The following is a 55,077-nucleotide window of genomic DNA, read 5'->3' as shown; positions in this document are numbered from 1 at the left end:
CGGAGCAGCCCGTCCGCGATCGACAGCATCCGCATCAGCTCCTCCACCGCGGCGGGCAGGAGCGCGGGGTCGGCGCGGAGCTCGGCCAGCCGCTCGGGGTTGCGCAGGAGCGTGTAGGTGCCGAGGGAGATCATGTTGGCGGTGGTCTCATGGCCCGCCACGAGCAGGATGATCGCCAGTGCGACGAGTTCCTCGCGGTCCATGTCGCCGTCGCGCAGCTGCTGGTGGACGAGTTCGTCGAGAATGCCGTCGCCGGGCTCCGGGTCCTGCCGCTTGCGCTCGATCAACGCGAGCAGATACCTCTCCAGCCGCCCCCGCGCGTCCAGGGTGTCGGCGGCCTCCGGTCCGCGCAGCAGGCGGCGCGACTGCCCCTCGAAGAACTCGTGGTCGGCGTACGGGACGCCGAGCAGCGAGCAGATCACCATCGACGGGACGGGCAGCGCGAACGCGCTCACCAGCTCGGCGCCCGGTCCGTGCGCGATCATCGCGTCGATCAGCTCGTCGACGATCCGCTGGATGTCGGGCCGCAGTCCCGCGGCGCGTTTCACGGTGAAGGAGGGGATCATCAGCCGCCGCTGGGTACGGTGCTCGGGATCGTCGACGCCCAGCAGGGCGACCCGGACGACACGGGTGGCGGCGAAGCGTGCCGTGAGCATGGGAAAGCCGGGGCGGGTGCGGTCGGTGGACAGCCGGGGGTCGGACAGCAGCGCCCGGGCGGCGCCGTGGCCGGTGACCATCCAGGCCGGACGGCCGTCGTAGAGGGTGACCCGGGCCAGGGGGCGCCCCTCGCGCAGCGGGTCGTAGCCGGTGGGCGGGTGGTAGGGGCAGGTGCGGTCCTGGGGGAAGGCGACGGGTGTGGCCGGACCGGTCGGTTCCGTGCGTTGCCTCAGTTCCGTCATGGAACACCTCGCAGACGTTGAGTGCGTCGTGCCGATCTTTATTAGATGCCCCAGGCATCTATAGAACGACGACAAGTTCGGCCAGATCGGTGACCGGCGCGATCTGACCGAACACCTGGTGTCCGACCGTCGATTCCGCGCCGAAATTCGCTTGCCATGGCCGGTTCACCGACCGCAGCATCTGCCCATGACCACCACGGACGCCTTTCTGCCGCCGACCTCCGCCGTCCCCGCGGTGCCGGTACAGCGGCAGCCCGGCCGTCCGCGGCGGCCCGATTCCGTACGCCCGTGACGGCGGCGCTGGTCGCGGGCCTGCTCGCCGGGTACGGCATCGCCGTACCGGTCGGAGCGGTAGCGACATATCTAGTGTCCCTCACGGCTCGTACGTCACTGCGGACCGGCGCCTGCGCCGCGCTGGGTGTGGCCAGCGCCGACGGCCTGTACGCGCTGACGGCCACGGTCGGGGGCACGGCCCTCGCGGCGGCGCTGCGGTCGGTGCTCGGGCCGCTGCGCTGGGTCTCCGCCGTGGTGCTGGCCGCGCTGGCCGTGCGGGGCGCGGTCATCGCGCTGCGGCACCACCGCGAGCGCCGGCTCACCTCCCGGCCCGAACGGCCGGTACCCGGCCCGGGGCGCGCGTATCTCGGCCTTCTAGGGATCACCCTGCTGAACCCCACCACCGTGATCTACTTCGCCGCGCTGGTCCTCGGTACCCGCACCGCGCACGCCGTGCCGGCCCTGGAGCAGGGGGTGTTCGTGCTGGCTGCCTTCGCGGGCTCGGCGAGCTGGCAGCTCCTGCTCGCCGGCAGCGGCGCACTGCTCGGCCGGGCCCTGACCGGTCTGCGCGGACGGCTGGTGACGGCGTTGCTGTCGAGTGGCGTGATGTTGGTGCTCGCGATACGGATGGCGGTATCACCGGTGTGACGGACGGGACCGCGGTACGGATGATCCGGGCGTCCGCCGGTGTTGAAGCAGGCTGCCAGTAGGACGCGTTACCGCAGAGGGGACGAACCTCATGCCTCTTGAGGGCGAGTACGAGCCCAGCCCGACCCAGTGGGTCCGGGAGCAGGTCGAGTTGTACGAGAGCTCCGGTGGCACCAAGGGGACGACGCTCATGGACACGGGGCTGCCCGTGATCCTGCTGACGACCCTGGGAGCCAGGAGTGGCAAGATCCGCAAGACGCCGCTGATGCGGGTGGAGCACGACGGCCGGTACGCGGTGGTCGCCTCGCAGGGCGGCGCGCCGAAGCATCCGGTCTGGTACTTCAACGTCAAGTCCGAACCCCATGTGGAGCTGCAGGACGGCCCGGTCAAGCGGGACATGACGGCACGTGAGCTGACCGGCGACGAGAAGACCGTGTGGTGGGACCGGGCGGTGGCCGCGTATCCGCCGTACGCGGAGTACCAGAAGAAGACCTCCCGCACGATCCCGGTCTTCCTCCTGGAACCGTCCGACGCCACCTGATCCCCTACCACGGCCAGCGACCACCTCCGGCCCCGGGCCACGGTCATGGGGCCCGGAGCCGCCGCCATTCCGGCCGGGGCCGCCGTCCCCTCCGGGTGGCCGCCCTCTCTCCCAGCTGATCCGCCAACCCGGGCCGGGGCCGCCACCCTTTCCCGTCGGGGCCCGCCGACTTTCCGGCCAGCACGCCCCTCTTCCGACTGGTGTCCGCAGCCTCCTCCAACCGGTGGCCACCCTCTCTCCCGGCCGGTCGCCGCCAACCCCTGGCCCGGGCGCCACCCATTCCGGCCGGGGCCGCCAACCTTCCAGCCCGGGCCACCTCCTCTTCCGACTGGTGGCCGCCGCCTCCTCCAACCGGTGGCCACCCTCTCTCCCGGCCGGTCGCCGCCAACCCCTGGCCAGGGCGCCACCCATTCCGGCCGGGGCCGCCAACCTTCCAGCCCGGGCCACCTCCTCTCCCGACTGGTGGCCGCCGCCTCCTCCAACCGGTGGCCACCCTCTCTCCCGGCCGGTCGCCGCCAACCCCTGGCCAGGGCGCCACCCATTCCGGCCGGGGCCGCCAACCTTCCAGCCCGGGCCACCTCCTCTCCCGACTGGTGTCCGCAGCCTCCTCCGGCCGGTAGACACCCTCTCTCTCCCGGCCCCATGGCCGCTGACCCCCGACCGGGGACGCCCTCTCCCGGCGAGTGCCGCCACCCATTCCGGTCGGGGCCGCCGACCTTCCAGCCAGGGCCGCCCTATCCCGGCCAATGGCCGCCACCTCCTCCAGCCGAGGGCCACCCCACCTCTCCCGGCCAGTAGCCATCCCCCGGCCGCGGCCGCCCTCCCCCGGCCGGTCACCGCAAACGCCCGGCCAGGGACGCCATCCATCCCGGTCGGGGGCCGCCGACCTTCCGGCCAGCGCCGCCCCCTCTTCCGGCCGGGGGCCGCCGCCTCCTTCAGCCGAGGGCCGTCGGGCTCTCCAGCCGTGCGCGTTCCTCTCCTCGACCCGCGGGCCGCCGTCCTTTCCGGACGGGGCCCGTCGGCTTTCGGAAGAATTTGGATTGGGGAGGCATGAATCGGCTTCGTCACGGGCACGCGTGCGTCAGGCCCCGCCGCGTTCCCCCGTCGCGGCGGGGCTTTCGCTTGCCTCGCCCGCCGGGCGGTCCGTCACGTCGAGGAAGATCCGGTCGGCCTCGGGGACCGTACGGGCGAGGAAGCGCTTGATTCGTACGGCCGCCTCCTCGACCCGCTCGCTGTCCACGCCCGGCACCAGGTCGACCCGGGCCGCCACCAGGGCGGAGTCGAGCCCCGTCTTCATGGTGAACAGGGCCTCCACGCTGTCGATCTCCGGCTGTTCCTCCAGCAGTGTCCGGATCCGGCCGCTCAGTTCGGGGGCGACGGCCTCCCCGATGAGCTGGTCGCGCGCGTCCCGTCCCAGGCGGTACGCGACGTACACGAGCAGCAGGCCGATGCCGAGCGAGGCCGAGGCCTCCCAGACGACCTGCCCGGTGACCATGTGCAGCGCCATGCCGGCCGCCGCGAGCAGCACGCCGATCACCGCGGTGGTGTCCTCGGCCACGACGGTGCGCAGGGCCGGGTCGCGCAGCCCGGTGAGGCCGCCGCCGTGCCGGTGGACCTGGTGCAGCGCCCGCAGCAGGGAGGCACCCTCGGCGACCAGCGCGACGCCGAGCACGGCGAGGCCCGCCACATAACCGCTGAGCTTCTCCTCCGCGCCGTTGCGGAGGGCTTCGAAGCCCTGGAAGAAGGAGAAGCAGCCGCCCATGACGAAGATCCCGACGGCCGCGAGGAGCGACCAGAAGAACCGCTCCTTGCCGTAGCCGAAGGGGTGCCGCTCGTCGGCCGGGCGCCGGCTGCGGCGCAGCGCCGCCAGCAGGAAGACCTCGTTCACGCTGTCGGCGACCGAGTGCGCGGCCTCCGACAACAGCGCGGGCGACGCGGCGAGGAAGCCGCCGACGGCCTTGGCGACGGCGATGACGAGATTGGCCGCGAGCGCGATCAGCACGGTGACGCGGGTCCTGGCATCGGGCCGGCCGTGACCGGTCTCATCCGGCGGACCCGCACGACCGGGCGCCCGGTTCCGTTCCGAAGGTGTCCCACTCACCTTCGCCGACTGCCCCGGCCCGCCTCGCTCACACCGTGCCGGGGGCGGAAATCGGGGAACGTGGTCAGCACGGCATCCGCGACGAGGAGGCAGCATGAGCGGTGAGGGCAACCCCGCCTATGGGCACCGGCCCTTCAAGCGGTCCAAGAGCCACTTCGCGGACCGGATCACGGCGGACGGCGCGGACGGCTGGCCGGTGGCCGCCGGGCGTTACCGACTGGTGGTCAGCCGCGCCTGTCCGTGGGCGAGCCGGGCCGTGATCTCGCGACGGCTGCTCGGCCTGGAGGACGCGCTGTCGCTGGCGATCGCCGACCCGATCCAGGACGACCGCAGCTGGCGCTTCACCCTCGACCCGGACGGCCGCGACCCCGTCCTCGGCATCCGCTACCTCAGCGAGGCCTACGACCGACGGGAGTCCGGCTACCCGGGCGGGGTGAGCGTGCCCGCGATCGTGGACGTGCCCAGCGGGAGCCTGGTCACCAACGACTATCAGCGGATCACCCTCGACCTCGCCACCGAGTGGACGGCACTGCACCGGCCGGGGGCGCCCGATCTCTACCCGGCGGCCCTGCGCGACGAGATCGACGAGGTGATGGCGGAGGTCTACCAGGACGTCAACAACGGTGTGTACCGGGCGGGGTTCGCGACCACCCAGGAGGAGTACGCGGTCGCGTACGCCGCGCTGTTCCGGCGGCTGGAGCTGCTCACCGACCGGCTGGCCCGGCAGCGCTATCTCGTCGGCGACACCGTCACGGAGGCGGACATCCGGCTGTTCACCACGCTGGTCCGGTTCGACGCCGTCTACCACGGCCACTTCAAGTGCAACCGCTGGAAGCTGACGGAGAATCCGGTGCTGTGGGGGTACGCCCGCGACCTCTACCAGACGCCCGGATTCGGTGACACCGTCGACTTCGACCACATCAAGCGCCACTACTACCAGGTCCACAGCGGCATCAACCCGACCCGGATCGTGCCCCTCGGACCGGATCTCTCCGGCTGGCTCGCCCCGCACCACCGCGAGCGGCTCGGCGGCCGGCCGTTCGGCGACGGAACACCGCCCGGACCGGTGCCTCCCGCGGAGGAGGTCCCGCTTCCGGGGCGGCCCTGACCCCACCCGGCTGTCCCCGGCCGCCCGGTTCAGTCGCCCACCAGCCACTTCCCGTCGCGCATCAGCTCGCGTCCGTCCAGTTCATTGGCCTCGCGCCAGGCCTGCACGCGGGTCGGGCGGATCCTGAAGTACCAGTAGCGGGTGGTGAGCCGGCGCGGGTCGAAACCGGTCTTCACGGCGAACCGGTCGGCCTCCTCCTCGGCCAGTTCGTCGGGGCTCAGCGGCTCGGCGTCGCCCTCGATCATGATCACGTCCCGGGTCGGTCCGACGCCCAGCCGTGCGGTGCCGGTCGCCGTCAGGTTGCGGCCGGTGGGACTGGCGGCCGGAGTGGCGAGCAGCAGGGTCGTGCCGTCCCACACGAAGGACAGAGGGACGAGATACGGCGCTCCCCCGTCGGCGGACGCGGTGGCGACCCAGAGGTCCTCGTCGTGCTCCAGCCGGTGGAGCGTGTCCTGCATACGCTGTTCGGCGGTGCGGGCGGGCGGCGGGGTCATCGTCGTACGGCCTCCTCGTGACGGGTCCGGGGGGACGGAGCTCATGGGGCTGACGATCGGACTCGGACCAGTGTGACCGTCACCCGTCCGCTGCCGCCCTGATTTCGGACAGCCGGGCCGCCGCCGCGCTCAGCAGCAGGTCCAGGGCGGCCGGGTACGCGCTGCCCCGCATCGAGGCCACGAGGTGGCGCGCGGTGGCGGCGATGTGCGGGTGGGTGTGGGCGGGCAGCCGGGCGTAGGTCGCCCGCCAGATCTCCGCCTCGGCCTCCCGGACGGGCCTCGGCAGGGACACATTGGCGGAATCCAGGGCGCCGAAGCCCAGCGCCTGGTCGATGAAGGCGTGGTAGATCCGTACCGCCTCGGCGTCGGGGAAGCCGGCGTCGCGCAGCACGCCGAGGGCGGTCTCCACGGCCTGGATCTCGTGCACGCGCCCGGTCACCCGGTAGGAGCTGAGCACCGCCGCCCGGGGGTGCGCGAGGGCTCCCGCGTGCATGCGCAGGCCCAGGTCGCGCAGGTCGGCGCGCCAGTCGCCGGTGGGCCGCCAGCTGCGCATCGTACGGCCGATGAGCTCGTCGGCGATGGCGAGCATCAGATCGTCGGTGTGCCGGAAGTAGCGGTACAGGCTGCTGGGGTCGGCGCCCAGCGCCCGTCCCAGGCGGCGGACGGAGAGGGCGTCGGATCCGTGCTCCTCGATGAGGCGCAGCGCCGTCTCGACGATCAGCCTCTCGGACAGGACCACGCCCTGTTTGGTGGGGCGTCTGCGCCGGCGGGCGGCGGGCGGAACGACGCGTTCGCTCATGGCAGCCTCCCCTGGGGTGTGCGGGGACCTTATGACAACAGCGTTGACCTGTGAAGTACACGGACAGTTTCATGTGCGGTCACCGGGGCCGACCAGGCCCCCCGGTGCGAGCGGAGAGCTGGCCATGACCGAAACGCCCTACGGCGCCTACCCGCCCCAGCGGCAGGAGCTGCGCAAGTCCCTCGGAGTCTCGACGGCGTCGCCGTCGCCGCGTCCAGCACGGCCGCGACCACCAGCATCGGCATCGGACTCGGTGTCACGGCCGGGGTGGTCGGGCTGCATCTGCCGGCCATCATGCTGCTGGCGTTCCTGCCGATCCTCGGCATCGCGGGCGCCTTCTCCCGGCTGAACAAGGTGGAGCCCAACGCCGGCAACGGGTACGTGTGGGTGGGGCGTTCGCTCAACCCGTGGCTCGGCTTCATGGTCGGCTGGGTGAACCTCTCGGCGTCGATCGCGTTCCTCGCGTACACCACGGCGGTCACCGGGTCGTCGATCCTGCAGCTGGCCGGCCAGGCCGGGCTGCACCGGCCGGCCGGGCTCGCGCTGGATCCGGGGTCGACCGCGCAGTCGACGGCGGTGGGCATCGGCATCCTGATCGCCGTCACACTGACCGCCGTGACCGGCATCCGCACCGCGGCGCGGCTGCAGACCGGCCTGCTGGTCTTCGAGTACGTCGTGCTGCTCGGGTTCTGCGGCTACGGCATCGTCGCAGGCCCGCACGACTTCAGCCTGTCCTGGTTCGACCCCTTCGCCATCCCCTCGGCGTCGGCGCTCGCGCAGGGGATGCTGCTGTCGGTGTTCTGCTACTGGGGCTTCGAGGTCGCGTTCAGCGTCAACGAGGAGGTCCGCGACCCACGGGACGCCTCGCGGGCCGGAATGATCACTCTGGTGACGATGCTGGGACTGTTCCTGCTCGGCTCGGTCGCCTTCCAGCGGGTGCTCTCCGAGCAGGAGCTGGCCGGGCACGGAGCCGAGGGCCTGGCGTACTTCGGCGACCGGCTGGCCGCACAGCCGCTGGCCGCGCTGCCGCTGGTCGCCCTGATGTTCTCGGCCGTGGCCTCGCTGCAGGCCGGGGTGATTCCCACGGCGCGCGGCATGTTCGCGATGAGCCGGGACCGTACCGTCGGCCCGGTGTGGTCCAGGATCAGCACCCGGTACTGGACACCGGCGGCCGGCACGCTGCTGATCGGGGCGATCGCCGCCGCGGTGGCCGCGCTCGCCCTGGTGATCCCGCGGCTCGCCGACATGATCCTGGCGACCGTGAACGCCGTCGGCATCGTCGTCGCGCTCTCCTACGCGCTCACCGCGCTCGCCGCCGCCGTACGCTTCCGCTCCCTGCTCCGCACCGACCCCTGGCAGGGCGTGCGGGCGGTGGTGCTGCCCGCGCTGAGCGCCGCCGCGCTCCTGGGCCTCGGAGGCTATCTGGGCTGGTCCTTCTACACCTCCACCGACCGTCTCGAACTCCGCGCGGACAACGGCTGGTTCCTGCTGCTCATGCCACTGGCGATGATCACGTCCGGCTTCGTCGTCGCCGCGTATGCCAAGTGGGTGCGCCGCTCCCCGTACTTCCGCACCGGCGAGGGCACGGACGCCGACGCGCCGCAGCTGCTCGCCACCCCCAACTGACCTCCAAGGAACGAGAACATGCACGCTGATCTCCTCTTCACCGGCGGCCCCGTCCTCACCCCCGAGGGCCGCACGGCGACCGCCGTGGCCGTCACGGGTGACCGGATCACCGCCGTCGGACACGACGAGGTGCGCCAACTCGCCGGGCCCCGCACGGAGGTGGTGGACCTCGCCGGACGGCTGCTGCTGCCCGGCTTCCAGGACGCGCACGTCCACCCCGTGCCGGCCGGGCTCGAACTCACCCAGTGCGACCTGACCGGGACGAGGACCGCCGCACAGACGCTGGCCGCCGTCCGCGTGTACGCCGCCGCTCATCCCGAGCGGGAGTGGATCCTCGGCGGCGGCTGGTCGATGGAGGCCTTCGAGGGCGGTACGCCGACGAAGGAGCTGCTGGACGCCGCGGTTCCCGACCGGCCGGTCTATCTGCCCAACCGCGACCACCACGGCGCCTGGGTCAACAGCCGCGCCCTGGAGCTGGCCGGCATCGACCGGGACACGCCCGACCCGGCCGACGGACGCATCGAGCGGGACGCCTTTGGCGAGCCGAGCGGCACGCTCCAGGAGGGGGCGATGCAGCTCGTGGGACGTCTCGTCCCGCCGACCACCGCCGCCGACCGGCTGGCGGCCCTGCTGCACGCCCAGCGGCATCTGCACGCACTCGGCATCACGGCCTGGCAGGACGCCCTGGTCGGGGACTTCCTCGGCATGGACGATCCGTCCGATTCGTATCTGACGGCCGCCCGGGACGGTTCGCTCACCGCGCGGGTGGTCGGCGCCCTGTGGTGGGACCGGGAGCGCGGGGCCGGGCAGATTCCCGAACTCGTCGAGCGGCGGGCCGTGTCGAGCCACGGCCGGTTCCGTGCGGGCAGTGTGAAGCTGATGCTGGACGGGGTCGCGGAGAACGGCACCGCCGCGCTGCTCGACCCGTATCTGGACAAGTGCGGCTGTGCCACCGCCAATCGGGGCAGGAGCTTTGTCGACCCGGCCCAACTCCCCAAATATGTGGCCGAATTGGATGCCCTCGGTTTCCAGTGCCACTTCCATGCGCTGGGCGACCGGGCCGTACGCGACGCACTGGACGCGATCGAGGCGGCGCGGTCGGCGAACGGGCCGAGCGACACCCGGCCGCATCTGGCGCACCTCCAGGTCGTGCACCCCGACGACGTGCCGCGCTTCGCCCGGCTCGGCGCCACCGCCAACATCCAGCCGCTGTGGGCCGCTCACGAGCCTCAGATGGACGAGCTGACCATCCCCTTCCTCGGGCCCGAACGGGCCGCATGGCAGTACCCGTTCGGGGCGCTGCTGCGCTTCGGGGCGAGGCTGGCGGCGGGCAGTGACTGGCCGGTGAGCAGCCCCGATCCGCTGCAGGGCATCCATGTCGCGGTCAACCGGGTGGAGCCGGGTGGAGCGGAGCCGGTGTTCCTGCCGAGTGAACGTCTCTCACTGGCGCAGGCCCTCACGGCGTACACGGCGGGTACGGCGTATGTGAACCATCTGGACGACGCCGGCCGGGTGAGCGTCGGTGCGCTCGCCGACCTGGTGGTCCTGGACCGCGACCCGTTCGCGGGGCCGCCGGAGACGATCGCGGAGACGAAGGTGGCGCTGACCTATGTGGGGGGCGCGCGAGTATACGCGACTCATGATGCATAAGCAGTAACACACGTCACGACCAAGTCACGGTGTAGATCATTTAGGCTCTGGGCAGCCTCGTATCGCTTCTCGGTCAACTTTCGTACCACGAAGCTCAGTTCGAGTGCGCGGGCGGTCGTGACGACCGCCCGTTCGCAGGGCCGGGGGACTCTGCGGTCCGTCTCCCGAAAGGAAGCGCATGCCTCAGGACGTCAGGATCGGCCTCCCCTTGGACACCCCCGGCAGCTTGTTCCCGGCGCAGCCGAGCGCCCAGCTCCAGTCCGCGGAGGCGGGGAACGCCCTGGCCCGCCTCTTTGCGCAGCGCATCAATGGGATCACGGAGCAGTACCGAATATGTCAGGACGCCGCTCGGCAGCGGCTGGACGCACTCGGATCCCCCGGCTCCAGCGCCACGCTGCATGTGGAGGGAGCCCTCCAACTGGCGTCGCGCGCGTTCCTCCCGCCCGACGAGGAGGGCTACGCCAGGTTGAGGCACCTCGACACCAGCCTCGACATGATCGAGGCAGCCTTCCCCCAAGTCAGCACCGATATCGAGGTCTGCCGACTGACCTGCGCGATGCTGGAGGGGGCCTGGAGGAGCCGGGCGTTCACCCCGCCGCGCGAGGAGGAGCAGACAACCGGCTGCGACTGCTCTCTGTGCCGTCGGCTGCCCACGCCCCCCGCACGCACGCTGGACGACTACGGTTGGCGGCAGAGCGCCGGTCGTCCCCTCACCGTCAAGGCCTGGCCATACCGCCGGGAACTCGACAGCGTCCTGACCGGCGGATGGTCCTACGCCCGGCAGCTGAACGACTTTGAACGAGACCTTGGTTACCGCGACCGCTTCGAAGACGACATCCTCCTCTTCCACGAGTACAAACGCGTGATCGAAACCATCGACACCACGCGCCTCACCGAACTCGTCGAAGGCCGCTTGGCCGAGAGTTTCAGTACCAACAGCGCACGGGCCCTGGTCTGCGGACTCTACGCAGCCCATAAGCGATCCGTCGACGAGTACTGGCTCCAACAGCACCACGCGGGCAGCGTCGTGCTCCCCCAGACCAACCCGCTCGGCCAGAGCACCTACGCACTCCTGCAGATGCTGGACTGCCTGTTCTGGCACGTCTCACCCGACACCGAACTCTGGCAGGAAGAACACCTCGCCTCCCTGCTGCTGTGCCGCGTCATCGACGACATGACCGACGTACGAGCCGACGCCCTCACCGGCGAGATCAGCAACTTCTGGCTCGCCGACATGCCCACCCACACCAAGGCCGTCTACGCTGCTTGCGCCATCGCCATCGTCAAGTACGGCTGCATGCCCGAGGCGCATCCCCCGATGTGGAACACCTGGCTGATGACCAGCACCGTCGCCTGGTTGGGGCTCACGGGCCGCCACGCCCTGTGGTTCGACGGCATCACCCAGGGCCTCCCCCCGGCCGAGGATTGCCCGCTCTGCGACCTGCAGCCCAACGCATGCACCGGCATCCTCACCCACGGCACCACCCTCACCATCGCCCCGCGGCCCACCGCACCAGCGCTGAGCACCCGGGCCGCCGAGCTGTCCGCACGCTGCCGGGCCCAATACCCCCGGACATGGCCCCTCTTCGACGCCGAGCTCCATGCCTTCGAAGCGCTGCACGGCCCCTGGTACGGCAACACCGACGGCACATGGGAGATATTGCGCCGCACGTACATCGCCGCCGTGGAGGCATCCAGCGCCGCGCCGTCCCCGGACCGCGCTCGTGAGGTCCAACAGGACGCCGGCGCAGTCGGATGTGAATACTTCTACACCCTGTACGACCCTGAAACCGGGAGGGAAGACACCGCGCTGCTCGCCTACATGTTCGGCTGCGCCCACCCGCATTTCCTCTGGAACGCCACGGGATACCGTCCCACGGGCCTCGCAGGCGACTGGCTCGACGGCTGACGCCTCGATCCTGTTCCAGGTCGCCGCCGCGGAGCCGGCCGGACGGGGCTTTGTGGACGACCTGCCGGCCGTGTGCGGCAGCGGCGCTGCCCGGTCGGGATTCCGACCGGGCAGCAGTGTGCTCACACCGGGAACTCGACCGGCAGCCTGTCCAGCCGGGAATCCCAGGTGGAGGCGGTCGTGGTGAGCTCCTCCGCCGGCACGGCCAGCCGCAGGCCCGGCAGCCGGTGCAGCAGGACGTCCACCGCAACCTCGATCATGGACTGCCCGATCGTCTGCCCGGGGCACTCGTGCGGGCCCGCGCCGAACGCCAGGTGCGCCTGGTTGCCCTGCACCGAGACACCGGGGTCGGGCCGGACCTCGGGGTCGAGGTTGCCCGGGGCGAGACCGAGAACGAGCAGGTCGCCCTCCTCGATGCGGTGCCCGCCCAGTTCGACATCGCTGGCGGCGAAGCGCCCGGGCAGGACGGCCAGCGGCGGAGAGTTCCACATGACTTCCTCCACCACCGCCGAGATGTTCAGCTGACCGCTGATCAGCCCGGAGAGCCGGGAGGCGTCGGTCAGAATCAGCTGCAGCACCCGGGCCAGCAGGTTGGTCGTGACGTGCGCGGCGATCAGCACCACGCGCAGGTGGTGGACGACCTCGTCGTGGTCGAGAGCCGCGTGATGCTCCAGCAGGTCGGTGGCGAGGTCGGAGGCGGGTTCGGACCGCCTGCGCTCGGCGAGTTCACCGAAGATCTCCCTGATCCTGCCGTCGTGCACCACGGCGTCCTCGCCGCCCTTGAGCACCTGGGCGCAGGACTCGACCAGCCGACGCCCCTCCGCCTCGGCAAGCCCCAGAATGCGGGTCATCACGAGCATCGGCAGATAGTCGGCGTAGTCCGCCACCAGATCGGCGCGGCCGTTGACCGCGAACGCGTCGATCTGCTTGTTGGCGAAGTGCGTGGCGTGGCGCCGGATACCGCGGCCGGCAGCAGCCTGCAGCACGTCGCTAACGGCGCCGCGCAGCCTGCGGTGCGGCTCGCCGTCCTGGGACACACAGTCGGGACGCCAGCCGAGCATCGGAATCAGCGCGGAAGTCTCCGCGACCCGTCCTTCCCGCCAGTCCCGCCAGGTCCGCGCGTCCCGGGCGAACTGGCGGGGATTGTCGAGCACCCGCCGGCTGTCTCGGTAGCCCAGCACCAGCCAGGCGGGGATGTCGCCCTCCAGCAGCACCGGCGCGACGGAGCCGTGCTCCTTGCGCAGCCGCTCGTAGATGCCGAGCGGGTCGGTCGCCGCCTCGGGCCCGTACAGCCGGGCCAGTTCGCCCGAACCGTGCGCGACCGGGCAGCCGCGGGGGGCGTCGGGACCGTCGAGATTCTGATCGTTCATCGGGGCTCCAGTGCAATGGCGGAGCGTTCCTTCAAATGACGTATCAGGGCGATCAGTACGTCACGGCTGGAGGCCCGGTCGCGGGCGTCGCACGCCACGACGGGGATGTCCGGGGAGATGTCCAGGGCGTCCCGTATCTCCTCGATCGGGTGCTGCTTGGAGTCCGGGAAGATGTTCAGCGCGATGACGAAGGGCACGTCCTGCCGCTCCATCTCCTCGATCGCCCGGAAACTGGAGGCCAGCCGGCGGGTGTCCACCAGCACCACCGCGCCGAGCGCGCCCTTGAACAGGCCGTTCCACAGGAACCAGAAGCGCTCCTGGCCCGGCGTCCCGAACAGGTACAGCATCAGGCTCTCATTGAGGCTGATCTTGCCGAAGTCCAGGCTGACGGTGGTCTCGGCCTTGTCGGCGACGCCGATCAGATGATCGTCCTCGACGCTGGCCTGGGTGAGGGTCTCCTCGGTGGTGAGCGGCTTGATGTCGCTGACGGAGCGGACCATGGTGGTCTTTCCGGTGCCGAACCCGCCGGCGATCATCACCTTGACCGAGCGGGTGCCCCCGGCGGCGGGTTCGCCGGGATGGTCAAAGCCTTTCCAGTCCACTGAGTACCTCCTGGAGGAGCGCGAGGTCGGGCCCGCGTCCGGCGTGATGCGCCGGAATGGGATCACGGGCTTCAATACGGCCTGCGTCCAGCAGATCCGCCAACAGCACCGCGAGAATGTTGAAGGGCAATCCGAGATGGGCGCCGAGCTCGGCCACCGACAGCGGATCGCGGCAGCGCCGGACTATCTCCTCGTGCTCGTGCTGCATCCCCGGTGAGGGCGCGGTGCGGGAGACGATGAGGGTCGCCACGTCGAGGCTCGACGCCGACCCGCCCGGCTTGCTGCGCCCCCTGGTGAGGACGTAGTAGCGCTCGAGTCCGGACGGGTCCGTGGGCGGGCGGGGAGCACTCATCCAGAGTGCTCCTCCAGGCGCGGAGTGGTGCCGAGAAGCTCACCCATCCTGCGGGCCAGGTCCCTCATCTGGTGTCCCAGCAGGCCCTGGTCGAGTCCTTCACGGGCCAGGACGCCGAGATACGTCTCGACGCCCGCCCGCACGACGAACAGATGACCCCCGTCGACCTCGATCATCGCGAGCCGCAACTGGCCCGCGTACTTGGGGAACTGCTCGGCGACCGGCTGGGCCAGTGCCTGCAGGCCGGCCACCACGGCCGCGAAGCGGTCAACGTCGTCGGGGTCTTCGGCGCCAAAGGAGGTGATGGCCTTGCCGTCGCTGGAGGCCACGAGGGCGAAGCGGATCTCCGGGATGCTCTCCACCAGATCGCGGAGCGCCCAGCTCACGTCGGTTCCCTGTTGCGTCATGTGGACTAGTCGCTCTCTTCAATTCGGTGCTCGGTGGACTCGCCGCCGTCGAACGGCGCGGGTGCCACGGCGGATTCGGGTCCGGGGCCCGACGCGCGGTCGTGGGCCGCCGCCTCCACCGGCTCGACTCCCCGGCCGTGCGCGCGGTCGTCGTCCGTCCCCGGTACGGCGGACTCCCGCCGCAGGCCGAGGGTGTCCTCCTCGGCGGACTCATGCCCGGCAGTGACCGGAATCCCGAATTCCGTGGAGGACCGGTCCGCGGTCGGCGTCTCCGGTCCGGTCGCCGTCTCCGGCCCCGCCGACTCGCGTCCGGCCGTGGCGAAGGCGGCCAGGCCGACGAAGGACTCGTCCGGGGGCACCGCGGCGACCTTGGTGCTGTCGGCGCGGTCGGCCGGCTGGGGTGACTGAGCCTCCTCCGCCTCCACTTCGCGGCGCCTGCTCCTGCGCCGGGGCAGTCCGCCCGGTGTGGTGTCCACCAGGCCCGTGCCGTCGGCCTGCACGGATTCGGCGGGCTCCGGACTCTGCGGTGCGGGCGTCGCCGGTGGCGTGGCGGTCGGGGTGGCCGGGGCGGCGGGCGCGGTCGCCGAGGTGGCCGCCGCGAGGGGGCTGAAGTACTTGTGCGGGACCACGACGACCACCGAGGTACCGAGCCAGGGCGAATCCGCGAAGGTGACCCGGATGCCGTAGCGGCGGGCGAGGATGCCGACGACCCGCAGGCCGATGTTGGCGTCCTCCGAGATCCCGCCGAGTCCGGGACCGGCCGCGGTGCCCGTGAGGGACTGCTCGGCCTCGCGCTTCTTCTCCTCGCTCAGGCCCTTGCCGGAGTCCTGGATCTCGATGCCGACGCCGTTGGGCACCTCCTTGCCGGAGACGAACACCGGCTCGGTGGGCGGCGAGTAACGGGCAGCGTTGTCCAGCAGGTGGGAGAAGATCAGCGTGAGGTGGTCCACCAGGCCGCCGTCGACGCCGAGTTCGGGCAGATGCCGTACCTCGACACGATGGAAGTCCTTGATCCGGCCGATGCCGCCGCGGACCACGCTGAGCAGTCGCTGCGGCTCCTGCCACTGCCGTCCCGGCCGGTCCGAGCCGCCCAGCACGCCGATGCTCGCCGCGAGCGAGTCGGCGGGGCCGAGCTCCTGGTCGAGTTCCATCAGGCCCCTGGCCACCGCGGGCAGCCGGCCGTGCTCGCCCTGCATCTCGTGCAGCCGGCCACGGAGCTTGCTGGTCAGGACGTGGATGCGGTTGCCGATGCTGATCACGGCCTGTTCGGCCGAGGTCGAGCGGTTGAACTCCTCCTCGACACCGATCAGGGAGGTCCGCAGAATCCTGCGGAGGTCTGCCTGGAGCTCCACGTCGAGCTTCGTCGACCGGTCCGTCGCGGGCAGCAGGTCGTCGACTGCGTCACCGGCGCGCAGTCGCTTCAGGGCGTCGGGCAGCTGCTCGCCGGCGAGCCGGGCGACGGCGGTCCGCAGATGCACGGCCTGTTCCTGCCAGGCCTCGGCCCGGTCGGTGAGCTGCGCCTCGTAGGACTTGGCCTGCTCGGCCAGCCGCTCCTCGTATGCCCGTGCGTTGTCGCCGAGTTGAGCCTCGTAGACCGCGGTGTGCTCACTGAGCTGGGCCTCATAGGCGGCCGCCTGCTCGTTCAGCTGGGCCTCGAGGGTGGCGCGCTCGGAGCTGAACTTACGTTCCAGGGTGGCGACATGCTGCTGCCACTGCTGGGAGTGCTCGGCCTGCGAGGAGCGGAAGCTGCCCTCGGCGCGGCGCAGCTGTTTCTGCGAGCGGAGCAGGAGCCGCACGCAGACCGAGCTCGCCGCGGTCGCGGCGGCGCCGACGACGGCGGCGGTTATTCGCTCGGAGCTCATGAACGTGGCGGCAACCGTCCCACCTCCTAAGGCCAGTGGCATCAGCCACCAGCTGTACCAGGCGACAGGGGCCCGCGCCGCCGGTGGCGGAGTGGCGAGTTCCATCTGCATCCTTCGAAAGCAACACGATCGAAACGGGGGGTGTGCAAAGGCCGCACTCATGAGTACGCACTACGGGCCGGCCCATCCAAGGAAGGCGTCAACTCGCAGTGCCGGTCCGGAGCTTATCGGGTTTGAACCCCAAAGGATCAACTTCAGGCAGTCGCGGACGTGAGGGTTCCGTCACCCTCCGACAGGAGCCACAAATCGACAAACACCCTTACAGACCAGGGAACTTACCGACACCCCGCTTGTCACCGAGGGACAACTCGCACCCGGACAACTGTCTTCCATTGATGAGCCCCCACGGGTTACTCGCCGGTATCGTCACTGCCGTGCCGAAGAGAGCCGCAGCGGGGGCAGTCGACATTCGCGGCCCGTTCAAGTCGTTGCCGCCAGGTCTGCCCGACCGACTGAGACCATTTTTCGCCGATATCACCGAGGAGGTCGTCCGGGCGATCAGAACGGAGATCCCGGAGTACGCGCGTCCGATGGACGACACTTACATGCAGGGTGTGCATCTCGGTGTGGACCACGCGCTGCAGGGATTCCTGGAGCGGATGGCCAAACCGGACACCGACTGGGAGCCCGTGAAGGCGACGTACCAGCGCATCGGCCGCGGTGAGGCCGAGGAGGGACGCAGCCTCGACTCGTTCCAGTCGGCGCTGCGCCTGGGCGCACGGGTGACCTGGCGCCGGGTGAACGCATTGGTCGACAAGGGCCTGCTGCCCCGCCATGTGCTGGGCGCCTTCGGCGAAGCGCTGTTTCTGCACCTGGACGAGATGGCGGCCGCGACGACGGCGGGCTACACCGAGGCACGTCTGCACGCGGCCGGTGAGCTCCAGCAGCGCCGGGCACGCCTGGTCGATCTGCTCACCGCCGATCCCCCGGCCTCGGCCGAGGCGATCGCGGATCTCGCGCACGCCGCGCGCTGGACGGTGCCGCGAGCCGTGGCGGTGGTGGCGGTGGACCACGGGCAGTGGTCGGGGGCGGAGCCCATCGTGCCGCCGGAGTTCCTGGCCCGGTTCGATGTGCAGCCCGCGCTGCTGGTCGTGCCCGACCCGGAGGGGCCGGGCCGGGGGCGGGCGGTGGCCGGGGCGCTGAACGGACTGCGGGCGGCGATGGGGCCGACGGTCGCGCTCCAGGAGGGGGCGAGATCGCTGCACTGGGCGGCCGAGGCGCTGGATCTGGTGCGCCGGGGTGTGCTCGTGGCCACCGAGGCGGACTCCGGGATCGTGCGCTGCCAGGACCATCTGTCCACGCTTCTGCTGCTGCGCGACGACGCGCTGCTGGACGCCATGGCCGAGCGCCGGCTGCGCCCGCTGGCACAGGTGCGCCCGCCGCAGCGCGAACGGCTGGCGGAGACCCTGCTGAGCTGGCTCCAGTCCGGCCGGGGCGTCCCCGAGGTCGCCGGGCGGCTGGCCGTGCATCCGCAGACGGTGCGTTACCGGATGCGGCAGCTGGACGAGCTGTTCGGCGGGCTGCTGCACGACCCGGAGGCCCGCTTCGAGATGCAGCTGGCCCTGCGCGCCCGGGAGCTCCGCAGGGGCGGCGGAACCGGGTCGGGCGACCCGGGGTGACCTCATGGACACCTGTCCAGCTATATTGGACAGGTGTCCGACTATATTGGACACCTGTCCAAGCAGCGAGTGGGGTGAGGAGTCCGCCGATCATGGAAATCGTGGCGAACGTGCTGGTCGGCCTGGTGGCCGCGCTGCACGCGTACATCCTGGTGCTGGAGATGTTCCTGTGGCAGAAGAAGCCGGGCCGGGCGCTGCACGGCTTCGACCCGGAGATGGCGCGGGCCACCGCGCCGCTCGCCGCCAACCAGGGGCTCTACAACGGCTTCCTGGCGGCCGGCCTGGCGTGGGGACTGATCGCCGCCGATCCGACCGGCTTCCGGGTCCAGGTGTTCTTCCTGTCGTGTGTGGTCGTCGCGGGCGTGTTCGGTGCGCTCACGGCCAACCGCCGCATCCTGTTCGCCCAGGCGCTGCCCGGCGCGCTCGCCCTGACCGCCGTGCTCCTCGCGCGGTGACCCGGCCCGCACCCGAGGACCCGCGGGCCGCGCGCACCCGGGCACGGCTGCGCGCCGCCCTGCTGGAGGAGTGCGCCGAGCGGCCCCTGCAGGAGGTGGGCGTGGCCGCGCTGGCACGCCGGGCCGGGGTCGGCCGGGCCACCTTCTACGTGCACTACGACGGCCTGGAGGCACTCGCGGTCGACGCCTGCGCGGACGTCGTACGGGACGCGGTCGACGCGCTGCACGCCTGGCGCGGGCGCCCCGATCCGGTGCACGCCCCGCCCGCGCTGCGGGAGTTCTTCGCGGGCCTCGCCCCGCACGCGGCCCTGTACCGGACTCTGCTCACGCCGGGCGGCGGCGGGCCGCTGGGCCGGGTCCTGCACCGGGATCTGCGGGCCCGCAGCCTGGCCGAGCGGGAGCTGGCGGGCGCCGCGGACGCCCCGCTGGTCGCCTCGGCCGTGGCCGCCACTTTCGCCGGTGTGCTCGCCGACTGGCTGCACGGGCTCCTGACGGCCTCCTCGGACGAAGTCGCCGACCAGGTCTGGCAGTTGCTGGTGGCGCTGCACATGAGCCGGTGACGCGTCACCGGCAGGCCGGGCCGCCGTGCCGCATCAGAGGCCAGACCTCCACCCCGTCGGGGGTTCGGCTCCCGTTCCGGTCCTACGACACGGCACCAGGCCGTAACGTTCGAAGATCAGCGGGTCGCCCGGAACGTATCCCGGTACGCCTGCGGCAGGCGAAGGTGCGCAGGCGCATCCGCGCGTGACCGGCGAGCTCGGTCAGGCTCAGCGGTTCGCCGAGCCGCTCCAGGCACTCCCGGGCCCGTCACCAGCGCCGGGTGCGTGTTGTCGGAGGTACGTCACCCGCGACACGGGAAGACATGCGCCAAACTGGAAGACATATGTCAATCGAACATGCTCAAATTCCCTCTATCGAGGGTAACTTGCTGGGCGGGGAACAGTTTCCGGGTGCGGGTGGGAGGTGGTTCGGCCGTGCGACAGGACCCGGCATCGCTGTCCCGGCATCTGCGTGTCCACCAGGACCGCGGTCACACGGTGCTGGAGTTCCGCGGCGAGATCGACATCGCCGCGGCCACGGAGATCGCTCCGTATCTGGACCGGGTGACGGACCGGACCGGTGCCCGGATCGTGCTCGACCTGCGGCACATCGAGTTCTTCGACTGCTCGGGGCTGCGCCTGCTGTACCGGGCCCGGCGCCGGGTGCTCGACCGCGACGGGCAGCTGCAGCTGGTCTGCACCCACCCGCTGACCCTGCGCGTCTTCCGGCTCACCGGACTCTCGCGGCTGCTGCCCCCGCAGCCGACCCTGGACGCGGCCCTGGGCCAGCCCGAGGCCACGTCCGGCTCGTTGTGACCCCGTCCGCCTACGTGATGATCCTGGTGACCTGACCGGCGCCCACCGTCCGCCCGCCCTCCCGGATGGCGAACTTCAGGCCCTCCTCCATGGCGATCGGCTGGATCAGCTCGACGCGCATGGTCGTGTTGTCGCCCGGCATGACCATCTCGGTGCCCTTGGGCAGGGTCACCACACCGGTCACATCGGTGGTGCGGAAGTAGAACTGGGGGCGGTAGTTGTCGAAGAACGGCGTGTGCCGGCCTCCCTCGTCCTTCGACAGGATGTACGCCCGTGCCTCGAACACCGTGTGCGGTGTGACCGAGCCGGGCTTGATGACGACCTGGCCGCGCTCGACCTCCTCCCGCTTGACGCCCCGCAGCAGCAGGCCGACGTTCTCCCCGGCCCGCCCCTCGTCGAGGAGTTTGCGGAACATCTCGACACCGGTGACCGTGGTCCTCGTCTTCTGCGGATGAATGCCGATGATCTCCACCTCGCTGTTGACCCTCAGCGTGCCGCGCTCGATCCGGCCGGTGACGACCGTGCCGCGGCCGGTGATGGTGAAGACGTCCTCGACCGGCATCAGGAACGGCCTGTCCACGTCGCGCTCCGGCTCCGGCACGAACTCGTCGACGGCGTCGAGGAGTTCGAGTACCGAGGCGGTCCAGTGCGGGTCGCCCTCCAGCGCCCTGAGCGCGGAGACCCTCACCACCGGCACGTCGTCGCCGGGGAACTCGTACTCGGTGAGCAGCTCGCGCACCTCCAGTTCGACGAGTTCCAGGATCTCCTCGTCGTCCACCATGTCCGTCTTGTTGAGCGCGACCACGATGTAGGGCACGCCCACCTGCCGGGCCAGCAGCACATGCTCCTTGGTCTGCGGCATCGGCCCGTCGGTGGCCGCGACGACGAGGATCGCGCCGTCCATCTGGGCGGCACCGGTGATCATGTTCTTGATGTAGTCCGCGTGCCCCGGACAGTCGACGTGCGCGTAGTGCCGGCGCTCGGTCTGGTACTCCACGTGCGCGATGGAGATGGTGATGCCGCGCTGACGCTCCTCCGGCGCCTTGTCGATCTGGTCGAACGGCGTGAAGGGGTTGAGCTCGGGGAACTTGTCGTGCAGCACCTTCGTGATGGCGGCCGTGAGGGTCGTCTTGCCATGGTCGATATGACCGATGGTGCCGATGTTGACGTGCGGTTTGGTCCGCTCGAACTTCGCCTTCGCCACTGCCGACCCTCCTGGTCACGTGGGTGATGTCAAGTGCGGCTCCGCTGCCTCTCGTCCTTCATGTCTATTCGCTCCGGGGCGCGTCGAACAGGGCGCTGACGGACTCACCGTTGTGAATCCGGCGTACGGCCTCGGCGAGCGCCGGGGCGATGGACAGAACGCGCAGTCTGTCCTTGTGCTCCTCGATGTCCTCCACCGGTACCGGCACGGTGTTGGTGCACACGATCTCCAGCACGTCCGGCTGCTCGGTCAGCCGCTTCAGGGCGCCCGCCGCGAACAGCCCGTGCGTGCAGGCCACCCGGATCGAGCGCGGCCCCGACTCCCGTAGCCTTCCCAGGAGTTCGATCACCGTGCTGCCCTTGGCGATCTCGTCGTCCAGCACGATGACATCCCGCCCGGTCACCTCGCCGATCACGGAGCTGATGCTCACCCGGTCGTCCGAGAACCGCTGTTTGGCACCGGCCGCGACTTGGGCGCCGATCAGCCGGGCGAACGCGGCGGCCTCCTTGGCGTTGCCCAGGTCCGGCGAGACCACGGTGGTGCGCGTGAGGTCGTACTGCCGGAAGTGCGCGGCGAGTTCACGCAGCGCGTGCAGATGGTCCACGGGCACCGAGAAGAATCCGTGCACCTGCGGCGAGTGCAGGGTCATGGCCAAAACGCGGCTCGCGCCCGCCGCCACCATGAGGTCGGCGACCAGACGGCCGCCGAGGGAGATACGGGGCGCCTCCTTCTTGTCGGAGCGGGCGTAGGAGTAGTGCGGCATGACGACCGTGATGCGGCCCGCGGAGGCGCCCCGGGCCGCGTCGCACATCATCAGCAGCTCGACCAGGTGCTCCTGCACCGGCTTGACCAGCGGCTGCACGATGAAGACGTCCCGCTCCCGGCAGTTGCCCTGAAGCTGCACCTCCAGACAGTCGTTGGCGAACCGGCTGACCCGGGTGGGGCTGAGCGGCACGCCGAGGTGCGCACAGACCTCCTGTGCCAGCTCGGGATGGGCACTGCCACTGAAGACGGCGATGTCACGCACGATCCGCTCCTCGCATGATCATTACGGGCTGCGGGCTCATGCTACTGACACCGCCCGTGCGCCCGGCGCACCTACGTCAGGTGGGCCATTCGGTCAACGCACCGGCCTGGCAACGGTTTTGGCGGGAATGCGCACGGTAGGAAGGAGGGCCGTCGACATGACGACGTCCATCAAGGCCCTGCCGACACGCATGCCCCTGTGGGCAAAGCTGGTGACCGCGCTCGTCCTGGTGCTCGCGGTGCTGTTCGCGGGAATCAGGCTGGCCGTGCTCCCCGGCCTGGGGGACCTCTTCGGCACCGAGACGCACGACCGGTCCGGCCCCGCGCTCCTCAAGTCCATCCAGGACATCAGCCGTTACGACGCCGCCTCCGGCACCTTCCAGGTCGTCGTGGACCTGGAGAAGGACGCCAGGTACCTGCCGTCCGCGATCCGCGGCACCCGCACCCTGTATGTCGGGGCGGGCACCGTGGACGCGTACGTCGACCTCGGCAAGCTCGGTGAGAAGGACGTGTCGGTCGACGGCGACCGCACCTCCGCCACCCTCCGGCTGCCGCACGCGCGGCTCGGCAGGCCGGCTCTCGACGCCGACCACTCCTACACCGTGTCCAAGCAGCGCGGCCTGATCGACCGGCTCGGCGACCTCTTCTCGGACAACCCCGACAGCGAGCACGCCGTGCAGCGGCTCGCCGTACGCCACATCGGCGAGGCGGCCACGGGCAGCGGGCTGACCGCACGGGCCGAGACGAACACCACCGGCATGCTCCAGGGCCTGCTGGGTTCCCTGGGCTTCAAGGAGGTGCATGTGTCGTACGGGTCCTGATCAGGCGCCCAGCACACCGGGCAGGGCCAGGGCGCCGATCAGTGTGGCGCCCACCAGCACCCAGGCCACATAGTCGCCGATGTGCCCCGACGCCAGGCGCCGCAGCCATCGTGCCCCGTCGGGGGCGAGCAGCGCGGGGCGGGTGACGGCCACGGCCGCGAGCGCCACCGCGAGCGCGGACGAGACCAGCCCGAACAGGACCCCCGTCACGGTCCAGTGCACGGGGGCGACGGCTCCCCCGGACCCGGCCTCGTTCACGGCGTGCGCCACGGCCTCCCCGAAGCCGGGGGCCACTCCGACGGCCAGCGACGCGGCGAGCAGCAGCGCCGGTACCACGGTCATGGTGTCGGGGACGCGGGACAGCCGGCGCCGGGTCTCGGGCCGTTCACCGGAACCGGTGGTCTCGTACGCCGAGTCCGTGCTGGGTTTCGGCCCCAGGCCCAGGAACACCCGGGCACCGACCCGGAGCACCGCTCCCCCGGTCACCGCGGACGCGACGACGAACAGCACGGTGAGCGGACCGCCCACGGCCTCCTCGGTGACGGCCTTGCCCAGGGCGGTGCCGAACGGCGGCAGCCCTGCGAGTCCGAGAGCGCCGACGGCGAACAGCACGCCGACCGTGCGCAGTCGGCGGGCCCTGCCGTGCAGTTCGTGCTCGTCGACGCTGCCGTAGCGGTCGAGGAGGATGCCCGTACAGGCGAACAGCGCGGCCTTCACTCCGGCGTGCCCGAGGAGGTACAGCGCGGCCCCGTCGTCGGCCTCGGGGGTGAGGACGCCGATGGCGATGAGGAACAGGCCCGTGTGCGCGACCGTCGAGTAGGCCAGCAGCCGTTTGATGTGGCGCTGGTACCAGCACATCACGGCGCCCACGGCGGCGGTCAGCACACCGAGTACGACCAGGGTCCGCTCCAGGTCGGCGGGCGGGATGCCGCCGGGTCCGGCGAAGACGGTGCCGTACACCCGCCAGACGCCGTACACGCCGAGCTCGACCATGACGCCGGACATCAGCATGCACACCGGCGTGGGCGCGACGGCGTGCGCGTCCGGCAGCCAGAAGTGGAAGGGAACGGCGGCGCCCTTGACCAGCAGTCCGGTCAGGACGAGGACGAAGCTCGCGAGAACCAGGGCGTCGGGCCCGCCGGGCGCGGCCGCGGCATCGAGACCGCGCCCGATCTTCGTCATGGCGAGCTCGCCGGTACGGGCGTACAGCAGGGCGATGCCCAGCAGAATCGCGTACGCGCCGAGCGAGTTGACCACACCGAAGGTCAGCGCGCCCTGCACAGCCCTCGCCTCGTCGACCCGGTAGCCGGTCAGTGCGTAGGCGACGACGCTCATCAGCTCGAAGAACACGAACGCGTTGAAGAGGTCCCCCGCGATCGCGAACCCGCACATGCCGGCCTGGAAGACCAGCATCAGGGCGGGGAACGAGCCCGCGTGGCGGCGCGGCGGCTCGTCGAAGTAGTGCCAGGAGTACACCAGGGCCGCCAGCGTCAGCACGGAGGCGAGCGCGGCCATGCCGAGCCCCGCCCCGTCCCCGACGAGCACGATCCCGACGCTCTCGCCGTCCACGGGCACCCAGCCGCCGGCCCATTCGACCAGCGGAGGCGAGGAGTTGACCAGAAGCACCAGCGCGAGGCCGGCCGTGCCGCCGGAGACCGCACAGCCGACGGTCTCCGCGGCGACGCGGGGCAGGCGGCGGCCGGCGGCGATGAGCAGGGCGGCGGCGAGCAGCGGAAGGGCGACGAGCAGTGGGAGCAGATGATGCATCAGCCGTGCAGCTCCGAGAGCTCATCGGGGTCGACGGTGCCGTGCCGCTTGGAGATCTGCAGGACGAGGGCGAGCAGCAGCGCGGTGACCGTGGCACCGACGACGACATCGGTGAGGGCGAGAGCCTGTACGACCGGGTCGACCACCGGTCGTGATCCGGGCGCGATGTCGGAGAAGACCGGTGCGGTGCCGCCGTCGCGGTACCCCACGGACAGCAGCAGCACATACGTGGCGGACTGGCACACGGCCAGACAGCCGACGGCGTGGATCAGATTGCGGCTGGTCGCAAGGCCATAGCAGCCGGTCAGGAAGATCCAGACGGCGACCAGGTACGGAAGGACGCGCAGCACGGCGGTCACAACGGTCTCATCTCCCGTTCTCCTCCTCGATCTCGACCGCCTGGTCCAGGAACCGGGCGAGCAGGACGACGACGGCGCAGGCGACCTCCATGCCGATGGCCGCGTTCAGCAGGGGGACGGTGCCGCCGGAGGACAGCGTGTTGAACGTGCCGTACGGCAGGAACGTGTTGGCGAGGAACGCGGTCCCGGCGAGCAGGCCCGCGAGGCCCAGCACGAGGTAGGCGGAGGCGGCGAGCGAGTCGCCCACCTCGAAGACGCCGACGGGGCGGACGCGTTCCAGGGCGCGGTAGTCGGCACCCAGGTACAGCAGGTGCAGGGCGGTCGCGGCGACGACCCCGCCCTGGAAGCCGCCGCCCGGGCTGAGCTGGCCGTGGGCGACGACGTAGAGGCCGGTGACCAGGGCGACGGGCAGCACGATCAGGGCGTATCGGCGCACCGGTGGGGGGACCTGAGCGGGTTCGGGCCGGGCCCGGTGTTCGTCGCGGGTCTGCCGCAGCAGGACCACGCAGCCGAGCACGGCGGCGAACAGGATGCTCATCTCGCCGAGCGTGTCGTAGGCGCGCTGGTCGAAGTTGACCGAGGCGATGGTGTTGGCGATGTGCCGGGCCAGGGAGGCGCGGACGGCGCGATCGCCGTACGGATGCGAACGGCCGCCGAAGGGCGGGAGGTCCAGGCAGGCGGCCACGAGCAGGACGGCCGGGCCCACGCCGCCGAAGCCGAGAACCCACAGCCGGGCGCGCCGGCTCATCGTTCGCCGTCCTTCGACCGTGCGTGCCGTTTCACCTTGCGCACCGAAAGCATGATCAGCAGCGGGGTGAGAGCGGCTCCGACGGCCAGTTGCGACAGACCGACGTCGGGGGCCTGAAGGACGGTGAACAGGACGGCGAGCACGACCCCGAGGACGGACAGGACCAGGGCCTGGCGGACCGGATCGCGGGTGACCACGGCCGCGGTGGCCGCGACGGCCACCAGCAGCAGAGCGACGACGATGACCGCGTCAGCCACGGCGGACCCCCCGGAACCCGCCGGACAACGCCCGTGAGGCGACGAGGTTGCCGCCGACCAGCAGCGCACCGACGACCAGGAGCTTCACCATCGCCCGGCCGGGTCCGACGGCCACGCACAGCACGAGGACGGTCAGCGTGCCGAGCCCCGCGGCGGCGAAGGTCGGCCCCCAGGCACTGGCAGGATCGCGCTCCAGCTCAGCGGCGAGCAGCCGCGCGAAGACGAGCGTGCCGACCGGGCCGAGGAGCGCGAGCAGGAGAGCCAGGTCGACGTACGCCGGGCGGCCGTAGCCCTGGGACAGGAGCAGCAGGCTCGGGCAGACCACCGACGTGGACAGGTTCTGGGCCACGACCCGGCGCCGCAGCGGACCGGTCGACACACCCCATACGGCCGCGCCTGCTCCGCCGGCCAGCACCACCGTCCCCGCGAGGATCCAGCCGTTCACCGCCAGGTCACCGCCCGTCGCCCGGCTCGTGCCGCGAGTGCGCCCACGGCGGCGGCGCCCGCTGCGACCACGCGCTCCAGGGTGTCGACCGTGCTGATGAGCACCAGCCACAGCAGGGCGAGGCCGGCCCACCAGGCCAGGAGCTCGCTCCCCGCGAGGAGTGCCGTACGCCGGTTCACGCGCCACCTCCTCGGGCCCTGTTCGACTCGCGCGCGGCATGATGTCCGATTCGCCGCTTCTGGCATCCAAGCACCGCCGGGGCCGGTGCGATCGGCGGCGCGCGGGCCTGGGGTCGAGTGCCCTGGGGGCGCGAGCGCAAACGGGGGCGTGCGCCCACCGCCCGCCCCGTCGGCGGCATCCTCTCCACCTCCTCGGGGTAACCGCCTTACCACGCGGGGAGGTTCAAGACTGGAGGAACCAATGGCCCGCACCGCCCCGAGCCCGCGCAAGGCGAAGCGGACGGCCAAAGGCGTTCGTCGCGCGTTGCCCACCCCGTTACGGCTGCTCGCGATGGTGTGCGCGTTCGTCTTCATGGTGGCGTTCGCCGTCGTCCTGGCCCGGCTCACCCTGCAGCCGTCCCCGGCATCGGTCCCGCTCACGCACAGCAATCTGCATCCGGGCCGCTCACTCAGGGCGTATCTGGACCAGCCGGGGCTGCGCGACGCCGTCAGGCAGATCGGCGGGAACCTGCTGCTGGGCGTCCCGTTCGGGGTGCTGGTGCCGGTGCTGGCGCCGCGGGCGCGCGGCATCCTGCAGGTTCTGCTGCTCACCGTGATCGTGATGCTGCTGGTGGAGCTGGCGCAGGGGGCGCTGGTGACCGGTCGCGCCTTCGACATCGATGACGTCATCCTCAACACCGCGGGTGCGCTGGGCGGTTACCTGCTTCTGGGACGGCGACTGGGGCGATGGGTGCATACGCGGGAGCGGAAACAGTGATCACGGAATTTGGTCCGGACCAGACTCTTGACGCGCTCTTATCTCACTCCTTAAATCAAGTGGCGACCCGTCCGCCCCCCACCGGAATGGAGAGCCATGGCCTCCCCACGCCCGCTCCGCAGACATCTGTTCGCCGCCCTGTCCGCCGCCCTGGTCGCGTCCGCCACGATCGGCTCGGCGCAGGCGGACACCTCCGGCACCTCCCACGCCTCCTCCGCCGCCGCCGTGACCTTCTCGGACTCCTTCGACGGGCCGGCCGGCGCGGCGCCCGACTCCTCGAAGTGGCAGACCGAGACCGGCGACAACGTCAACAACCACGAGCGGCAGTACTACACGGCGGGCAACAGGAACGCGGCCCTGGACGGCCAGGGCCATCTGGTGATCACCGCCCGGCGCGAGAACCCGGCCGGCTACCGGTGCTGGTACGGCAGCTGCCAGTACACCTCGGCCCGGCTGAACACCGCAGGGAAGTTCACCGCCCAGTACGGGCATGTCGAGGCCCGGATGAAGATCCCGCGGGGACAGGGCATGTGGCCCGCGTTCTGGATGCTCGGCACACCGGTCAACTGGCCCGACTCGGGCGAGATCGACGTCATGGAGAACGTCGGCCACGAGCCCTCGACCGTCCACGGCACCATCCACGGCCCCGGCTACTCCGGCTCGGGCGGCATCGGTGCCGCCTACTCGCTGCCCGGCGGCCAGTCCTTCGCGGACGCCTTCCACACCTTCGCCGTCGACTGGGCGCCCGACTCGATCACCTGGTCGGTGGACGGGAACGTCTACCAGCGGCGCACACCGGCCGACCTGGGCGGGCGGATCTGGGTGTTCAACAAGCCGTTCTTCCTGATCCTGAACCTGGCCGTGGGCGGCTACTGGCCCGGCGACCCGGACGGCTCCACCGTCTTCCCGCAGCAGTTGGTGGTTGACTCGGTCTCGGTGACGACGGGCGACTCCGCCTCCGCGGTCGCGATCAGGGGGCTGGCCGGCAAGTGCGTGGACGTGGCCGGGGCGAACCCCGCCAACGGCACCCCCGTACAGCTCTACGACTGCAACGGAACCGGCGCGCAGAAGTGGACGGTCGGCTCGGACGGCACCCTCCGTGCGCTCGGCAAGTGCCTGGACGTCACCGGCAACGGGACCGCGGACGGCTCGACGGTCCAGCTGTGGGACTGCACCGGTGGACCGAACCAGAAGTGGGCCGTCTCCGCGGGGCACGACATCGTGAACCCCCAGGCGAACAAGTGCCTGGACGTCACCGGCAACAATCCGGCCAACAGCACCCGGCTGCAGATCTGGACCTGCACGGGCGGCGCCAACCAGAAGTGGACGGTCGGCTGAGGGTGCCGGGGCTGCGTCTAGTGGCGCGGCACCCAGGTGAACTTGTCGCCGCCCACCCAGCGGATCACCTCGGGGTCGTCCAGGTCATGGACGGTGATACCGAAGGCCGCGGCGGTTTCCAGGACGTCGGTGATGGCGTGCGCCTCAGCGACGACCTGACCGTCGATCTCCACGATGCGGAAGGGCGGGGTGCCGGGTCTTCCGGTCATCACCCCGAGCACCATCACGCGCGGGTGGGAGATGTGCGGGGCTCCTATTTCGGTCATGCATAGAGCGTAGAACGCAACCGGCGAGAGCGAGTGACGCACGTCACTGACCAGGGGCGGACCGGCCCCCGCCCTCCGTCCTGCGGCTCCGTCGACGCTGGGGAACCCTGGAGGTGGAGGTGGCGATGGATCCCGTCGAGGCTCTGGACCGGATCGCCTTCCTGCTGGAGCGGTCCCAGGCACCGACGTACCGGGTACGTGCCTTCCGCACCGCCGCCGGGGTGCTCGCGGCACTGCCCGAGGGCGAGGTGGCCGAGCGCGCCGCCACCGGGACGCTGGAGTCGCTCAAGGGCATCGGCCCGAAGACCGCGCAGGTGGTGCGCGAGGCCCTGGCCGGGCAGGTGCCCGAGTATCTGCGCGCACTGGAGGAGGAGGCCGGGGGCCCGCTCGTCCGGGGCGGGGAGCGGCTGCGGGAGCAGGTGCGCGGGGACTGTCATCTGCACTCCGACTGGTCCGACGGGGGCAGCCCGATCGGGGAGATGGGGCGCACCGCGGAGCGCCTGGGTCACGAGTGGGCGGCGCTGACCGACCACTCCCCGCGACTGACCGTCGCCCGCGGGCTGTCGCCCGAGCGGCTGCGCGAGCAGCTGGAGGTGGTGGCGGGGCTGAACGCCACCTGGGCGCCGTTCCGGCTGCTCACCGGCATCGAGTGCGACATCCTGGAGGACGGCTCGCTGGACCAGGAGCCGGAGCTGCTTCAGCGGCTCGACGTGGTCGTGGTGTCCGTGCACTCCAAGCTGCGGATGGACGCCCGCTCGATGACCCGCCGCATGCTGGCCGCCGTACGCAACCCGCTCTCGGACATCCTGGGGCACTGCACGGGGCGGCTGGTCACGAGGCGGGGGCGGCCGGAGTCGGAGTTCGACGCGGACGCGGTGTTCGCCGCGTGCGCCGAGTCGGGCACGGCCGTGGAGATCAACAGCCGTCCGGAGCGGCTCGACCCTCCGCTGCGGCTGCTGCGGCGGGCCGTCGACGCGGGTGTCCTGTTCTCGATCGACACCGACGCGCACGCGCCGGGCCAGTTGGACTGGCAGATCCACGGCTGTGCCCGGGCCGAGGAGTGCGGGGTGCCCGCCGAGCGGGTGGTGACCACGTGGTCCGCCCCGGAGCTGCTGGCCTGGACCCGGGAGGGCCGGGTGCCTGCGCGGGTGCAGTGACACAGATCACCGCCGAACGAGCCGGCCGGAACACCCATGGATGGTTGCCCGTTGAACCAGCCGTGGGTGGATGGGACAGCGTCCCCGGGCCCTTCGCCGAGAGGCGACCGCCGTCCGTGCCCACCGTTCAGCCGCCCCGACCGTGATACCCCCGTCGCGGTCGGGGCTTTCCACGTTGGCTTCGAGTTGACTTCGAGCGCACTCCAATTCGTAGCGTTCCGGACATGAGCACTACTGCACAGCACAAGATCGGTTCGGGGTTCGGCGCCGAGAGCACCGCCGAGGACGTCCTGCGGGGCATCGACCTGTCCGGACGCATCGCGATCGTCACCGGCGGCTACTCGGGCCTCGGTCTGGAGACCACCCGCGCGCTCACCGGTGCGGGCGCCCATGTCGTCGTACCGGCGCGCCGCCCGGACACGGCACGCGAGGCACTCACCGGGATCGACGGTGTCGAGCTGGACGAGCTCGACCTCGGTGACCTGGACAGCGTGCGCGACTTCGCAGAGCGCTTTCTGGCCTCCGGCCGCCAGATCGACTTCATGATCGACAACGCCGGGATCATGGCCTGTCCGGAGACCCGGGTCGGGCCCGGCTGGGAGGCGCAGTTCGCCACCAACCACCTCGGGCACTTCGCCCTGGTCAACCGGCTGTGGCCGGCGATCGCACCCGGCGGCGCCCGGGTCGTGTCCGTCTCCTCCCGCGGCCACCACTTCTCCGGCATCCGCTGGGACGACATCCACTGGCGGCGGGGCTACGACAAGTGGGAGGCGTACGGGCAGGCGAAGACCGCGAACGCCCTGTTCGCCGTGCACCTCGACACACTCGGCCGGGACTTCGGCGTACGGGCCTTCTCGCTGCACCCGGGCGGCATCATCACCCCGCTGCAGCGGCATCTGCCCCGTGCGGAGATGGTCGAGCGCGGCTGGATCGACGAGCAGGGCAACCCACTGAACCCCGAGGGCTTCAAGACCCCGCAGCAGGGTGCGGCCACCCAGGTGTGGGCGGCCACCTCGCCCCAGCTGGACGGCATGGGCGGGGTGTACCTGGAGGACTGCGACATCGCCGAGCCCGCCCCCGCGGACGGGGAGCGGACCGGTGTGATGGACTGGGCGACGGATCCGGAGCAGGCGGCCCGCCTGTGGGCGCTGTCGGCGGAGTTGACGGGGGTGAACGCCTTCGCCGGCTAGGCCGTCTTCACCGTTCGGGCCGTCTCCTCCGCGGCCATGAACTCCAGCAGATCCGCGGTGAGTCGGCCGGCGTGCGTGGCGAACAGTCCGTGGCCCGCGTTCTCGTAGACCTTGAGCGTGGCGTCCGGCGCGAGTGCCGCGCTGCGCCGGCCGGTCAGTTCGAGGGGCGCGGAGACATCGAGCGAACCGTGCAGGACCAGCACCGGCAGGTCGAGCTCGGCCAGTTCGGGGGCGACGTCCACGGTGGCGATGGTCTCCTGGACGGCGCTCGCCGCCCGGGCCGTGGCGACCATGCAGCGGTCCTTGAGATGGCGGACGTAGGCGGGTGACAGTTCGACGCCGGGCCGGCCGAGCGCGAAGAAGTCCCGTACCGCGTCGGGGTCGTCGAAGAAGGCCGCCCGGTCCCGCAGGAAGGTCTCGGTCCCCGTGCGCATGGCCTCCGGGTCCCAGCCGTCCGGGTTGCCGGCCGAGCGCACGACGCCGGGTGCGATGCCGGAGACGAGGGCGACGCGGGCCACCCGTCCGGCGCCGTGCCGGGTCAGACAGCGCACGATCTCCGCACTGCCCAGCGAGTGGCCGATCAGGGTCACAGCGCGCAGATCCAGATGGTCCAGGAGGGCGTGCAGGTCGTCGGCGAGGGTGTCGAGGTCGTAGCCGTCCCACACGTCGTCGGACCGCCCGTGCCCGCGCCGGTCCAGACCGACGCAGCGGTGGCCCTCCCGCGCCAGCGGCAGCATCTGCCGCTCCCACATCTCGGTCCCGAGGTAGGCGCTGTTGACGAAGACGGCGACCGGGCCGTCGGCCGGGCCGTAGTCGACGTAGTGCAGGCGCGTGCCGTCGGCGGGGCTGTCGAAGTACGGCATGGGACGTCCTCCTGGAATCCGCTGGTCGAGCGGCTGACTGGGTACGTCGTCCATGCTTGCGGGAGTCGTGGCGGGCGTCGATTACCTCGGAGGTCAAGGGGCGGACCCCGACGCGGAGTTCAGTCGGCGGGCTCGTCCGGTACGGGGTGTTCGGGGTGCACCGAGCCCGAGCGCGGTGCACCCCGCCGCCCCGTGCCGGCCTCGTCGGTGTCGGGGACGTCCTCCCCGGCACGGTCGCCTGTCGGCTGCTTCGGGCGGGCCTCCCAAGGGTCCTCCCCGGTGCGGGCCTGCTGATCCTGCATGTCACGCGGAACGGGCCCGCGGCGGCGACGGTCGACCACGACGTACTCCCCTCGCGTCGGTTCGAGCGGTACGCGAGTACCGCGTGGGCGGGCTGCCAAACGCGCGGGGCGCTGCGCGCGGCCTCGGTGCGGACGGGAACCTCGTCGGCACCATCGGACGAGGTCCCCGTCCGCACCACCACGACCCGTACGTCGGCGGCCCGGCACGCGTGGGCAAGCCCGACGGCCCAAGGCGCGAGCAGGCCGACAAACGTGCGGGAAGCCATGGTCGGCAACATGCCATCATGTCCGGCGGGCCGCTCGGCGGCGGGCCCCAGGTCCCACGGGGCCCGGTCCCCGACGCGAAGCGCGGGCTCGCTGCGGCCGGGGACCTCGTCGGCACCGACGGACCAGGTCTCCGGCCGCACCAGTACGACCGATGCGCTGACGGCCCGGCACGCGTCGGTGAGCCTGAAGGGCCGCGCCACCACGTCGGCGGCCGGTGTGCATGCCTGTGGGGCGATCAGTGCGCGCGGTCCAGTCGGACGGTACGGTCACGGCCTCGGTGCGGGATCCGTCCTGGTCCGCGGGCCCCGGTGGCGCCGGGTGGGGTTGCTTGCCGGAATTGGCTCGCATCCCGGAGGGTCAGTGCGGTGTCCGTTCCTGGAGTGCCGTTCTCCAGGCCGGGTGGCGGTCCTCGGTCGTCGGCTGGGCGCGGTGGCCGCCGCGGGCGAAGAAGTCGGCCAGGGGCAGGATCGCCGCGCCGACAGTGACCGCGTCGGGGCCGAGGCGGCCCAGGTCGATGGTCACCTTCTCGGCCGGGTGACGCAGCGCATACGTGGTCGCGTGGCGGCGTACCGCGGGCAGGAAGCGGGCGCCGAGCTGGAGTCCGGCCCAGCCGCCGATCAGGATCCGCTCGGGCTGGAAGAGGTTGATCAGGTCGGAGAGGCCGGCCCCGAGATACTCGGCGGTCTCCTCGAGAACGGCCAGCGCCACCGGGTCCTCGGCCGTGCCCTCGGGCGGATACGCGGCGGCCAGCATCGCGGTGAGCGCGGTCTCCTCGTCGGTGCCCTGCGGCGGGCGCCCGCCCTCCTCCTCCCACCGTTCGAGCAGGGACTCGGCACCCGCGTAGGCCTCCAGGCAGCCGAGCGCGCCGCAGCGGCAGCGCCGCCCCCGGACCCGTACCGTCAGATGCCCCCATTCGACGGCCCGCCCGTTCTCCACCTCTGGGGTGACGAGGCAGGCGCCGACGCCGGAGCCGAAGAGCACCACGACCGCGTTACGGGCGCCGCGGCCCGCGCCGAACCACATCTCCGCCTGGCCGAGGGTCTTGGCCCCGTTGTCGATGAAGTACGGAACCGTGTCGGGGAGTTGGGAGCCGGAGCGGAGCAGTTCCTCCAGCGGTACGGCGTCCCAGCCGATCGTCTGCCCGTGCACGACGGCACCCCGGTCCGCGGTGTGCTCGACGATGCCGGGGACGCCGACGCCGACGCCGAGCAGCCGTCCGGGATCGGTCCCGGCCTCGGCGAGGACCTCGGTGACGCCGTCGCGGACATGGCCGACGATGACGTCGACGTCGTACCGCTGCGGCTCCAACGGCCGTTCGACGCGGGCGAGTTCGGTGAGGGTGAGGTCGAACAGCTCCACCCGGACCCGGGTCTCGCCGACGTCCACGCCGATCATGTGCCCGCTGTGCGGAGCGACCCTCAGCAGGGTGCGGGGGCGGCCGCCGTCGGAGTCGACGCTGCCGGCCTCCTCGACCAGCCCGTCGGCGATCAGATCCGCGACGACGTTGCTCACCGAGCCGGAGCTCAGACCGGTCGCCGGGCCGAGTTCGAAACGGCTGAGCGGCCCGTCGAAGTACAGCCGTTGCAGCACGGCCGTGCGGTTGCCCCGCCTGAGGTCGCGTACCGTGCGCCCGTTCCGCCCCGCCATGTGGCCCCCTTCGAACCCTGCCCGACCTGCAACATACCTCTGCTCGCGGGCTCGGCGCGATATTCACCCAACCCTTAGTTCACGATATGAGCTAAGCGGACCAGGGGTTCTTTCTTCCACGTCCGGTACGTTCGGCGCCTCCACAGAACGGGAACAGGCCAAGGGATGCAAGAGGAACGGAAGTGGACGGCGGGGGCGGCGCGGCTCCTGAGGCGCCACCGGGACCCCGTGGTCGTACAGACGCTGCGCTCGGCCGCCGCGGCGACGATCGCGTATGTCCTCGCGCTGCGCCTGAGCCCCGAGCCCGCACCGCTCACCGCGCCCCTGACCGCCCTGCTGGTCGTCCAGGTCACCCTGTACGCCACGCTCAAGAACGGTATCCGCCGGGTCAACTCGGTGGTGGCGGGCGTCCTCGTCGCCATCGCCTTCAGCCTGCTGGTGGGGCTGACCTGGTGGAGTCTCGCGCTGCTGATCGTGGCCTCGCTGGCCGTGGGTCATCTGGTGCGCGTCGACGAGTACGTGCCCGAGGTGGCCATCAGCGCCATGCTGGTGCTCGGGGTCACGACCGTCGGGAACACGGCCTGGGCCCGGGTGGTGGAGACACTGATCGGGGCGGCCGTGGGCATGGCCTGCAATCTGCTGCTGCCTCCCCCGGTGTGGGTGGACGAGGCCGGGGAGTCGGTCGAGGGCCTGGCGCGGCGGGTGCGGCAGCTGATGCGGCGGATGGGCGAGGAGGCCGCAGGCCGTACTCCGGTGGAGGTGGCGGCGGCGCGGCTGCACGAGGCGCGCCGGCTCGACCACGACATCGTCGAGGTGGACGCGGCCCTGCGGCAGGCCGAGGACAGTCTGCGGCTCAATCCGCGCGTCAAGGAGGGGCTGCTGCGCCGGGTGGTGCTGCGGACCGGCCTGGACACGCTGGAGATCTGCACGGTCGTGATGCGGGTGCTGGCCCGCACCTTCACCGATCTGGCCAAGGCCCGCGACCCCGAGCCGCTGTTCGCGTCGGAGGCGGGCGCGACCGTCGAGGAGCTGCTGTCCGAGATCGGCGACGCCGTGGTCAGCTTCGCGGTGCTGGTGACCACCGACCTCAGCAGCAACGCGGACGCGGCCGAGGCGCGGCTGAGCGCGGAGCTGCACGCGGCGGCGGCCACCCGCGACAAGCTCGCCCTGCTGCTGCGGGACGAGGTCGAGCGCGACAGCCGGCACTGGCAGCTGCACGGCGCCGTCCTGACCGAGGTGAACCGGATGATCGACGAACTCGACACCGAGCACCGCTCACGCCGTCTGCTGGAGGAACTGGACCGTGTCTCCGGTGAGCAGAGCGCGAAGCTGCCCCGTCTGACCTGGCTGCGGGAGCGGGTGGGCGTGCCCGAGAAGCTGCGCCGGAACCGCCCGGGTGCCGAAGGGCGTTCTCTTTGACGGGACACCCGGGCCGTCGAACCCTGACGGGACACCCGGGGCATCGAAGGGGGACACGCGGATGAGTGACACGGGCGTACGGATCGACGGGAACACGCTGCGGCTGCCGGGCGGTGTGGCGGTGCGGTTCGTGCGGACGCTGCGGCTGCCCGAGACGGGTACGCATCCGCTGCCGCCGGGCCTGGGCGAGTTCCCCGTCCGGCGGGTGGCCGACTTCCCGGACACGGTGCCGGCGCAGTGGCGGGCCCGCGGCGGCGTGATGCTGCCGGTGTATCTGCGCGAGGCGATGTGGCTGAGTTTCGCGGGCACGACGGAACCGGCCGCGCTGCAGGTCGGGGTCGGCAAGGTGTGCGCCGTGTCCGGCAAGCGGTGGAGCGACCGGCTGTCCCGCAGGCCGCAGAACTATGTCGTACTGCCCCGGCAGCCCTGGCTGGACGGCATCAACTCCGGGAAGGGGACGGTCCGCCAGTTCGTGGCCGTGCCGCTGGGGCTGGGTGCGACGGTGGAGGGGCAGGTCACCGGCGAGGAGGTGTGGGGCGGCGGACAGCTGCAGTCGTTCCCGCTGCGGGACGAGCCGCTCGCCGAGTGGCGCGAGCAGGAGCGGATCCGCCGGGAGCGGATGAGCAGGGCCACGGCGGCCGGCGGGTACGGCGCCGCCATGCCCATGGCCGCGCCCGCCCCCGGCGCACCGCCCGCCCCCGGCGCGATGCCGGCGCCCGCCGCCGCGCCCCGTTCTCCCATGGCCGCCGCCATGGGGCTCGGCGTCGGGGGTTCGATGCGCCAGGAGGTCTACCAGGACGACCGGAAGCTCAAGGAGTGGGCCGAGAAGCCGGCCGGGCGAGTGTTCGTGCATCTGGTGACGCCCCCGGAGTGGCGCCGCATCACGGGCGAGGCTCCGCCGCCGTCGCCGGTGGACCGGGCGGCGTACACCCGCGCGGGACTCCCCTGGTACGACTACTACGACCAGGACGGCGAGGACCTCGCACCCACGGACGCCCTCGGCGCGGTCAAGCCGGTCGGCGACTGGCTCGGGGACGATCTGGAGTCCTGGCAGGAGCCCACGCCCGGCCAGGTGAAGCCGCTGAAGGACGCGCCGGGCGAGCCGGTGGAGGACGGCGAGTGGTAGACACCACGTCTCACTGCACCCGGCCTCTCATTGCACCCTGCGCAACGCTCATTGTTCTTGCCTCTGACCTCGGATCCACGCCAAGGTGACTGTCACGACCGAGGCAGCCGACGACCTGAGGGTGCGGGCATGGACAGTGGTGCGCAAGCGGCGGGCGGCGGCTGGAGTCGGCGTCGGTTCGTCGGGGCCCTGGCGGGAACCGCGGTGGTGGTGGCCGTCCCGGCACCGGCGGCTCCACGGACGGGCGCGCCCGAAGCTCCACGGACCGGCACGTCCGAAGCTCCACGGACCGGCACGTCCGAAGCTCCACGGACGGACGCACCAGCCGCACAGCAACCGGCGCCCGCCGAATCCTCCCCGAAGGCGTCCGGCCCGCACCCCCTCTACCTGGGCACCTACACCTCGGCGGAGGACGGCGGCACGGGCATCGGGCTGGCCACGTACGACCCGGCGACGGGCGCGATCACCGGCGACGGCACGCTCACCGGCGTCGCCGACCCGTCGTATCTCGCCGTGCATCCGAACGGCCGCACCCTGTACGCGGTGAACGAGCGCGAGGACGGGGGCGTGACCGCGGTCCGCCTGGCCGACCGGCGGATCCTCGGCAGCCGGAGCACCGGCGGCGCGGCGCCCTGCCATGTGTCCGTCCACCCTTCCGGGCGGTGGCTGCTGAGCGCCAACTACGGGTCGGGCAGTGTGGCCGTGCACCCGATCGACGCCTTTGGCGCCCTCGGGGAGCACACCGACGTGGTCACGCACTCCAGCCCGGCGCCCGGCCCGGGGCAACAGGAGCCCCACGCGCACCAGTTCGTCACCAGCCCCGACGGGGGTCATGTCCTCGCCGTCGACCTGGGCACGGACACCGTCTACAGCTACCGCCTCGAACCCGCGAAGGGCACGCTCACCGAGGTCGCCCGCTCAGGGACCCGGCCGGGCGCGGGCCCGCGCCACCTCACCTTCCATCCGGGCGGCCGGTACGCCTATCTGGCCAACGAGGTGGACAACACGGTCGCGGTGTGTGCCTACGACCCCCGCACCGGCCGCCTCACGATCGGCGAGGCGCAGTCCACGGGCACCGGCGAGGGCACCAGCTACCCCGCGCAGATCCTGGTGACCGCGAACGGCTCGTACGCCTACCTGGCCAACCGCGGTCACAACAGCCTCACGCGCTACGCCGTGGAGGCGGACGGGGCCCGGCTCCGGCTGCTCGACACCGTGCCGGTGTCCGGCGACTTCCCGCGGCAGATCACCTTCTCGCCGAACGGGCGGCTGCTGTTCGCGGCGAACCAGCGCTCGGGCACGGTCAGCGTCTTCCATGTGGACACAGGCAGCGGTGAACTGCGGCTCGCGGGCGAGCCGTTCTCCTCACCGGTCGCCGTCTGCGCGCTGCCGCTGTAGCGAGCGGGGGCAGGTGGCCGCGCCGGCCTGCGCCAGCAGGGCGTGCATGCGTTCGCTCAGCTGCCCGACGTGATCGGCGGGCGTGTGAAACGGCAGGCGTACGTCACCGTGGGTGCGGGCGCGCTCGATGCGCAGGGTCAGCCCGTGTCGGTCCACGGCAAGGGGCTGGACGCGGACTGCCGCGTGCAGGCTGTCGGGCTCGACCAGGCGGGTGAGGCGCGCGACGGCGTCCGGATGGGCGTCGGCGAGGTGGGTCAGGAGCTGGGCCTCGGCGGCGGCCAGCGGGTCGGGCGCGGCGGCGGTGAACTCGTCGAGGTCGACGACCACGGAGCCGCGGGGCCTGCGCAGCACGACCCGGGTGGGCCTGAAGGCGAGCCGGCCGTCCTCGACGGCGAACCAGCCGGCGAGCCAGAGCCGTGCGCGGATCCGGCTGCGCACCGGGACGGGCGCGACGTCGGCGAACTCCAGCACGGCCGACGGTTCCCCACGCGGTGCGCAGACGGCGGCCGCGAGCAGGGCACTGTCCTCGGGGACGTGCAGGATCACCCGGCCGTCCACGGTCACGGTGTGCGCGCCGACGAACTCCTCCCGGCCGCCCTCCGCGGTCACCGCACAGGACCACGCGGCGGCGAGCACCGATCGCGCCTGCTGTGCCGCCCCGGGCGCGGCCGTCCAGGTCTGGCTGTCACCCATCCAGAAACCTCCTTAGGTAAGCCTTGCCTAACTTATCGAAGATCGGGGCGCATGCCAACCAGGCCGCTCGGGCCCGCACCGCCAGGCGTCAGGCGATGACCCCCAGCAGAGCCCGCGCGCACAGATCCCGCACCTGGTCCCGGGTCAGGTCCGAGCCGCGCAGCCACTCCAGGCACACGGCGGTGGTGAAGGCCAGCCAGCCGCGGACCGCGAGCCGCACCTCGGGGCGCTTCTCGAACAGCGGGCCGAACTCCGGGTCCGCGGAGAGGGCCGCCAGGATCTGCTGCTCCTGGGCGGCCAGAGCCCGCCGATAGACCCGCCGTACCGCCTGGTCACCGGCCGCGTCGGCGCGATGGAAGGCCCGGTAGCCGTGGGCGTGCGCCTCGACGTACTGCAGATAGGTGTCGAGTCCGGCGGTGAGCTGCTCGCGCACCGGCACCCCGGGCACGGCCGCCGTCATGCGCAGCATCCGCTCGCTCTCGCGCTCGACGACCGCCGCGAAGAAGTCCCGCTTCGTCGGGAAGTAGTGGTACAGCAGCCCCCGGGAGACCCCGGCGATCTCGGCGACCTGCTCGATCCACACGTCGTCGTAGGGGCTCTCCGAGAACAGTCTGGCCCCGACCGACAGGAGCTGCTCCCGGCGCTCCCCGGTGCTGAGTCTGCGGCGGGTGCGCTCGCCCTGGTTCGCAGCCATGTCCGCACTTTACTTGACGCCGGTTCAACAAGGGGGCCAGACTTCAACCCACTATTGAACCCACGTACAACACGGTACCGCAGCTCAACCTGCCGCTGGATCAAGGGAGATCGCGTCATGGCGGAGACGGACATGTCGACGACGGCCGGGGAAGCACTGCCGAGGGGCTTCCGCGGCGCCGAGCAGGGCTGGCCCGAGCTGCACCGCATTCCGCATCCGCCACGCCGCATCCCGCTGCTGGGCGATGTGCTCGGTGTCGACCGGCGCACTCCCGTGCAGGATTCGCTGCGCTACGCCCGTGAGCTGGGCCCGATCTTCCGGCGCAAGGCGTTCGGCAACGAGTTCGTGTTCGTGTGGGGCGCCCGTCTCGCGGCCGACATCTCGGACGAGGCCCGGTTCGCCAAGCACGTGGGGCTGGGGATCGCCAATCTGCGTCCGGTCGCCGGGGACGGGCTGTTCACGGCGTACAACCACGAGCCCAACTGGCAGCTGGCGCACGACGTCCTGGCCCCCGCCTTCAGCCGCGAGGCCATGGAGGGCTACCACTCCATGATGCTCGCCGTGGCCGGGCGGCTGACCGACCACTGGGACCGGGAGCTGGCCTCGGGCCGTGCCGTGGACGTGCCCGGCGACATGACCAAGCTGACCCTGGAGACGATCGCCCGCACCGGGTTCGGGCACGACTTCGGGTCGTTCGAGCGCGACCGGCCGCATCCCTTCGTCACCGCGATGGTGGGCACGCTCACCTACGCCCAGCGGCTGAACACCGTGCCCGCGCCGCTGGTCCGGTCGCTGCTGCGGCGGGCCGGCCGGCGCAACGCCGCCGACATCGCCCACCTCAACCGCACCGTCGACGACCTCGTGAGGGAGCGGCGCCGGTCCGGCAGCGGGGACGGGGACCTGCTCGACCGGATGCTCGACACCGCGCATCCGGAGACCGGGGAGCGGCTGTCGCCGGAGAACGTCCGGCGACAGGTGATCACCTTCCTGGTGGCCGGGCACGAGACCACCTCCGGCGCGCTGTCCTTCGCCCTGCACTACCTCTCCCGGCACCCGGACGTCGCCGCCCGGGCCCGCGCCGAGGTGGACCGGGTCTGGGGCGACACCCCGGCGCCCGGATACGAGCAGGTCGCCAAGTTGCGGTATGTGCGCCGGGTGCTCGACGAGTCGCTACGGCTGTGGCCGACCGCGCCCGCCTACGCCCGCGAGGCACGGCAGGACACGGTGCTGGCCGGGGAGCATCCGATGCGGCGGGGCGGGTGGGCGCTGGTGCTGACACCGATGCTGCACCGCGATCCCGAGGTGTGGGGCGCGGATGCCGAGCAGTTCGATCCGGACCGGTTCGACGCGAAAGCCGTACGGAAGCGTGCGCCGCACACCTTCAAACCGTTCGGCACCGGGGCACGGGCCTGCATCGGCCGCCAGTTCGCGCTGCACGAGGCGACCCTGGTCCTCGGCCTGCTGCTGCGCCGCTACGACCTCGTGTCCGACCCGGACTACCGGCTGCGGGTGACCGAGCGGCTGACGCTGATGCCGGAGGGGCTGCGACTGCGTCTGGAGCGCCGCCCCGCGCCCGCGCCCGCCGCGCCGGTGACCGTCCCCGAGGCCCCGGCGTCAGAGCCGCGCTGCCCAGTGCACGGGATGGGCGACTGACGTCGGCAGCCGGGTCCCGGCACTTCCCCGGGCCGCGTCGAGCTGCGGCTGGGTCAGGAAGAACACGCCGGTCAGATCGGCGTCCGTGAGATCGGCGTCGCGCAGATCTGCGCCTATCATGTCCGCGCCGCGCAGATCGGCGCCGGTGAGGTCGGCGGCGATGAGGTAGGCACCGCGCAGGCTGGCGCCGCGCAGGTCGGCGCCCTTGAGGCGGGCGCCCATGAGGTCGGCGCCCCGACGGTCCTTCTTCTTGCCCTTCTTGCCGGGGGCGCCCGCCCGCGCCAGTTCGCTGGTGCGCAGCAGCAGGACGTTGACCTCCTGCCGGTGGGCAACCACGTCGAACACGGCCAGTTCCCCGGGGCTCTGCCCGGTGAGCCGCTCGGTCTTCTCCAGGGCGGCGCGCAGCTCGGCGTGGACGGGACGGGCGGCAGGCAGGCTCAGCGCCTCGGTGAGATACCAGAGCAGTTCATGGAGCTGTCGTACGACGGGGAACACGTCGAACATCTGCCGGGCCTGCTCCTGGGAACCGCCACGCCAGTCCTGTCCGCCGAAGACGACCTGCGAGACCTTCTGACCGGCGCCGAAGCAGTCGTAGACCGTGCAGCCGGCAAAGCCCTTCTGCCTGAGGCCGGCGTGGATGCCGCACCGGTGGTCGTCCTGGAGGTTCCGGCAGGGCTTTCCGGCGGGCTTGTCGACCGCGAAGTCCGCCGAGGCGGCGAAGGGCAGGGCGACACAGCACAGCCCGAAGCAACGCGCGCAGTCACCGCGCAGTTCGGGCCGGTCGGCTATCTGGTCTGGCATGCACCCAGCCTACTGACCTGCGGAACCTCCCCTGACTGCGCAGGCCCGACTGCCCCACCGGGAACGGAAACTCACCGACGAGTTTTCCGCCCTGTGGGGGTCTTCTCATACAACGGAAAACAGGCTCGGCTACCACAGAGGGAGCACCCCGCACAGGCAGGAGCCGACCGAACCGAGGAGACGGACCATGTGCAGCCACCAGCCCCCGTGCCCCACCGCCGACCTGCCCGACCACCACACGGCCGCCATCGTGTCGGCCCACCCCGAGCAGGGGTGGAGCCTGCTGTGCAACGGCACCATCGTCTTCGACGACACCGGCGAACTCCTCCCCGACGGACGGGCCGTGGACCCGCACCGCGCCCTGGGCCCGCCGGCCGTGGCCGCCTGAGCCTCACTCCTCCAGTTCAGGCAGTTCGAGCCGGGCGAGCCGGTCGGGGTCGGCCAGGATGTACATCCCGGTGACCTTCCCGTCGGCGACGGTGAGGGACGCGACCGCCATGGGCTTGCCCTCCGGCGCGGTGACGAGTCCCAGGGAGCCGTTGACCAGCGCGAGCCGGACGAATCCGGCGAACTGCGAGAACATGACCGCCTGTTCGGCCACCGCCCTGGCCCCGTGCACCAGCTTGGACGCGGCCGCTCCGCGCACCAGGGCGCCCGCGTCGGCGCGCAGGACCACATCCGGGTGGAGCACGGCGACGAGCGCCTCGAAGTCGCCGCCGCGGGAGGCGGCCAGGAAGGCGTCGACCACCTCGCGCTGCCGCCCGAGGTCCGGGTCGGCCGGCGGGGTGGCGCCCTGGACCCGGCGACGGGCCCGGCTGGCCAGTTGCCGGGTCGCGGCCGAGGTGCGTTCCACGACGGGCGCGATGTCGTCGAACGGCACCGCGAACATGTCGTGCAGGACGAACGCCAGGCGCTCGGCGGGTTCCAGCGTCTCCAGGACGACCAGGAGGGCCACGCCGACCGAGTCGGCCTGGAGCACCTCCTGTTCGGGGTCGATCTGCGACAGCGGCCGGATCACCGGGTCCGGGACGAACGTGTCGTCCATCGGCTCCTCACGGCGGGCACCGCGCGAGCGCAGCATGTCCAGGCAGACCCGCCCGACCACGGTGGTCAGCCAGCCGCCGAGATTCCTGATCTCGTCCGGATCGGTGCGGCCGAGCCTGAACCAGGCCTCCTGCACCGCGTCCTCGGCCTCCGCGAGCGAACCCAGCATCCGGTAGGCCACCGCGCGCAGATGACCGCGGTGTTCCTCGAAGCGGTCGGCCAGGAGTTCCCTGTCGTTCATTGCGTCCCCGTTCGGTTGGTTGACGGCCTAGCGGCCGAACAGCTCGAAGGCGACCGCCGGCTTGCCGCCGAAGCGTTCGCCGGTGGCGGTGGCGTGCCCGGTCAGGAAGCTGCGTGCGTACGTCTCCGGGTCGTCGTCGGTCAACGCCCTTATGTAGGTGCGGTGTTCGAGCAGGGAGCGCACCGCGCGCTCCAGGCCGGGTGTGGCGTCCACCGCGTGGGTCGGGCTGCTGGAGCCGGCGACGGCCACCCAGCGGACACCGTTCCAGGGTTCCAGGCCCTGTTCGGCGAGTTCGGGGAAGATCCAGCGGTTGCCGGCGTCCGCGGCGGCGTCGAGGGTGGCGAGGCCGACGGCGACATGGTCGGGGGTGTTCCAGGCGACGCCGCCCCAGGTGTCCCGGTGGTTGAGGGTGAGGACGAGTTCGGGGCGGTGGCGGCGGATCGCGGCGGCGATGTCGCGGCGCAGGGCGGTGCCGTACTCGACGACCCCGTCCCGGTGGTCCAGGAACTCGACGGTGGTGACTCCCACCACGGCCGCGCTCGCCCGCTGCTCCTGTTCCCGCAGCGGAGCGCACTTGGCGGGTTCGAGTGTGTCGATGCCCGCCTCGCCGCGCGTCGCCAGGACGTAGGCGACCTCGCGGCCGCCGTCGGTCCACGCGGCGACCGCCGCGGCGCACCCGTACTCGAGGTCGTCCGGGTGCGCCACCATGGCCAGGGCGCGCCGCCAGTCGTCAGGCATGGGCTGAAGCTGACTGATCCTCGGCTCGGTCATGGGCGCAGACTATGCCGATCTCCCGTGCTCGCAAGCGCTTTTGAGTTCGGGCTCAGGCCTGGTCACGGGTCAGCGCGAGCAGCCGGTCCAGGACGCGCGGCGCGCCGGCCCGCAGGCCGTCGTGCTCGAACTCGTCGGTCACCCAGGTGCGCAGCCCGCGGATCGCGCGGGCGGTCCGCAGGGAGTGGGCGGTGTCGACGTACATGTCGTCGTGGTAGACGGCCGCGGCGACCGGGACCTCGTTGGCGGCGAGGCGGGCCGGGTCGTACAGGGGCTGCCAGTCGGTGCGGGCGGCCAGCGCGTGGGCCGTGTCGCGCAGGGGGCGCAGGGCCGGGTCGCTGTCGAACATCCAGGGGTAGATGTTCTCGCCGGTGAACAGCACCGGTGCGTCGCCGGCGAGGGCCTTGGGGGCGTCGAACTGCGGGAACTCGGCGCGGATCCGTTCGGCGGCCCAGGCGGTGGGGCGGGTGTCCTGGCCGTAGATCGGCTCGTGGAGGAGGGCGAAGAGCGGATGGTCCGCGTAGGAGAGGAGGCCCTGGACCTCTTCCTGGAAGGCGTCGGACAGCTCGGTGCCGTGCGGGGTGCGGACGAAGGCGTTCTCCAGGAGGTAGTGGAGGCGGTGGCTGCCGTCGCTCGCGCCGAGCATGAGGCCGAGGGACTGGAAGGCCTCGACGGTGAGGGGGTAGCCGTTCGGCAGGACGACGTCGTGGGTCAGCAGGTGGTCGGCGATCCGGCGGGCGCGCTCGACGTCCTGCGGGTAACGGGCGTAGTGCGCGGTGACCTTGCGCTCGATGCGGGGGTACGCGGCCCGGTAGACGTCGTCGGCGTGGGCGTCGAGGGAGGGCAGGCCGCCGGTGATCACGGCGGTGGCCAGGCCCTCCGGGGCCAGGGACAGATAGCTGACCGTGCAGAAGCCGCCGAAGCTCTGGCCGAGGACGGTCCAGGGGGCGCCGTCGGTGAGCCGGGCGCGGATCAGCTCGCAGTCGCGGACGATCGAGTCGGCACGGAAGTGGGCGAGGTAGTCGGCCTGCTCGGCCGGGCCGCCGCGCAGCGGGAGGGTCTGCCGGTTGGCGGGCGTGGAGTGGCCGGTGCCGCGCTGGTCGAGGAGCAGGACGCGGTACTCGTCCAGGGCGCGGTCGAGCCAGGCCTGCCGCCCGACGAAACGATTCGCCCCATAGCCGGGACCGCCCTGGAGATAGACCAGCCACGGCAGGTCCTGTCGCGCCTTGTCACTGGCGACGACCTCACGGGCGTAGAGCTCGATCGTCTCGCCCTGCGGGTCGGCGTGGTCCAGGGGCACGGTGAAGTGGCGGTCGGTGAGGACGACGCCGGGCTGGCGATAGCTGAGGCTCAACAGGTCTCCCGGGACGGACGGATGGTCGCGTCCCAGTTCAGCACATGTCCGTCCGCCGTCCGACCCCCGGGATCGTGACTCGGCCCCCTCGTGAATCAAGGATTCTTACTGACTCCGCGATCAGCGGGCCGCGAGACTCGAGCGGCGCACCACGAGCTCCGGCTGGAGCACCACCCGCCGATGCTCGTGCGCCCCCGGCGCGTTCTGCGTCTCGGTCTCCTCCAGCAGGAGTTCGGCGGCGAGGGCGCCCATGGTGACCGCGGGCTGCCGTACCGAGGTGAGCGGGACGGCGGCCGCGGCCGCGAACTCGATGTCGTCGTAGCCGACGATCGCGAGGTCGTCGGGCACGGTGACCCCGGCCGCGTACATGGCCTGCAGAACACCAAGCGCCAGCAGGTCGTTGGCGCAGAAGACGGCGGTCGGGCGCTCGGCGATCCCGAGGAGCCGGGCGCCGGCGTCCCGGCCCGCGGCGACGTCGAGGTGTTCGGTGGGCAGCTCGCGCAGGGCTTGTGGACCGAGCCCGGCCTCCGCGAGCGCGTTCAGGGCGCCGGTGCGGCGGTCGCGGACCTGGTTCAGTCCGGGCGGGCCACTGACGTACGCGACGCAGCGGTGCCCGGCGTCCACCAGGTGGCGCACGGCCAGGGCGCCGCCCGCCACGTCGTCGACGGAGACCGAGCACTCGGTGGTGCCCTCGGAGACCCGGTCGACCAGTACGAAGGGGATGCCGTGCCGGCGGAACGACTCGATGTTGCGCCCGGTCGCGTCGGCCGGGGTGAGCAGCACCCCGCGCACCCGCTGCTCGGCGAAGAGCGACAGATACTCGGCCTCCTCGCCCGCGTCCTGCGCGCTGTTGCAGACCATCACGCCGAGCCCGGCCTGCCGCGCCGCCCGCTCGGCGCCGCGCGCCACGTCGACGAAGAACGGGTTGCCCATGTCGAGGACGAGCAGGCCCATGATCCGGCTGCGCCCCGCGCGCAGCTGACGCGCGGACTCGCTGCGGACGTAGCCGAGCCGGTCGATCGCCGACTGCACGCGCGCCCGGGTCTCGCCGGCGACGGAATCCGGGCGGTTGATGACGTTCGAGACGGTGCCCACCGACACTCCGGCGGCGCGGGCGACGTCCTTGATACCCACCGACTGGGCCATCGGGCAGAGACCTCCTGGTGAACGAGGGGCGGCGGGGAGGCCTTCACATTACCGCCATCACTGCCCGGAACAGACCGGTCAGGCAGGGAGTGCGAAGTCCACGACATGAAGTGCCGAGGGGGTCGTGCCGACCGACTTCTCCTGGTACATGAACGACAGCACGTTGTCCGCCGCGACCCGTGTCTCGTCGATCACGACCTCCCCGAACGCGTTCAGGTCGCTGCCGTAGTACAGCGGCGCCCAGTCCGTGTACCCGGAGGACTTCGAGGCACCCGCGATCCGGCCGTAGGGGAAGATCGCATAGGCGTTGTCGTACCGGTCCAGGACCAGTCTGGTGCGCTGGCTGGAGCTCGGCACGACGGGGATCTCGGTCTTCCGCCAGGTTCCGGAGGAGTCCTTGCGGAGATGGAAGGCCCGGCCGTTCGCCGTGCGGTCGGCGACGTAGTCCGCGCCGCACGGGCCGAAGCGGGCGGGGACATGGCTGATGATCGCGTGCGGCAGGCCGGTGGAGTCGACGGCCTGGCTCTCCTGGTTCATCAGGGCGTGGTCGGGGCCGATGGAGTCGACCACCAGGCCGGGGTCGGTGACCGTGACGGTGTCCGGGGTCCCCGTGGTGCCCACGAGGGCACCCGCGTCAGTGCGCCAGGTACGACCACGGTCGGTGGAGTGGACATAGCCGGTGTCGTGGTTGGTGATCCCCCCGTCGGCACCCGTCACGGCGGCGTTCTGCTCACGCCAGGTGAAGAAGGCGTGCAGCCGGCCGGCCGCGTCGTAGTCGAGGCCGTGCAGATACATGTTGCGGGCGTCGCTGGAGCCGTGCGCGCCGGTGTAGGTGCCGGTGGAACCGCTCCACTCCCCCAGCGCGGTCCAGGCCGAACCGTCGTACTCGGTGAGCGCGTTGCGGCCGTCGCCGGAGATGCCGACGCGATAGCTGAGCTGCAGCCTGCCCTCGGGTGTCGGGACGAACTGGGGGTAGGTGAACCGCGACGTGAGGGCGAGCCCGTCGAGGGTCGTCCGTACGGCGCCGAAGACGGACGGGGTCCAGGAGGTGGAGGCGGGATGGTCCAGGAGTCCGGCGACCGACTTGACGTAGAAGAAGCCGTCGCTGTGCGCGTCCATGACGAGGTGCAGCCGGCCGTCGGTCCGCGAGACCCCCATGGAGATCACATTGTGGGAGTCGTCGCTCTTGAGGGTGTGGGCAAGCGTGACGGTCGACCAGGCGGAGCCGCCGAGGACCCGGCGGGCGACGACGGCATGGCGGGTCGCGGTGTACCAGACGGCGTATTGATGTCCCCCGTGGGTCAACAGGCCGTTCTTCTGGAAGGAGTTGTTGTTGACCAGGCCGTCGTAGGACACGAAGTAGACGGCTCGGGCGTCGAGTTGGCTGGTGCCCTGTATGACGACCGAGGGGCGTCCTGTCATCAGCGGGACCCTCCGGGTTCAGGCGAGGTGGAAGACTTCGGTGAGGGGCTTCATGGCTTCGTCGGGTCCGGTGCCGTCCAGCGACTCGAAGAACGGCGCCATCTCGGCCTGCCAGCGGGCGTTGACATCTCTCGCCGCCATGCCGGCCCGCGCGGCCACGAAGTCCTCGGTCTCCAGATAGCCGACGAGCAGGCCGTCCTCGCGCAGGAAGAGCGAGTAGTTGTGCCAGCCGGTGGCGGAGAGCGCGTCGAGCATCTCCGGCCAGACGGCGGCGTGCCGCCCACGGTACTCGTCGAGCCGGTCCGCCCGGACCTTCAGCAGGAAGCACACGCGCTGCATCAGCGCCCCTTCGTGAAAGGTTTCAACCAGAATGCCGGGACGTTAGGCACGGCAGCCATGTCGCGTCAATGGGGCTTGTCGAAAGTACGTCGATAGTAGAAGGTCGTGGTCGCGCCACGGGAGACACGGATGACCGGATGGCTTGACACCCCCTCGGGAGGGCTCATAGCTTGCGATCCTGAATCGTTTCACACACTCAGCCGTTCCGACCGACACCTCAGGAGCCCTGAAGTGACCGACCTCGCCGCCGTGAAGGCCGCGCTGAAGACCCAGGCCATCGAGACGCCGTCGTGGGCGTACGGGAACTCGGGGACCCGGTTCAAGGTGTTCGCCCAGCAGGGCGTGCCGCGCGACCCACGGGAGAAGCTGGAGGACGCCGCGCAGGTGCATGCGTTCACCGGCGTCGCGCCGACCGTCGCCCTGCACATTCCGTGGGACACGGTGGAGGACTACGCGGCCCTGGCGAAGTTCGCCGAGGAACGCGGCCTGAAGCTCGGCGCGATCAACTCCAACACCTTCCAGGACGACGACTACCGGCTCGGCAGCATCTGCCATCCGGATGCCGTGGTGCGGCGCAAGGCCGTCGCCCATCTGCTGGAGTGCGTCGACATCATGGACGCCACCGGGTCGAAGGACCTGAAGCTGTGGTTCGCGGACGGTACGAACTATCCGGGGCAGGACGACGTACGGGCACGGCAGGACCGGCTGGCCGAGGGGCTGGCCGAGGTGTACGAGCGGCTCGGCGAGGGGCAGCGGATGCTGCTGGAGTACAAGCTCTTCGAGCCCACGTTCTATACGACCGACGTCCCGGACTGGGGCACGGCGTACGCCCACTGTCTGAAGCTCGGGCCCAAGGCGCAGGTCGTGGTGGACACGGGGCACCATGCGCCAGGGACCAACATCGAGTTCATCGTCGCCACGCTGTTGCGGGAGGGGAAGCTCGGGGGGTTCGACTTCAATTCGCGGTTCTACGCGGACGACGACCTGATGGTGGGGGCGGCGGATCCGTTCCAGCTGTTCCGGATCATGTACGAGGTGGTGCGTGGGGGTGGGTTCGGGCCGGAGGTCGCGTTCATGCTCGACCAGTGTCACAACGTCGAGGCGAAGATTCCGGCGATCATCCGTTCCGTGATGAATGTGCAAGAGGCTACCGCCAAGGCTTTGCTGGTCGACCGGTTGGCCTTGGCCGGGGCGCAGGCCTCCGGTGATGTGCTGGGGGCCAACGCGGTGTTGATGGACGCGTACAACACCGATGTGCGGCCGTTGTTGGCTGACGTACGGGAAGAGATGGGGCTGGATCGCGATCCCGTCCGTGCGTATGCCCTGTCCGGGTGGGGCGAGCGGACTGTTGCTGAGCGGGTCGGTGGTCGGCAGGCCGATTGGGGGGCGTGAGCGTCTGCCGGGATCTGTTCGTTGCGGGCTGCGCGTTCGTCGTGGCTGGTCGCGCCCACGCGGCGGAGCCGCATATCGATACAGCCCCGCGCCCTGAAGACTTGCACTCACCGTCTTCTGAGTAAGGACCCGAAGATCATGGCACCCCACCCCGAAGCCGCCGCTCTCCTCTCCCGTTCCCATCGGCTCGGCGCCGACCCCCGCAATACCAACTACGCCGGTGGCAACGCGTCCGCCAAAGGCACCGACACCGATCCCGTGACCGGCGGGGACGTCGAGCTCATGTGGGTGAAGGGGTCCGGGGGTGACCTCGGGACACTCACCGAAGGAGGGCTCGCCGTGTTGCGGCTCGATCGGCTTCGGGCGCTCGCGGACGTCTACCCGGGCGTCGAGCGCGAGGACGAGATGGTCGCCGCGTTGGACTACTGCCTGCACGGGAAGGGCGGAGCGGCGCCGTCCATCGACACCGCCATGCACGGGCTGGTGGACGCCCCGCACGTGGACCATCTGCACCCCGACTCCGGCATCGCGCTCGCGTGTGCCGTCGGCGGGGAGAAGCTGACCGCCGAGTGCTTCGGCGACACCGTGGTGTGGGTGCCGTGGCGGCGGCCCGGGTTCCGGCTCGGGCTGGACATCGCCGCGATCAAGGAGGCCAACCCGCAGGCCATCGGGTGCGTCCTCGGTGGGCACGGGATCACCGCGTGGGGTGACAGCTCCGAGGAGTGCGAGCGGAACTCGCTGCACATCATCCGTACCGCCGAGGCCTTCCTCGCCGAGCGCGGGAAGGCGGAGCCGTTCGGGCCCGTGATCGAGGGGTACGAGGCGCTGCCCGAGGGTGCGCGGCGGGAGCGGGCGGCCGCGCTCGCGCCGTACGTCCGTGCCGTCGCCTCCCAGGACCGGGCGCAGGTCGGGCACTTCGACGGCTCCGACGCCGTCCTCGACTTCCTGGCCCGCGGCGAGCACCCGCGGCTCGCCGCGCTGGGTACGTCGTGCCCCGACCACTTCCTGCGGACGAAGGTACGGCCCCTCGTCCTGGACCTGCCGCCGGCCGTGCCGTTGGAGGAAGCCGTCGCACGGCTGAAGGAGCTGCACGCCGAGTACCGCGAGGAATACGCGGCCTACTACCGGCGGCACGCGCTTCCCGACTCCCCCGCCATGCGCGGCGCCGACCCGGCGATCGTGCTGGTACCCGGCGTGGGCATGTTCAGCTTCGGCAAGGACAAGCAGACGGCGCGCGTGGCCGGTGAGTTCTACGTCAACGCGATCAATGTGATGCGCGGGGCCGAGGCGGTGTCGACGTACGCGCCGATCGAGGAGTCGGAGAAGTTCCGCATCGAGTACTGGGCGCTGGAGGAGGCCAAGCTCCGGCGGATGCCGAGGCCGAAGGCCCTGGCGACCCGGGTGGCGCTGGTGACGGGCGCGGGCAGCGGGATCGGGAGGGCGATCGCGCGTCGGCTGGTCGCCGAGGGGGCCTGTGTCGTCGTCGCCGACCTCGATGCCGAGAACGCCGGGAAGGTCGTCGAGGAGCTGGGCGGGCCGGACATGGCCGTGGCGGTGACCGTGGACGTGACGGACGAGGCCCGGATCACCGCGGCGTTCAAGGCGGCGGTGCTCGCCTTCGGCGGGGTCGACCTCGTGGTCAACAACGCGGGGATCTCCATCTCCAAGCCGCTGCTGGAGACCTCGGCCGAGGACTGGGACCGCCAGCACGACATCATGGCCCGCGGTTCCTTCCTGGTGTCGCGGGAGGCGGCCCGGGTGATGATCGCGCAGGGGCTGGGCGGCGACATCGTCTACATCGCCTCGAAGAACGCCGTCTTCGCCGGGCCGAACAACATCGCCTACTCCGCCACCAAGGCCGACCAGGCCCATCAAGTGCGTTTGCTGGCCGTCGAGTTGGGTGGTCATGGGATCCGGGTCAACGGGGTCAACCCGGACGGTGTGGTGCGCGGTTCCGGGATCTTCGCCGGGGGCTGGGGCGCGCAGCGGGCGGCGGTGTACGGGGTCGAGGAGGAGAAGCTGGGCGAGTTCTACGCTCAGCGGACCATCCTCAAGCGGGAGGTGTTGCCGGAGCATGTCGCGAACGCCGTGTTCGCGCTCACGGGCGGGGACCTGACGCACACCACAGGGCTGCACGTCCCGGTCGACGCGGGTGTGGCGGCCGCGTTCCTGCGGTGAGCGCCGCCGTGAAGTCGTACGCGGCGGTCGACCTCGGTGCCTCCAGCGGGCGCGTCATGGTCGGGCGTGTCGGCCCCGGCAGCCTGGAGCTGGCCGAAGCGCATCGTTTTCCCAACCGGCCCGTCCGGGTGCCGGAGGGGCTGCGCTGGGACGTCCTCGCGCTGTACGCCGGGGTGCTGGAGGGGCTGGGGGCGGCCGGGCAGGTGGACTCCGTCGGCATCGACGGGTGGGGCGTGGACTACGGGCTGCTCGACGCCGACGGAGCCCTGCTCGGCAACCCCGTGCACTACCGGGATGCCCGCACCGAGGGCGCCGCGGAGAAGGTGTGGGCGACCGTGCCCGCCCCCGAGCTGTACGCGGCGACCGGACTGCAGTACGCGCCCATCAACACCCTGTTCCAGCTGACGGCGGCCCGCGACACCCGGCAACTCGCCCATGCCGCACGCCTGTTGCTCGTTCCCGACCTGATCGCCTACTGGCTGACGGGCGAGCAGGGCACGGAGCTCACCAACGCCTCCACCACCCAGCTCATCGATCCCCGCACCCGCGAGTGGTCGTACGACGTCGCCGCCCGCCTGGGCATCGACCTCGGCCTCTTCGCACCGCTGCGGCAGCCGGGCGATCCGGCGGGTCTACTGCGGGCGGAGGTGCTGGAGGCGACGGGGCTCTCCGGTCCCGTGCCGGTGACGGCGGTCGGCTCGCACGACACGGCTTCGGCGGTGGCCGCGGTCCCGGCCGTCGGCGAGCGCTTCGCCTACATCTGCACCGGCACCTGGTCCCTGGCGGGCCTTGAGCTGGACGCGCCGGTGCTCACCGAGGAGAGCCGCGTCGCCAACTTCACCAACGAACTGGGGCTGGACGGCACGGTCCGGTATCTCCGCAACATCATGGGGCTGTGGCTGTTGCAGGAGTGCGTACGGGCCTGGGGCGATCCGGATCTCGGCGGGCTGCTGCGCGCGGCGGCCGAGGTTCCGGCGCTGCGGTCGGTCGTGGACGCGGGGGACCCGGCGTTCCTGGCGCCGGGCCGGATGCCGGAGCGGATCGCCGAGGTCTGCCGGGCGACCGGGCAGCCGGTGCCGCTCGCCCCCGGCGAGGTCACGCGGTGCATCCTGGACTCCCTCGCTCTGGCCCATCGCCGGGCCGTGACCGACGCGCAGCGGCTGGCCGGTCATCCGGTGGACGTCGTTCACGTGGTCGGCGGCGGCACCCGCAACGCGCTGCTGTGCCAACTGACCGCCGACGCCTGCGGGCTGCCGGTGGTGGCGGGTCCGGCGGAGGCCGCGGCCCTCGGCAACGTGCTGGTCCAGGCGCGCGCGCACGGTCTGGCCGGCGATCACACCGACCTGCGCCGACTGGTCGCCCGCACCCAGCCGCTCAGCCGGTACGAGCCGCTCGGCACGACGGCGCGCTGGCGGGAGGCCGAGGCCCGACTCGGCGCGCGGTGAGCCGGGGTCTCCCCGCACCCGTCCCCGCCCACTACCCTGCACTCATCCGATGATCGACCCCAAGGAGCCGCGATGCGTGTCGCCCTGTTCCTGACCTGCGTCAACGACACGCTCTATCCGGACACCGGTCGGGCGGTGGTGAAACTGCTGACCAGACTGGGCGTCGACGTCGACTTCCCGATGGCGCAGACCTGTTGCGGGCAGGCGCACTACAACACCGGTTACCGCCATGAGGCGGAGCCGCTTGCCCGGCATTTCTCCGATGTCTTCGGGGAGTACGAGGCGATCGTCACACCGTCCGGCTCGTGCGGGGCGATGGTGCGGGAGCTGTATCCGCGGATGGGTGAACGGGCGCGGGCGGAGGGCCGCGGGGACACGCTCGCGGCCACCCTGGCGCCGGTGGTCCCGAAGACGTACGAGCTGACGGAGTTCCTGGTGGATGTGCTGGGGGTGACGGACGTCGGGGCGTACTACCCGCACCGGGTCACGTACCACCCGACCTGCCACGGGCTGCGGAGTCTGGGGCTCGGCGACCGGCCACGACGACTGCTCCAGGCCGTGAAAGGGCTGGAGTTGGTCGAGTTGCCCGGGGCCGACGAGTGCTGCGGCTTCGGCGGGACCTTCGCGGTGAAGAACTCCGACGTCTCGGCGGCGATGGGCGCCGACAAGGTGCGCAACGCCGAGTCGACGGGCGCGGAGGTGCTGTGCGCCGGCGACAACTCCTGCCTGATGCACATCAGCGGCACCATGACCCGGCTCGGGGCCGACCTGCGGCCGGTGCACATCGCGGAGATCCTGGCGAGCACGGAGGAGGAGCCGGCCCTATGAGCGGAACGTTCGTGGGGATGCCCGGGTCTCCCCCACCCACCCATCCGGCCTTTCCCGAAGCCGCGCGAGAGGCCGTGCACGATCAGACCCTGCGCGGCAATCTGCGGCACGCCACCCACACCATCCGCGCCAAGCGGGCGCAGGCGGTGGCGGAGGTGTCCGACTGGGCGGCGCTGCGGGAGGCCGGCAAGCGGATCAAGGACCATACGCTCCGTCACCTCGACCGCTACCTGGTGCAGTTGGAGGAGTCGGTGACGGCGGCCGGGGGCACCGTCCACTGGGCCGTGGACGCCGACGAGGCCAACCGGATCGTGGCTCGACTGGTCAAGGAGACCGGCGAGTCGGAGGTCGTCAAGGTCAAGTCGATGGCCACGCAGGAGATCGGGCTCAACGAGGCGCTGGAGGCGGAG

The 55,077-nt window shown here is 71.5% G+C and carries 55 protein-coding genes and 1 pseudogene (2 of these 56 cut by a window edge); 25 read left to right on the top strand and 31 right to left on the bottom strand.

All coding sequences use genetic code 11. The annotated features are described in order from the left end of the window. On the bottom strand, positions 1-899 hold the 5' portion of the coding sequence (locus tag N8I87_RS36165; protein ID WP_263215071.1) for a cytochrome P450. Its footprint begins 331 nt before the window's first position; the window shows 899 of its 1,230 coding nt (coding positions 1-899); it begins with the start codon at positions 897-899; its stop codon lies beyond the left edge, outside the window. A 288-nt stretch (positions 900-1,187) separates the two neighbouring features. Between N8I87_RS36165 and N8I87_RS36160 the strand changes: the two genes are divergently transcribed. Continuing rightward, a complete protein-coding gene (locus tag N8I87_RS36160) occupies positions 1,188-1,820 on the top strand; it encodes a LysE family transporter (RefSeq protein WP_263215070.1) in 633 nt (210 codons plus the stop codon). A gap of 91 nt (positions 1,821-1,911) precedes the next feature. Beyond that, positions 1,912-2,361, top strand: a complete 450-nt coding sequence (locus tag N8I87_RS36155) for a nitroreductase family deazaflavin-dependent oxidoreductase (RefSeq protein ID WP_263215069.1) — start codon at positions 1,912-1,914, stop codon at positions 2,359-2,361. Positions 2,362-3,442: 1,081 nt separating this feature from the next. Here N8I87_RS36155 and N8I87_RS36150 read toward each other — a convergent pair. After that, positions 3,443-4,558, bottom strand: a complete 1,116-nt coding sequence (locus N8I87_RS36150) for a cation diffusion facilitator family transporter (RefSeq protein ID WP_263215068.1) — start codon at positions 4,556-4,558, stop codon at positions 3,443-3,445. Between N8I87_RS36150 and N8I87_RS36145 the strand changes: the two genes are divergently transcribed. Beyond that, complete coding sequence (locus N8I87_RS36145; protein ID WP_263215067.1) at positions 4,557-5,570, top strand: glutathione S-transferase family protein; 1,014 nt, start codon at positions 4,557-4,559, stop codon at positions 5,568-5,570. The genes N8I87_RS36150 and N8I87_RS36145 overlap by 2 nt on opposite strands. 29 nt (positions 5,571-5,599) lie before the next feature. Here N8I87_RS36145 and N8I87_RS36140 read toward each other — a convergent pair whose 3' ends face one another. Both N8I87_RS36140 and N8I87_RS36135 read right to left on the bottom strand, forming a co-directional pair. After that, on the bottom strand, positions 5,600-6,064 hold the full coding sequence (locus N8I87_RS36140) for a pyridoxamine 5'-phosphate oxidase family protein (RefSeq protein WP_263216832.1): 465 nt from the start codon (positions 6,062-6,064) through the stop codon (positions 5,600-5,602). Between the two features lie 79 nt (positions 6,065-6,143). After that, the gene (locus N8I87_RS36135; protein WP_263215066.1) at positions 6,144-6,863 is read right to left on the bottom strand and encodes a TetR/AcrR family transcriptional regulator; all 720 of its coding nucleotides are present in this window, start codon (positions 6,861-6,863) and stop codon (positions 6,144-6,146) included. Positions 6,864-7,130: 267 nt separating this feature from the next. Here N8I87_RS36135 and N8I87_RS36130 point away from each other — a divergent pair, with 267 nt between their 5' ends. From N8I87_RS36130 to N8I87_RS36120, 3 genes are all read left to right on the top strand, one after another. Further along, entirely contained in the window at positions 7,131-8,489 is a 1,359-nt protein-coding gene (locus tag N8I87_RS36130; RefSeq protein WP_411577323.1) for an APC family permease, read from the top strand. Between the two features lie 18 nt (positions 8,490-8,507). After that, positions 8,508-10,139, top strand: coding sequence for an amidohydrolase (locus tag N8I87_RS36125; protein ID WP_263215065.1), 1,632 nt, complete (start codon positions 8,508-8,510; stop codon positions 10,137-10,139). A 178-nt stretch (positions 10,140-10,317) separates the two neighbouring features. Continuing rightward, on the top strand, positions 10,318-12,048 hold the full coding sequence (locus N8I87_RS36120) for a hypothetical protein (RefSeq protein ID WP_263215064.1): 1,731 nt from the start codon (positions 10,318-10,320) through the stop codon (positions 12,046-12,048). A 122-nt stretch (positions 12,049-12,170) separates the two neighbouring features. On the opposite strand, the gene N8I87_RS36115 is transcribed toward N8I87_RS36120, so the two are convergent. From N8I87_RS36115 to N8I87_RS36095, 5 genes are read right to left on the bottom strand one after another with little or no spacing between them, the layout of a single operon-like run. Then, positions 12,171-13,418 carry a cytochrome P450 gene (locus tag N8I87_RS36115; protein WP_263215063.1) on the bottom strand — a complete coding sequence of 416 codons (1,248 nt, stop codon included), beginning with the start codon at positions 13,416-13,418 and terminating at the stop codon, positions 12,171-12,173. Then, entirely contained in the window at positions 13,415-14,020 is a 606-nt protein-coding gene (locus N8I87_RS36110; RefSeq protein WP_263215062.1) for a GTP-binding protein, read from the bottom strand. The genes N8I87_RS36115 and N8I87_RS36110 overlap by 4 nt, the downstream gene beginning before the upstream one ends. Continuing rightward, complete coding sequence (locus tag N8I87_RS36105) at positions 14,001-14,372, bottom strand: DUF742 domain-containing protein (RefSeq protein ID WP_263215061.1); 372 nt, start codon at positions 14,370-14,372, stop codon at positions 14,001-14,003. Before N8I87_RS36105 ends, N8I87_RS36110 begins: the two co-directional genes overlap by 20 nt. Beyond that, on the bottom strand, positions 14,369-14,779 hold the full coding sequence (locus tag N8I87_RS36100) for a roadblock/LC7 domain-containing protein (protein ID WP_030043913.1): 411 nt from the start codon (positions 14,777-14,779) through the stop codon (positions 14,369-14,371). Before N8I87_RS36100 ends, N8I87_RS36105 begins: the two co-directional genes overlap by 4 nt. A gap of 5 nt (positions 14,780-14,784) precedes the next feature. Next, a complete protein-coding gene (locus tag N8I87_RS36095) occupies positions 14,785-16,746 on the bottom strand; it encodes an ATP-binding protein (RefSeq protein WP_263215060.1) in 1,962 nt (653 codons plus the stop codon). A 329-nt stretch (positions 16,747-17,075) separates the two neighbouring features. Here N8I87_RS36095 and N8I87_RS36090 point away from each other — a divergent pair, with 329 nt between their 5' ends. From N8I87_RS36090 to N8I87_RS36080, 3 genes are all read left to right on the top strand, one after another. Further along, positions 17,076-18,320 (top strand): PucR-like N-terminal domain-containing protein, encoded by a 1,245-nt coding sequence (locus N8I87_RS36090; RefSeq protein WP_491743943.1) that lies wholly within the window; start codon positions 17,076-17,078, stop codon positions 18,318-18,320. A 92-nt stretch (positions 18,321-18,412) separates the two neighbouring features. Beyond that, complete coding sequence (locus tag N8I87_RS36085) at positions 18,413-18,775, top strand: DUF1304 domain-containing protein (protein WP_263215058.1); 363 nt, start codon at positions 18,413-18,415, stop codon at positions 18,773-18,775. Further along, the gene (locus N8I87_RS36080) at positions 18,772-19,335 is read left to right on the top strand and encodes a TetR/AcrR family transcriptional regulator (RefSeq protein ID WP_263215057.1); all 564 of its coding nucleotides are present in this window, start codon (positions 18,772-18,774) and stop codon (positions 19,333-19,335) included. The genes N8I87_RS36085 and N8I87_RS36080 overlap by 4 nt, the downstream gene beginning before the upstream one ends. A 124-nt stretch (positions 19,336-19,459) precedes the next feature. Here the strand turns inward: N8I87_RS36080 and N8I87_RS44525 are convergent. Then, positions 19,460-19,567 (bottom strand): annotated as a pseudogene (locus tag N8I87_RS44525) (AraC family transcriptional regulator); the annotation flags it as partial. Positions 19,568-19,749: 182 nt separating this feature from the next. Between N8I87_RS44525 and N8I87_RS36075 the strand changes: the two are divergent. After that, positions 19,750-20,130, top strand: a complete 381-nt coding sequence (locus N8I87_RS36075) for an anti-sigma factor antagonist (protein ID WP_263215056.1) — start codon at positions 19,750-19,752, stop codon at positions 20,128-20,130. A 10-nt stretch (positions 20,131-20,140) separates the two neighbouring features. Here N8I87_RS36075 and tuf read toward each other — a convergent pair whose 3' ends face one another. Together tuf and N8I87_RS36065 are read right to left on the bottom strand one after the other, a co-directional pair. Then, positions 20,141-21,334: an elongation factor Tu gene (tuf, locus tag N8I87_RS36070; protein WP_263215055.1), complete on the bottom strand. Its 1,194-nt coding sequence runs from the start codon at positions 21,332-21,334 to the stop codon at positions 20,141-20,143. Positions 21,335-21,398: 64 nt separating this feature from the next. Next, positions 21,399-22,361, bottom strand: coding sequence for a ribose-phosphate diphosphokinase (locus N8I87_RS36065; protein WP_263215054.1), 963 nt, complete (start codon positions 22,359-22,361; stop codon positions 21,399-21,401). A 157-nt stretch (positions 22,362-22,518) separates the two neighbouring features. On the opposite strand from N8I87_RS36065, the gene N8I87_RS36060 reads away from it, so the two are divergent. Continuing rightward, positions 22,519-23,181 carry a DUF4230 domain-containing protein gene (locus tag N8I87_RS36060; protein ID WP_263215053.1) on the top strand — a complete coding sequence of 221 codons (663 nt, stop codon included), beginning with the start codon at positions 22,519-22,521 and terminating at the stop codon, positions 23,179-23,181. Here the strand turns inward: N8I87_RS36060 and N8I87_RS36055 are convergent, their stop codons facing one another. The 6 genes from N8I87_RS36055 to N8I87_RS36030 are packed head-to-tail and all read right to left on the bottom strand — an operon-like array spanning position 23,182 to position 26,936. After that, positions 23,182-24,948 (bottom strand): complex I subunit 5 family protein, encoded by a 1,767-nt coding sequence (locus tag N8I87_RS36055; protein ID WP_263215052.1) that lies wholly within the window; start codon positions 24,946-24,948, stop codon positions 23,182-23,184. It abuts the gene before it with no gap. Continuing rightward, a complete protein-coding gene (locus tag N8I87_RS36050) occupies positions 24,948-25,295 on the bottom strand; it encodes a sodium:proton antiporter (RefSeq protein ID WP_411577405.1) in 348 nt (115 codons plus the stop codon). Before N8I87_RS36050 ends, N8I87_RS36055 begins: the two co-directional genes overlap by 1 nt. Before the next feature lie 19 nt (positions 25,296-25,314). Then, entirely contained in the window at positions 25,315-26,055 is a 741-nt protein-coding gene (locus tag N8I87_RS36045; RefSeq protein WP_263215051.1) for an MnhB domain-containing protein, read from the bottom strand. Continuing rightward, complete coding sequence (locus N8I87_RS36040; protein ID WP_263215050.1) at positions 26,052-26,312, bottom strand: Na(+)/H(+) antiporter subunit B; 261 nt, start codon at positions 26,310-26,312, stop codon at positions 26,052-26,054. Before N8I87_RS36040 ends, N8I87_RS36045 begins: the two co-directional genes overlap by 4 nt. Beyond that, entirely contained in the window at positions 26,305-26,757 is a 453-nt protein-coding gene (locus N8I87_RS36035; RefSeq protein ID WP_263215049.1) for an MrpF/PhaF family protein, read from the bottom strand. The genes N8I87_RS36040 and N8I87_RS36035 overlap by 8 nt, the downstream gene beginning before the upstream one ends. Beyond that, complete coding sequence (locus N8I87_RS36030; RefSeq protein WP_263215048.1) at positions 26,754-26,936, bottom strand: hypothetical protein; 183 nt, start codon at positions 26,934-26,936, stop codon at positions 26,754-26,756. The genes N8I87_RS36035 and N8I87_RS36030 overlap by 4 nt, the downstream gene beginning before the upstream one ends. Before the next feature lie 241 nt (positions 26,937-27,177). Between N8I87_RS36030 and N8I87_RS36025 the strand changes: the two genes are divergently transcribed. Continuing rightward, positions 27,178-27,693, top strand: coding sequence for a VanZ family protein (locus N8I87_RS36025; RefSeq protein WP_263215047.1), 516 nt, complete (start codon positions 27,178-27,180; stop codon positions 27,691-27,693). 96 nt (positions 27,694-27,789) lie between these two features. Continuing rightward, positions 27,790-29,031, top strand: coding sequence for a ricin-type beta-trefoil lectin domain protein (locus N8I87_RS36020; RefSeq protein WP_263215046.1), 1,242 nt, complete (start codon positions 27,790-27,792; stop codon positions 29,029-29,031). A gap of 17 nt (positions 29,032-29,048) precedes the next feature. Here N8I87_RS36020 and N8I87_RS36015 read toward each other — a convergent pair whose 3' ends face one another. After that, positions 29,049-29,297, bottom strand: coding sequence for a hypothetical protein (locus N8I87_RS36015; RefSeq protein WP_263215045.1), 249 nt, complete (start codon positions 29,295-29,297; stop codon positions 29,049-29,051). Between the two features lie 125 nt (positions 29,298-29,422). Between N8I87_RS36015 and N8I87_RS36010 the strand changes: the two genes are divergently transcribed. Continuing rightward, entirely contained in the window at positions 29,423-30,454 is a 1,032-nt protein-coding gene (locus N8I87_RS36010; RefSeq protein WP_263215044.1) for a PHP domain-containing protein, read from the top strand. A gap of 224 nt (positions 30,455-30,678) precedes the next feature. Next, positions 30,679-31,644 carry an SDR family NAD(P)-dependent oxidoreductase gene (locus tag N8I87_RS36005; protein ID WP_263215043.1) on the top strand — a complete coding sequence of 322 codons (966 nt, stop codon included), beginning with the start codon at positions 30,679-30,681 and terminating at the stop codon, positions 31,642-31,644. On the opposite strand, the gene N8I87_RS36000 is transcribed toward N8I87_RS36005, so the two are convergent. From N8I87_RS36000 to N8I87_RS35990, 3 genes are all read right to left on the bottom strand, one after another. After that, a complete protein-coding gene (locus N8I87_RS36000) occupies positions 31,641-32,507 on the bottom strand; it encodes an alpha/beta fold hydrolase (RefSeq protein ID WP_263215042.1) in 867 nt (288 codons plus the stop codon). The genes N8I87_RS36005 and N8I87_RS36000 overlap by 4 nt on opposite strands. Positions 32,508-32,626: 119 nt before the next feature. Continuing rightward, positions 32,627-32,809, bottom strand: coding sequence for a hypothetical protein (locus N8I87_RS35995; RefSeq protein WP_263216830.1), 183 nt, complete (start codon positions 32,807-32,809; stop codon positions 32,627-32,629). A gap of 624 nt (positions 32,810-33,433) precedes the next feature. Further along, a complete protein-coding gene (locus N8I87_RS35990) occupies positions 33,434-34,723 on the bottom strand; it encodes an ROK family transcriptional regulator (RefSeq protein ID WP_263215041.1) in 1,290 nt (429 codons plus the stop codon). 165 nt (positions 34,724-34,888) lie between these two features. On the opposite strand from N8I87_RS35990, the gene N8I87_RS35985 reads away from it, so the two are divergent. The 3 genes from N8I87_RS35985 (at position 34,889) to N8I87_RS35975 (ending at position 38,666) form a co-directional block, all read left to right on the top strand. Then, positions 34,889-36,142, top strand: a complete 1,254-nt coding sequence (locus tag N8I87_RS35985; protein ID WP_263215040.1) for an FUSC family protein — start codon at positions 34,889-34,891, stop codon at positions 36,140-36,142. A 61-nt stretch (positions 36,143-36,203) separates the two neighbouring features. Next, positions 36,204-37,268 carry a hypothetical protein gene (locus tag N8I87_RS35980; protein ID WP_263215039.1) on the top strand — a complete coding sequence of 355 codons (1,065 nt, stop codon included), beginning with the start codon at positions 36,204-36,206 and terminating at the stop codon, positions 37,266-37,268. A gap of 129 nt (positions 37,269-37,397) precedes the next feature. Beyond that, positions 37,398-38,666, top strand: coding sequence for a lactonase family protein (locus tag N8I87_RS35975; RefSeq protein ID WP_263215038.1), 1,269 nt, complete (start codon positions 37,398-37,400; stop codon positions 38,664-38,666). On the opposite strand, the gene N8I87_RS35970 is transcribed toward N8I87_RS35975, so the two are convergent. Beyond that, positions 38,634-39,359: a DUF2470 domain-containing protein gene (locus N8I87_RS35970; protein WP_263215037.1), complete on the bottom strand. Its 726-nt coding sequence runs from the start codon at positions 39,357-39,359 to the stop codon at positions 38,634-38,636. The genes N8I87_RS35975 and N8I87_RS35970 overlap by 33 nt on opposite strands. Before the next feature lie 88 nt (positions 39,360-39,447). Continuing rightward, positions 39,448-40,053, bottom strand: a complete 606-nt coding sequence (locus tag N8I87_RS35965) for a TetR/AcrR family transcriptional regulator (protein ID WP_263215036.1) — start codon at positions 40,051-40,053, stop codon at positions 39,448-39,450. 117 nt (positions 40,054-40,170) lie between these two features. On the opposite strand from N8I87_RS35965, the gene N8I87_RS35960 reads away from it, so the two are divergent. Continuing rightward, positions 40,171-41,706, top strand: coding sequence for a cytochrome P450 (locus tag N8I87_RS35960; RefSeq protein ID WP_263215035.1), 1,536 nt, complete (start codon positions 40,171-40,173; stop codon positions 41,704-41,706). On the opposite strand, the gene N8I87_RS35955 is transcribed toward N8I87_RS35960, so the two are convergent. Beyond that, on the bottom strand, positions 41,668-42,507 hold the full coding sequence (locus N8I87_RS35955) for a pentapeptide repeat-containing protein (RefSeq protein ID WP_263215034.1): 840 nt from the start codon (positions 42,505-42,507) through the stop codon (positions 41,668-41,670). The genes N8I87_RS35960 and N8I87_RS35955 overlap by 39 nt on opposite strands. Before the next feature lie 187 nt (positions 42,508-42,694). Between N8I87_RS35955 and N8I87_RS35950 the strand changes: the two genes are divergently transcribed. Further along, the gene (locus N8I87_RS35950) at positions 42,695-42,895 is read left to right on the top strand and encodes a DUF5999 family protein (RefSeq protein WP_263215033.1); all 201 of its coding nucleotides are present in this window, start codon (positions 42,695-42,697) and stop codon (positions 42,893-42,895) included. A 3-nt stretch (positions 42,896-42,898) separates the two neighbouring features. Here the strand turns inward: N8I87_RS35950 and sigJ are convergent, their stop codons facing one another. From sigJ to N8I87_RS35920, 6 genes are all read right to left on the bottom strand, one after another. After that, positions 42,899-43,792, bottom strand: coding sequence for an RNA polymerase sigma factor SigJ (gene sigJ, locus N8I87_RS35945; protein WP_263215032.1), 894 nt, complete (start codon positions 43,790-43,792; stop codon positions 42,899-42,901). A gap of 27 nt (positions 43,793-43,819) precedes the next feature. Further along, entirely contained in the window at positions 43,820-44,563 is a 744-nt protein-coding gene (locus N8I87_RS35940; protein WP_263215031.1) for a PIG-L deacetylase family protein, read from the bottom strand. A 52-nt stretch (positions 44,564-44,615) separates the two neighbouring features. After that, positions 44,616-45,917, bottom strand: a complete 1,302-nt coding sequence (locus N8I87_RS35935) for an alpha/beta hydrolase (RefSeq protein ID WP_263215030.1) — start codon at positions 45,915-45,917, stop codon at positions 44,616-44,618. 120 nt (positions 45,918-46,037) lie between these two features. Further along, on the bottom strand, positions 46,038-47,063 hold the full coding sequence (locus tag N8I87_RS35930; protein WP_263215029.1) for a LacI family DNA-binding transcriptional regulator: 1,026 nt from the start codon (positions 47,061-47,063) through the stop codon (positions 46,038-46,040). Positions 47,064-47,141: 78 nt separating this feature from the next. After that, positions 47,142-48,485, bottom strand: a complete 1,344-nt coding sequence (locus N8I87_RS35925; protein ID WP_263215028.1) for a BNR repeat-containing protein — start codon at positions 48,483-48,485, stop codon at positions 47,142-47,144. An 18-nt stretch (positions 48,486-48,503) separates the two neighbouring features. Then, complete coding sequence (locus N8I87_RS35920; protein ID WP_263215027.1) at positions 48,504-48,824, bottom strand: L-rhamnose mutarotase; 321 nt, start codon at positions 48,822-48,824, stop codon at positions 48,504-48,506. Between the two features lie 231 nt (positions 48,825-49,055). On the opposite strand from N8I87_RS35920, the gene rhaI reads away from it, so the two are divergent. The 5 genes from rhaI to N8I87_RS35895 form a co-directional block, all read left to right on the top strand. Continuing rightward, positions 49,056-50,216, top strand: coding sequence for an L-rhamnose isomerase (gene rhaI / locus N8I87_RS35915; protein ID WP_263215026.1), 1,161 nt, complete (start codon positions 49,056-49,058; stop codon positions 50,214-50,216). A gap of 138 nt (positions 50,217-50,354) precedes the next feature. Continuing rightward, entirely contained in the window at positions 50,355-52,394 is a 2,040-nt protein-coding gene (locus N8I87_RS35910; RefSeq protein ID WP_263215025.1) for a bifunctional aldolase/short-chain dehydrogenase, read from the top strand. Beyond that, on the top strand, positions 52,391-53,839 hold the full coding sequence (locus tag N8I87_RS35905) for a rhamnulokinase (protein ID WP_263215024.1): 1,449 nt from the start codon (positions 52,391-52,393) through the stop codon (positions 53,837-53,839). The genes N8I87_RS35910 and N8I87_RS35905 overlap by 4 nt, the downstream gene beginning before the upstream one ends. A 72-nt stretch (positions 53,840-53,911) precedes the next feature. Then, positions 53,912-54,667 carry a (Fe-S)-binding protein gene (locus tag N8I87_RS35900; RefSeq protein ID WP_263215023.1) on the top strand — a complete coding sequence of 252 codons (756 nt, stop codon included), beginning with the start codon at positions 53,912-53,914 and terminating at the stop codon, positions 54,665-54,667. Next, on the top strand, positions 54,664-55,077 hold the beginning of the coding sequence (locus N8I87_RS35895) for a LutB/LldF family L-lactate oxidation iron-sulfur protein (protein ID WP_263215022.1). The gene runs 1,098 nt beyond the window's last position; only the first 414 of its 1,512 coding nucleotides appear in the window; its start codon is at positions 54,664-54,666; its stop codon lies beyond the right edge, outside the window. Before N8I87_RS35900 ends, N8I87_RS35895 begins: the two co-directional genes overlap by 4 nt.

The organism is Streptomyces sp. HUAS 15-9 (assembly GCF_025642155.1).
GTDB lineage: Bacteria > Actinomycetota > Actinomycetes > Streptomycetales > Streptomycetaceae > Streptomyces.
This window is presented reverse-complemented; position numbering and strand designations above follow the sequence as displayed.

Coding starts and splice junctions, on each gene's coding strand:
- N8I87_RS36155 (WP_263215069.1), top strand. CDS start 1,912: ATGCCTCTTGAGGGCGAGTACGAGCCCAGCCCGACCCAGTGGGTCCGG.
- N8I87_RS36145 (WP_263215067.1), top strand. CDS start 4,557: ATGAGCGGTGAGGGCAACCCCGCCTATGGGCACCGGCCCTTCAAGCGG.
- N8I87_RS36150 (WP_263215068.1), bottom strand. CDS start 4,558: ATGCTGCCTCCTCGTCGCGGATGCCGTGCTGACCACGTTCCCCGATTT.
- N8I87_RS36140 (WP_263216832.1), bottom strand. CDS start 6,064: ATGACCCCGCCGCCCGCCCGCACCGCCGAACAGCGTATGCAGGACACG.
- N8I87_RS36135 (WP_263215066.1), bottom strand. CDS start 6,863: ATGAGCGAACGCGTCGTTCCGCCCGCCGCCCGCCGGCGCAGACGCCCC.
- N8I87_RS36125 (WP_263215065.1), top strand. CDS start 8,508: ATGCACGCTGATCTCCTCTTCACCGGCGGCCCCGTCCTCACCCCCGAG.
- N8I87_RS36120 (WP_263215064.1), top strand. CDS start 10,318: ATGCCTCAGGACGTCAGGATCGGCCTCCCCTTGGACACCCCCGGCAGC.
- N8I87_RS36115 (WP_263215063.1), bottom strand. CDS start 13,418: ATGAACGATCAGAATCTCGACGGTCCCGACGCCCCCCGCGGCTGCCCG.
- N8I87_RS36105 (WP_263215061.1), bottom strand. CDS start 14,372: ATGAGTGCTCCCCGCCCGCCCACGGACCCGTCCGGACTCGAGCGCTAC.
- N8I87_RS36100 (WP_030043913.1), bottom strand. CDS start 14,779: ATGACGCAACAGGGAACCGACGTGAGCTGGGCGCTCCGCGATCTGGTG.
- N8I87_RS36095 (WP_263215060.1), bottom strand. CDS start 16,746: ATGGAACTCGCCACTCCGCCACCGGCGGCGCGGGCCCCTGTCGCCTGG.
- N8I87_RS36085 (WP_263215058.1), top strand. CDS start 18,413: ATGGAAATCGTGGCGAACGTGCTGGTCGGCCTGGTGGCCGCGCTGCAC.
- N8I87_RS36060 (WP_263215053.1), top strand. CDS start 22,519: ATGACGACGTCCATCAAGGCCCTGCCGACACGCATGCCCCTGTGGGCA.
- N8I87_RS36055 (WP_263215052.1), bottom strand. CDS start 24,948: ATGCATCATCTGCTCCCACTGCTCGTCGCCCTTCCGCTGCTCGCCGCC.
- N8I87_RS36045 (WP_263215051.1), bottom strand. CDS start 26,055: ATGAGCCGGCGCGCCCGGCTGTGGGTTCTCGGCTTCGGCGGCGTGGGC.
- N8I87_RS36025 (WP_263215047.1), top strand. CDS start 27,178: ATGGCCCGCACCGCCCCGAGCCCGCGCAAGGCGAAGCGGACGGCCAAA.
- N8I87_RS36020 (WP_263215046.1), top strand. CDS start 27,790: ATGGCCTCCCCACGCCCGCTCCGCAGACATCTGTTCGCCGCCCTGTCC.
- N8I87_RS36015 (WP_263215045.1), bottom strand. CDS start 29,297: ATGACCGAAATAGGAGCCCCGCACATCTCCCACCCGCGCGTGATGGTG.
- N8I87_RS36010 (WP_263215044.1), top strand. CDS start 29,423: ATGGATCCCGTCGAGGCTCTGGACCGGATCGCCTTCCTGCTGGAGCGG.
- N8I87_RS36005 (WP_263215043.1), top strand. CDS start 30,679: ATGAGCACTACTGCACAGCACAAGATCGGTTCGGGGTTCGGCGCCGAG.
- N8I87_RS36000 (WP_263215042.1), bottom strand. CDS start 32,507: ATGCCGTACTTCGACAGCCCCGCCGACGGCACGCGCCTGCACTACGTC.
- N8I87_RS35995 (WP_263216830.1), bottom strand. CDS start 32,809: ATGCAGGATCAGCAGGCCCGCACCGGGGAGGACCCTTGGGAGGCCCGC.
- N8I87_RS35990 (WP_263215041.1), bottom strand. CDS start 34,723: ATGGCGGGGCGGAACGGGCGCACGGTACGCGACCTCAGGCGGGGCAAC.
- N8I87_RS35985 (WP_263215040.1), top strand. CDS start 34,889: ATGCAAGAGGAACGGAAGTGGACGGCGGGGGCGGCGCGGCTCCTGAGG.
- N8I87_RS35980 (WP_263215039.1), top strand. CDS start 36,204: ATGAGTGACACGGGCGTACGGATCGACGGGAACACGCTGCGGCTGCCG.
- N8I87_RS35975 (WP_263215038.1), top strand. CDS start 37,398: ATGGACAGTGGTGCGCAAGCGGCGGGCGGCGGCTGGAGTCGGCGTCGG.
- N8I87_RS35970 (WP_263215037.1), bottom strand. CDS start 39,359: ATGGGTGACAGCCAGACCTGGACGGCCGCGCCCGGGGCGGCACAGCAG.
- N8I87_RS35965 (WP_263215036.1), bottom strand. CDS start 40,053: ATGGCTGCGAACCAGGGCGAGCGCACCCGCCGCAGACTCAGCACCGGG.
- N8I87_RS35960 (WP_263215035.1), top strand. CDS start 40,171: ATGGCGGAGACGGACATGTCGACGACGGCCGGGGAAGCACTGCCGAGG.
- N8I87_RS35955 (WP_263215034.1), bottom strand. CDS start 42,507: ATGCCAGACCAGATAGCCGACCGGCCCGAACTGCGCGGTGACTGCGCG.
- N8I87_RS35950 (WP_263215033.1), top strand. CDS start 42,695: ATGTGCAGCCACCAGCCCCCGTGCCCCACCGCCGACCTGCCCGACCAC.
- sigJ (WP_263215032.1), bottom strand. CDS start 43,792: ATGAACGACAGGGAACTCCTGGCCGACCGCTTCGAGGAACACCGCGGT.
- N8I87_RS35940 (WP_263215031.1), bottom strand. CDS start 44,563: ATGACCGAGCCGAGGATCAGTCAGCTTCAGCCCATGCCTGACGACTGG.
- N8I87_RS35930 (WP_263215029.1), bottom strand. CDS start 47,063: ATGGCCCAGTCGGTGGGTATCAAGGACGTCGCCCGCGCCGCCGGAGTG.
- N8I87_RS35925 (WP_263215028.1), bottom strand. CDS start 48,485: ATGACAGGACGCCCCTCGGTCGTCATACAGGGCACCAGCCAACTCGAC.
- N8I87_RS35920 (WP_263215027.1), bottom strand. CDS start 48,824: ATGCAGCGCGTGTGCTTCCTGCTGAAGGTCCGGGCGGACCGGCTCGAC.
- N8I87_RS35910 (WP_263215025.1), top strand. CDS start 50,355: ATGGCACCCCACCCCGAAGCCGCCGCTCTCCTCTCCCGTTCCCATCGG.
- N8I87_RS35900 (WP_263215023.1), top strand. CDS start 53,912: ATGCGTGTCGCCCTGTTCCTGACCTGCGTCAACGACACGCTCTATCCG.